Genomic DNA, 56,732 nt, shown 5'->3' on the forward strand with positions numbered 1-56,732 from the left:
AGCCGCGCGCGCATCCGCCAGCCCCGCCTTCCCTCGGCGATCTGGACGATCACCGAGCTGACCCCCGGCTCGGCGTTCACCTGGATCTCCCGGGCGCCCGGCGTCACAACCATCGGCATCCACGCGCTGCAACCCGTCACCGAAACCGTCACCGCCGCACGGCTTGTCATCGATCAGCTGGGCCCGCTGGCCCGGCCCGTCGGCGCGCTGACCGGATCACTGACCCGCCGATACGTCGCGATGGAGGCGCACGGGCTCAAAACCCGCAGTGAACAGCTCGCCTCCGGGCACTGATACCCGCGCGGGCATCAGGCAGGTCAGCTGTGGCTGCGCTCGTGCGGACCGTGCGGCAGCCAGACCTGCTCGGCCCGGACGCTGGCCTGTGGAGTGAAGTAGTCACCGGTCCGCAGGTCGTCGAGCAACGTCGCGTGTTCGGGCGCCCACCCCAGCAGCGCTTGGGTGTGTTCGCTGGAGACCGGGACGTCGAGGGAGAAGAATCGGGCCAGGAACGGGTTCCCGAGATGCGCGGCGGCCTGTTCGAGGGTCAGCGAAGCGGTGGGGATGTCGAGCGCGTGCGCGATCTGCTCCGCGATGCTTCTGATCGTGACCGCGCCTTCGCCGACGCCGTGTAGCACGCTGCCGGCCGGAGCCCTCTCCAACGCCAGCCGGAACGCCACCGCGGCGTCGGCGCGGTGGACCGCCGGCCACCGATTGGCGCCGTCGCCGATGTAGGCCGAGACGCCTGCCCTGCGCGCGGCCGCGATGAGAGCCGGAATGAACCCGTAGTCGCCGGGTCCGTGCACGGTCGGCGCGAGTCGCACCACGCTGGCTCGCACACCCGATCCGGCGAGGCTCAGGCAGGTCTGCTCGCCCGCGATGCGGAATGCGGCGACCGAGTCGGGGTCTGGTGCGTCCTGCTCGGTACTGACCTGCCCGGCCCTGGTTACCAAGGTGCCCGAGGTGCTGACAAGCGGCTTACCGGACCCGGCCAGCGTCTGCCCGAGCGCCTCGATCGCTGCGCAGTCGCGGCGGATGAGGTCATCCGGATCCGCGTAGTCGCCCCCGTACGCCATGTGTAGTACGCCGTCGGCGGCTGCCGCGCCGCGACGCAGGCTGTCGAGGTCGTCCAGGAAACCGCGATGCGGTGTCGCACCCAACGATTTCAGCCGGGCGGCCGCGGCCTCCGAGCGGGCCAGACCGGTCACGGTGTGACCGGTCGCGATGAGCTCGGTGACGACAGTGGGTCCGGTCTGACCGGAGCCCCCGGTGACGAAGACATGCATGGAACCCTCCCTTGTTACGCCATTCACTGGCGCTAAGTAGTGCCAGTCACCGACTCTACGCGTAGCGCCAGTAACTGACGCAACTTGATGCCAGTCACTGACACATCGCGGTAGGCTCGGAGAATGCCACGAAGCGGAGCAGAGGTGCGTCGCCGCCTGCAACAGGCGGCTCTGGAGCTGTACCGGGAACGCGGGTTCGAACAGACCACAGCAGCGGAGATCGCCGCCCGAGCCGGGGTCAACGAGCGCACCTTCTTCCGGCACTTCCCCGACAAGCGCGAGGTGCTCTTCGACGGCGAAGCCGACTTACGCACCGCGCTGATGCAGTCGATTGCCGAAGCACCTCAGGAACTGGGCCCGTTCGAGGCACTGCTGTGCGCGTTCCGGAAATCCGCTCGGAATCTGGAACGCAACCGCCCGTCGTCCGATCCACGATGGAAAGTCATCGCGGTTACCCCGGCACTGCGCGAACGCGAACTGTCCAAGCATGCATGGCTCACCGATGCCGTGGCGGAGGCGCTGCGACAACGTGGCATCGATGCCGGTCCGGCCGACCTGGCCGCCCGGACCGGCTGGGCCGCCTATCAACACGCGGTCCACGCCTGGATCGATGACGCCTCAGACACTCTGGACGCGCGTCTCTCCCGGGCCTTCTACGACCTGCGCACCCTCTCTGCGGCCGCCGCACCGATACAGGCAGGCTCCGAACACTGACAGGGCCCCATCCGCGGTCACCGAACGTCACAGGTCGCCTTCCATCACGTGCGGCCAACCACGCCCTCGCGCAGCACGCTTCGAGGAAGACTGCCCCAACCGGCTGAAGCCTTACCCGTCCGGGCAACTGCGGGCGAGCGTGGTGGCTGCTGCGATTCGGCTCAGGACAGTTTCGCTTCGGGGGGCGAAGGCGGGCAACTTCTCGAGGCTGCTCCGGACGGCGTCGGTGCCGTACTCGAACATCTGCCGCTCGTAATCGCCGACCGCGCTGTGCAGGTCCCGGCGGCCTGCGTCGGCCTCGATCAGGCAGCGGCGCAGCAGGTCGGCATCGCGCAGCGCGGTGTTCGCGCCGTTGCCGCCGGTCGGGGAGGTGGCGTGGATCGCGTCGCCGAGCAGCGTGACCGGGCCGGACGCCCAGAGCTCACAGGGCTCGACCACCCGGATCGACAGCAGCGTGCTGTTGTCCGGGTCGGCCTGTTCGATAAGCGCGCGCAGTTGCGGGTGCCAACCTTGCATCCTGGACAACACGGCGTCCTGCGCGCTCAGGTCTTCCAGCGAGCCGTTCGGCGGCAGGATCATGGCCCAGCGCACGTAGTCGCCGATGTCGGGCAGCGTGACTTCGGGGGCCAGTTGCTCGGCGGCCTGCTTGGGCGGGGTACGGAAACGCATCGCGCCCAGCAGCAGGCTGACGCCCGCACCCGCAATCTTCGAGCCGTATGCCTTGGACAGGCCGGCGAACTCGTCGGTCAGCAGGGTGCGGCCGATGACGAACCGGACGCCGGTGTCGGTCGGGGTGGTCTGCGGCGACAGCACCCCGCGGACCGCGGAGGTGATGCCGTCCGCGCCGACGAGCAGGTCGGCGGTGACCGGGTCGCGGCGGGCGAACTCGGCTCGGACTGTGCCGCCGGCCAGGACTTCGTAGCCGGTGAGTGCGGCGTCGGTGTGCACGGTGAGGCCGGTCAGCAGCAGGTGTCGTAGCACTTGGCGGTCGACGACGATGCCGGTCCGGCTCGCGCCGAGCCTGCCGATCTCGTTCAACTGCGGGTCCAGGATCAGCTGCTCGGCGGAGGCGTCCATCACGATCTCGTCCAGCAGCGGGTGCCAGCGTGACGGCAGGCAGTCGCGCACCGCCTGAAAACCGATGGGGTTCAGCACGAGCCGATAGCCCTGGAACCGCGCGAGAATCCCCGGGTCGCGTTCGAACACCTCGGCCTCGATCCCGGCACCACGCAGGCCCTGCGCGAGCGCCAAACCTCCCAGACCGGCTCCGGCAACGGCAACTCGCATCGCACACCGCTCCCCGCCAACACCGCGCCGCCCGCCACGCCCAGCCCGCAGCGGGGGTCGCCGCGCCGGCACCACGCAAGCAGCCGATCACCGTCGAGCGGATCACCGACGCCGCCTTGGAAGTCGTCGCCGCCGAGGGATACGACGCCTTGACCGTCCGCCGGGTCGCCGCCGTGCTCGGCACCGGGCCGTCGTCGCTGTACGCACACATCGTCAACAAGGACGATCTCGACGATCTGCTGATCGGCAGACTCTACGCAGAGGTCACGCTCCCCGAACCGGACCCGGCTGCCTGGCGCGAGCAGCTACGCGGGGTGTACACGCAGATCCGCGACCAGTACCTGAAATACCCCGGCGTCTCGCGGGCCGCGCTGGCCACGGTGCCGACCAATCTCGAGACACTGCGCGTCGGCGAAGGCATCCTGGCGATCCTGCTCGCGGGTGGCATCGAACCCAGGACGGCCGGATGGGCACGCGACGCGCTGTCCCTCTACGTCAGCGCCTATGCGCTCGAACAGTCGCTGGTTCAGCAGCGGCGCCGGCACCAGGATCAGGAATGGGTGCTCGGCCACGAGGAGTTGCTGGCCCGCTTCTCCGCCCTGCCCGCCGAGAAATTCCCGCTGACTCGACGCCATGCCGCCGAGCTGATCACCGGCACCGGACCCGACCGCTTCGAGTTCACCCTCGGCCTGCTCATGAACAATCTGCGGTCCGCATCCGATTGACCGACCGCGCGCATCGGCCACAAGGGATTCCGGTAGTAATCGCCGAAAATCCAACGATGTTCGGGATGTGCCCTGGTAGAAAGTGTTTCGCCGGTTCGGCGTGCAGGGTGGGTGGTTGGTGCTTGACTTGTCTGCCGATGAGGTTGGTCGGGGTGCGGGAGGGCTGGGTTCGTGGCAACGCGGGTGTAGTGTGCGCCTGGGCCCGGCAGTGATTCTGTGCAGTCTGCCGCGGCTGGGGAGCAGTCGAATGTGGATGCGGCGCAGCTTCGTTCGCACGGCACGCGCAGCGAGCATGTGCGCCTGGCGGCCCAGTACCTGGGTTGGCGGCCGACCGCGGCGATCGAGTTGAAAGAGCTCGACGAGTTTCTCCTGGCGCGGGCGATGGAGCACGATTCGCCGACGCTGTTGTTCCGACTGGTGTGTGAGTACCCGATCTCGGCGCGGGTGATCCGGCCGGGTCCGGTCCCGCTCGTGGAGCGGGTTGCGCACGCTCGCAACCAGGCTCAGGCCGAGACGTACGACGGGCTGGCGACTATTACGGGCCGGCGACACGCTCTTGCGCCCCTTCGAAGACACCGCGCCGCCTGCTGCCGGTGGCCCGGCGGCCACCGGCAGCAGGCATCAGTCGGCCCACAAACGGGTGTCGTTGGCCTGGATCAGTGCTCGGATACAGGCGATGGCGTCACCGGCAGCGAGGGCGGGAAGACGACGACCGTCTCGCAGCCGTATCGCCACATCTCCGTTGGAGGCTTCAGCCGGCCCGACGATGAACTGGTATGGCGCCAGGCGGGTTTCACGCACCCGTGCCCCCAGGTTTCCTGCCTCGGCGGGCACCACCTGCGCACGCAGACCCGCGCTCAGACAATGATCGCGGAGCTGGGCAGCGTCCGACTCCTGGGCGTCGGATACCGGCAGTACCACGACCTGAACAGGGGCCAGCCACGCAGGGAAGCCCCCGCCGTGAAGTTCGATGAGGTGCGCGACCACACGCTCGACGCTGCCGATGATACTGCGATGCACCATGACCGGCCGATGCTTGCCCCCGTCGGCGCCGATGTAGTGCAGATCGAACTGCTCGGGTTGATGGAAATCGACCTGCACGGTGGACAGGGTCGATTCGCGCCCGGCATGGTCGCTGACCTGGATGTCGATTTTCGGGCCGTAGAATGCGGCTTCGCCCTCGGCGGCCTCATAGGGCACGCCGGACCGGTCGAGCACCTCGCTGAGAATCTTGGTTGCACGCTGCCACATCTCCGGCGCCGCAACGTATTTGCCGCTCGCGCCGGGAAGTGAAAGCCGGTAGCGAGCGTTGGTGATTCCCATGGCTTGGTATGCGGACCCGATCAGTGCGAGCGCCGCGGTGGCCTCGTCGGCGACCTGCTCGAGGGTGCAAAAAATATGTGCATCGTTCAGTTGGATGCATCTCACGCGGGTCAAGCCGCCGAGCACACCGGACAGTTCCGAGCGGTACATCGCGCCGAGTTCGGCCATGCGCAGAGGCAATTCACGGTAGCTGTGGGAGCGGGACCGGTACATCACCGCGTGATGTGGGCACACGCTGGGCCGTAGCACCACTTGCTCACCACCGACGTCCATCGGCGGGTACATGTCGTCGTTGTAGTGCGCCCAGTGGCCAGAGATTTCGTAGAGCTCTCGCTTGCCGAGCACAGGAGAGTACACGTGCTGGTAGCCCGCTCGCCGTTCGGCGGTGCGTATGTATTCCTCGAGACTATGGCGCACGATCGCGCCATCGGGCAGCCAGTACGGTAGTCCGGCCCCGATCAATGGATCGGTGTCGAACAGGCTGAGTTCCCGGCCCAGTTTCCGGTGGTCGTGCACGTGAGTCTTCCTTCCAGTCGAAGGCGGATGACCACACGCGAAAGCCCCGGGCATCCGCCCGGGGCTTTGATCAGAACAGAGTCAGCGCGCCGGGACGTCGTCCGGCGTCGTAGTGAAGTAAGCGCGCTGCACGCCCAGCACGCTACCTCGCAACATCCCACAGCACAATGACAGAGCCAAACTACGGAGCCACCTCATCGCCGAACCTGACCGCGGATACACATGCGGTCGCCAGGCACGGTCGGCAACCGAGAGGAAAGATCGAGGACACGCGGCTCTTGCGCCGCCCAACGTAAGTTTTGCGAGATGGTCGAGTGTGCTACTCAAAATTGGGATCTCATCGACAGCACACGAGGATGTAGATCGTGCACGAGCATAACCAAACCGAGGCGTACATGGCCGAGGACCGCGTGACCATGACCGAGGCGGCACGCGTCTTTCTGGACAGCTGGTTGGCCACCATGGGAAGTGCGCTGGAGCAGTGGCGCCGTCGCTACCTGCCCGCAGACTTTCCTTTCGACTTCACACTCGACTCCCTGGACGCGCTGGAACCGATCGTGCTCGCGCGCTACCCAGACCAGGCCGCCATCGGCATCGAGGACAACGCGGAGTTCACCACCGGCACGGTGCGATACATCGGCGAAGTCCTGTTACGTGCCGCGCCGGCCCGATGGGGTTATCAGGATCGTGAAGGTGACGACCTCAACCCCTACAACCGCACCGCGGTCATCCGCTCCAACACCCCGACGGAGTTCAGGACAGGTGTGATCCCGGAATTCTTTCTGCGCCAGCTGGTCCGAGATCGAGAACGGGGCACCCTGCAGAAATCCGCCATCCCGCTGCTGGACGCCTGCGAGCAAGCCGGGAGTGTGGAGGTGTCCGACGACCCGTGTGGACCAGGAGACAGGGTCCCCTACTGGTGTGAATTCTTCACACCCGACGAGTACCGCAGGTTCGCCAGCGCGGTGGACTCCGCTTTGAGTTGCTTCGGCGCCGACGGTCAGGACATCTACGCCGGCCATGTCGCCTTGGCTGTGGGCCATCCGGATCCCGAAATGCATGATTTCGGCATCGCCGCACTGGCCAACCAGTGCCGGGCAAGCGATATCGACGACTGGTCGACTCTCTGCTTCTCCACGATTGGCGGGTTCTCCACGGAGCAGCCACAACGCGACTGGCTCACCCAAGCCTCTTTCACCCAAGTCGAGGACCTGCTGGAGCCATGGCTCGCCGCTGAGCCCGAGTTGTCATTCGACGCCGAACCCGACGATCCCGATCAACCCTTCTCGACCCGGCTCGAAGATGGCAGCTATCTCCACTTTCTCGCCAAGGTCCCGGAACTGGACGAAATTCCGGAGATCACGACGTTCGTTCCCAACTCAGCTGTACGAGCATGGGACATGCCTGTGGAAAGGCTCGTGCAGTGGGGGATTCAACACATCTGAGCCGAGCCGGACACACGCATATTGCTGATGCCGCGTTAAGCAACGTTTCGATAGGTAACCGGATCGCCGAATATCGGCGCCGATTGCGGCGTCGCGTTCGACGCGTCTCCCCGGGAGTGTGCCGATCTCGGCCGGGAGTTGGCTGGGCGGGCGGATCGGGTCGCCATGCTGGTACTCGGTGAGGGATCGGCGGTACGTGGCGTGACCACTCGCCCACATCCGGAGTCGCGAGCGGGATATCACGACCGGGAGGTGGCGCGGGCGTTGAGCGAGGCGAACACTGAATGGCTGGCCGGGTTGCGGCCGCAGGCGTCGCGGCCGGTGAACGCGACCGGCCGGGCAGCGTGGCAGGTACTCGCCGGCGCGGCTGGCGGGCAGCGGTTCCGTAGCGAAATGCTGCACCGCCCCGGATCCGGCGAGGTGGGGTACTTCGTGGTGAAATGGCTGCGCGACACCATGATTCGATGACCGGTAGCCGGGGCCGGCCATGCACGGTGGGTTCGGCGACAGCATCAGCCACCCCGCGCGAGTGACCCACTGACATTTCATATAACCAGACACCACTGCCATTTCAGTGACGAGGCATACGAATTGATCAGGTAGTCACGGCGTTTTGATCAGGTAGTCACGGCGTTCAGTCGGTCGCGGTAGATCCGGAATGCCTTGCGGCCGGCAGCCGAAGCGCTTTCGCTGACTGTTTCCGCGGCGACCAGCAGCGCCCGATGAACGTGCGGTGGTGCGGTGACGTGCAGGCTGTAGCCCTGGCCGCGTCGTATTTGCCGGCCTTGTTGCAGGGCTCGGCGTTCGAGGTCACTACCCCCGTAGACGTTCCCGTGGCGCGATTCATGAGACGGCGCGAGCGGAGCACGACAGTCTGGCGGGCCAGACGAGGTCGAAGCCGGTTCGGTTTCGAGACTCGCGCCACACGACTCGCGGTCTGGCGTGCTTGCCTGAGCCGCCACGGCCCGTGTTCACCTGGACCTGGCCGATGCCTGCATGTCGATCGCCCGGGTCGTTTCGGTTCCTATCTCACGCGGACGACCTGGTGTGCGTCTTCCTCGTGAGACCAGACCGGCGAACCGACACGGAGCAGGACCGATCCGATGACGAAGCCAGCCGCCATAGCGAGCCGCACGCAGCACCGACTCGACGAACACCGGTTCGGCGACCGATTCCGCCACGGCCGCACAGTACGAGGAAGCGCAGATGTGCAACACCGACAACCACTCACGATCCGCAGCCGCAGTGAGAGCGGCGACGCCGGCGCTGTTCGCCCCGGAGTTCGGTGAACGAAGCCGGCGAGATCTCGCTCCCGGCGCCACCCTGATTCCCGACTGGCTCAGCCTGCAGCAACAAGCGTGGATCGTCGGACAATTCCACGACTGGATCCGAGGACCGGTACCGATCCGCGCCGCCAAGGTCCGCGGCCACGAAATGTCGGTACGCACAGTCTGTTTGGGCTGGCACTGGCAGCCCTACAAGTACACCCGCGAAGCCGGTGACGTGAACGGCGCCCGCGTCCTCGGGTTCCCGGACTGGATGGTCCGCCTGGGACGATATGCGCTCCGTGAAGTCGGCTACGACGCAGCCACTGTGAACGCCTACACCCCGACACCGCCCTGGTGAACTACTACGCCGCGACAGCACGGCTGGGGATGCATCAGGACAAGGACGAATCCTGCCTCGCACCAGCGGTGTCGCTGTCGGTCGGCGACAACTGCACCTTTCGGTTCGGCAACACCGACACCCGCAGCAAGCCCTACACCGACCTGCTGTTGACCTCGGGTGACCTGTTCGTCTTCGGCGGCCCCAGCAGGCTGGCCTACCACGGCGTCACGAAGATCCACGAGCACACCGCTCCCGAGGAGTGCGGTCTCGACCACGGCCGGATCAGCATCACGATGCGCATGACCGGACTCGAAGGATAGCCGAATGGACAACGACCACAACAATATCGGCGATGGCGTCGTCATCGGTGACGATGGCCTCGCCCGGCCCGCATGGGCGGCCGGCGACTCGCTGCTGCGCGACTACTACGACACCGAGTGGGGCATGCCGGTCACCGACGAACACGGTGTGTACGAGCGGATCTGCCTCGAAGGGTTCCAGTCGGGTCTGTCGTGGGCGACGATTCTGCGCAAGCGCCCCGCCTTCCGGGCCACGTTCGCCGACTTCGACCCCGACACCGTCGCCAGCTACACCGACACCGATGTCGAACGGCTCATGGCCGATACGGCGATCGTGCGGAACCGCCGGAAGATCATCGCGACCATCACCAACGCCCGCGCCACCGTCGAGCTGCGTGACGGGATCGGTGTGGCCGAGCTGGTGTGGTCGTTTCAGCCCGACCACACGCCGAGGCCGCGGACCTTCGCCGAGATCCCCACTACCTCCGCCGAGTCGATCGCTCTGTCTAAGGAGCTGCGGCGCCGCGGATTCGCCTTCGTCGGGCCGACCACGATGTATGCGCTCATGGAAGCGATCGGCATCCTCGACACCCACCTCCTGGATTCTCACCGACGAGGCAGCTCCGGTATTTGGCCCGCATGAATCCGGACCGCGCCCGGTTTCTGCAGTCGGGCGCTCGCGGATCATGCAACGGCAGTGGCAGACCCAGGCGCAGCGCCGCGCCACCTGCTGCGCGACCGGTGGTGGGTCCTCACGTTCTGCCGGCGCCGCGCGTCTTCAGGTCGGGCTGAATCGGTACCGCCGCCGACACCGGCGCGACTCCTCGCTCCGGTTCCCACAGGACGCTCCGGTGCCTACAGGAAAGGATCGCGATGAACAGCTGTGACGATGTGGTGTTCGAGCTCGGTGTGTTGGTGCCCAGCCCGGCCGCGGCGATGGATGGTCTGAGTGGCGACGTGGTTGAGACCCAATCACACGGCCTGGGTCGAGCAGGTGCTCGAGGTCGAGCTGCTGCGTGCCGCCCGCGAAGCGGGTGTCAACCGGGTCGTCGTTCCCGCGGCGACGCACGGAGCGGCCGTCTACGAGACGCTGGGCCTGCGCCCGAAAAATAATCTCGCGGCAGTGATCTCACGTTTGATCTCGTCCCGGCGTCTACGAGATGTTACTGCGCCGGAAGGCGGACCGGTGGCATCCGATGACAGAGAGGACGAAGATATGTCGCTCGAGAAGAACAAGGAGATCGTGGGCCGCTGGTTCACCGAGTTCTGGGGCAATCCGTTCAACCCCGCGATCATCGACGAGCTCGCCGCACCCGACATCCGATTCGAGTATTCGCTGCACGAGCCCATGCGCGGGCGCGACGAGGTGCGTGCGTTCGCGACCAGGTTCCGCACTGCGTTCCCGGACCTGAACTTCTGGGGCACCGCCGATCTCATCGCCGAAGGCGACTACGTCGTGGGCCAGTGGGAGGGCGGTGGCACCCACACAGGCGCGGTCGTGTTCGACGACCTGCCGATCGGCTCGGTTCCCGCGGCGTCGGGCAAGACGATGCGCTTCACCGGCACCTCGGTGCTCAAGGTCGTGGACGGTCTCATCGTCGAGGAAGTCGGTCTCGACGACGGCGTCGCGGTCCTGCAGCAGCTTGGGATCATCCCGACCGCCTAATCCCTCTCCACAACCCCATCGCCGTCAGGGACCGGCCCATTTCGGGCCGGTCCCTGACGGTGCGTGGTCTGCGGGTGATCACGTCCCACTCCGGCGACCGACAACCGGCCCAGCCACGATGGTCATCAACCGGCCCAGAGAAGGGCGGACCGGCGGAGACCCGCGAGAGACGGATTGGCCGGGGATCGGGATCTCACGTTCGGTGCCCGGTGAGCGTCTACCTGGTGAGAGCGAGAGATAAGGGGAAGCAGATGACTGCTCGGCACACGAAGCTCGACACCGCGACGCTCGGCCCGGTTACCATCGTGGCCACCGACGCGGCTGTGACCGGCGTGTACTTCCGGGATCACATACGGCGGCCGGCCCAGGAGCTGTTCGGGCCGTCGGTGTCCTTCGTCGACGACACCGTCCTGGGAGAAGCCGTCGGCCAGTTGCTCGAGTACCTGCTCGGACAGCGCCGCACCTTCGAGCTGCCGTTGAACCCGGCCGGGAACGATTTTCAGCAGCGAGTGTGGGAGCAGGTCAGTGCCGTTCCGTTCGGTGCGACCACCACCTACGGGCTGATCGCCCAGCAGGTCGGTGACCGGTCCGCCGCGCACGTGGTCGGTCAGGCCGTGGGAGCCAACCCGCTGTGTATTTTCATCCCGTGCCATCGGGTGATCGGGGCGAACGGGTCACTGACCGGATACGCGGGCGGTCTGAAGCGCAAGCGCGCACTGCTCGAGCTCGAGGAGCCGGCCGCGGTCAGTGCGGGAAGGCTGTTCTGACCGTGAAGCCACCGTTCGAGACGATTGTGACCGAGCACGGGCCCACCGTGCTGCGGGTCTGCCGGGTGATCCTCGGCGTCCACGACGCCGAGGACGCCTGGTCGGAAACGTTCTTGGCCGCGATGCGTGCGTACCCGGACCTGCCGGCGACAGCGAATGTGGAGGCGTGGCTGGTGACCATCGCCCACCGCAAAGCCATCGACGTGGTCCGGGCCGGCAAACGTAATCCGCTGCCGGTGCAGCAGATGCCCGAGGAGTCCTCCGGCACCGGTGTCGTCGGCTCCGACGACACCGGTGTCTGGGCGGCGGTCGCGGCCCTGCCCGAGAAGCAACGCCAATCCATCGCCTACCACTATGTGGCCGGCCTGCCCTACGCCGAGATCGCGCAGATCCTCGGCGGCACCACCGACGCAGCGCGCCGCGCCGCCGCGGATGGTGTGAAGAATCTGCGCAGAACCTACCCGGGCGCGACACTGAAAGGAGTAACACAATGAACGAGATGCACCGCGACGATGATGTGATCGCCGCCCTGTCGGCGCCCGTGGACGAGACCACTACGGCTCGGCTGCACCAACTGCTGGAACGCAAGGCCGAACAGGCCGACCTGCTCGACGTCGCCTACACCACCATGGACACCCCCGTCGGACGGCTGCTGCTGGCCGCCACCCCCAAGGGCCTGATCCGGGTGGCCTACGCCCGCGAAGACCACGACCGGGTCCTCGACACCCTCGCCCACAAAGTGAGCCCCCGCATCCTGCGGGCGCCGGGCCGCCTCGACGAGGTAATGCGCGAACTCGACGAATACTTCGCCCACCGGCGCAAGACCTTCGACCTGCCACTGGATCTGTCGCTGTCACACGGGTTCCGGCAGATCGTGCAGAAGCACCTGCCCGAGATCGGCTACGGGCAGACCCGCAGCTACGCCCAGGTCGCCCAGCTGGTCGGCAACCCCAAGGCGGTGCGGGCGGTCGGCACTGCGTGCGCGACCAACCCGCTGCCGGTGATCGTGCCGTGCCACCGGGTACTACGCACCGACGGCAGCCTTGGGGGCTACGTCGGCGGCGCCGACGCCAAGCACCTGCTGCTGGACCTCGAGGCCGCCGCATGAGCACCACCACGGCCGCGCGCTCGGCTCGGTGGTCCGAGCGCGCCGGCCGAGTGGACTGGGCAGCGGTCGGCACCGACATCGACGCATACGGCGGCGCACCGCTGCCCTGCCTGCTCACCGACGAGGAGGCCACCGCGATCGCAGACCTCTACGACCGGCCGAAGCTGTTCCGCAGCACCGTCGACATGAACCGGCACCGGTTCGGCTCCGGCGAATATCGCTACTTCGCCGCCCCCTACCCCGAACCGGTCGAACAGCTCAAACAAGCCCTCTACCCACGGCTGCTGCCGATCGCCCGCGACTGGTGGGCACGACTGGGGCGGCCCGCGCCGTGGCCGGACACCCTCGACGAATGGCTGGCCATGTGCCACAAGGCCGGGCAGACCAAGTCGACGGCGATCCTGCTGCGCTACGGCCCGGGTGATTGGAACGCACTCCACCGGGACCTGTACGGGGAGTTGGTGTTTCCGCTGCAGGTCGTGATCGGTCTCGACCGGCCGGGCATCGACCACACCGGTGGGGAGTTCCTGCTCGTCGAGCAACGCGCCCGGGCCCAACCGCGCGGCACCGCAACCCAACTCCAGCAGGGCGACGGCTTCGTGTTCACCACCAGAGACCGGCCGGTGCAGACTGCGCGCGGCTGGTCGGCGGCCCCGGTCCGCCACGGTGTCTCCACGATCCGCTCCGGCCACCGCCGCACCCTCGCGCTGGTGTTCCACGATGCCGCGTGAACACTCGAGCCGCACCTACCTGCTGCTCGACGCCGCGGGGCCCCCTTATCGGTCCGCGACCCCCGGGCAGTGGGGCGGGCACCGCCGCAGCAAGATATACGGCCGCCTGGACTGCCACTCGGCGCTCCGCGCGATCGAGGCCGGCCACTACGTGAAGCACCGCGTGTTCTTTGCCGACGAACCCACCGCCGTCGCCGCCGGCTACCGGCCGTGCGCGGTCTGCTGCCCCGACCGCTACCGCGACTGGAAGGAGAGAATCCGGTGACCGCCCTGCCCGAAACCCCACTCCTGCACCACATATCCCGCTCAGACGACGATGTCCCCGCCGCCACCGATGCCGAGATCGCCGCGATCATCGCGGTAGCCCGCGCTCGGGGCGCCCACACCCTGACCCTGGGATCGGGCCGCACCCCGCCCGCGATAGCGACCATGGCCGCGGTCGCGGCCCAGTGGGAACGCGGTGGCGGCCGTATCGCCGACCACGTCACCTGGCCCGAGACCGCGGCGTCGTGGCTGCGGCAGGCCCGCCGGTTCACCGCCACCACACCGGATTTATGGGTCATGACCGGGCCACGGCTGGGGTGGGCCCAGATGACCCGGCGCCTGCTGTGGTCGACCCCGTGGTCGGCCAGCAACACGATCGTCACCTCAGAGATCGCTGACCCCGCCGCCCTGGCGCTGGTCGGGACGGCATATTTGGAAGGGTTGACCGGCGTCGATGCCGAGGGATCGGTGTGGACCGTGACCGACAGCTTGCTCCGGTACCAGCCCGGGACAGTGCGATAACTCGAGAGTTTCCGCCTACTGCCCCGGCAGTACGTGCGGCGATCCACGAGTGCAAGATGATCGCCGCGCCAAGACGGATCTGTTGCCGCCGATCTCACGTTTCGAAGGGCGGTGCACGTCTACAGGGTGTCGGGGCCCACCACCTCGATGCGTGCCCGCGGACACACGGCGCCCGGTTGTCCGCGGGCACGCCCCCCGGCAAGGATCGACCACCGGGACAACAGCTCGATCCGGCCGACCGCGATCGAGATCCTGCCCGGACAAAGTCGGCGAATCGTCCGGCCGCCAGCCGCGGCCCGGATCGTGGCGCCCTTCCTCGTTCTTCAGCGGCCCTTCCAGACCGGTGGCCGTTTCTGGGTGAAGGCCAGCACGCCCTCGGTGGCGTCCTGGGAGGCCAGGGCCGCGGCGGCGACCTGGCCCTGGCGGGTGAACTCCTCGGCGACCGTCCAGTCCGCGGATTCTTCGATGATGCGTTTGCTGGCCAGAATGCTCAGCGGCGCGTTGACCGCGATGCGTTCGGCCAGCGCCAGCGCGGCCTCGAGCGCCCCGCCCGGGTCTGCGAGCTGGTTCACCAGACCCAGCTCCGCGGCGCGAGCCGCGGTGATCGGGTCGCCGGTCAGCGCCAGTTCCATCGCGATCGCGCGCGGGATGCGCCGCGCCAGCCGTAGCACCCCACCGCCGACGGCGACCAGGCCCCGCTTCACCTCCGGGATCCCGAAGGTCGAATTGCGTGCCGCGACAATCAGATCCGCGGACAACGCAAGCTCGCAGCCACCGGCCAGCGCGGGACCCTCCACGGCCGCGATGAGCGGTTTGCGCGGCGGCTGGGCCGCGATGCCCAGGATGCCCCGGCCCTGGGTCACCGGCACCTCGCCGCGGGCGGCGGCCTTGAGATCCATTCCGGCGCTGAAATATCCACCCGCGCCGGTCAGGATCGCCACCTGGGCGTGCGGGTCGGCCTCGTACGCGTCCAGGGCCCGCTCGATCCCCAGCGCGGTGGCCAGGTTCACCGCGTTGCGGACCTCGGGACGGTTGATGGTGATGATGGTGACCGCGCCCCGCCGCTCGACCAGCACGGGCGGCGCCGGCGGAGGCGGCAGCGGCATGCGATCACCTGCGGTGAAGGAGATCTGCCCGTCTCGCACGGTCACGGGCAGCCCGAGCGCGTCGCCGCGTCCTGCGGAATCGGGCCCGGCCGAATCGGCATCACGTGCGGGTCCAGCAGCCTCGGCCACAACCGAACCCGCCGCATCGGACTCGGCCGAATCCGGAACGCGGGTACCGGCGGTCGGCGCATCCGGCGCCGATGTATCGATGAGGCGATCGATCAACGTCTTGTCGTTGCTGCGCACCAGAATCCGCGCGCCGTCGGGCGCGATCAGGCTGACGATCGCGGCCTCGGGTTCCCCGTCGCGCCCGTGTGGCACGGTGTAGGCCTCGATGACCGCGGGCCCCTCGTACTCGGTGCGTGCCGGACGCGGGGGCGGGGTGTCGATGATCGATGTCAGGTGCTCGAAGCCCGCGCGCGGCGGCGTGGCCGAGTACACGCCCAGGGAGTGTTTGGTCAGGTACCAGCCCAGCGCGGTGGCCAGGCCGTAGGACTGCGGGTCCGCGCGTAGGGCGGTGATCAGCGAGGCTACCGCGTGTCCGCTGTAGTTGTTGCCCGGTCCGCCGCCGAAGGTGAGCCCGCCGGTCATCGACAGCGGCCGGTCCGGATCATCCAGGGGCAGGCCCAGTTCGCGGGCGGCGATCTGCACCGCCACCGGGAAGCACGCGTACAGGTCGACGTGGGTCAGCTGGTCCGCAGTGATCCCGGCGTGCGCGAGCGCGGCCGCGCCCAGCGCCCGGATGGCCGGGGAGGTGGCCGGTTCGGCGCGTTCGCTGACGAACCATTCGTCGCAGCCCGAGGCGCCCGCGTGCGGGAACACCCATTTCTCCTGCGGGATGCCCGCGGCGGTCGCGGCCGCGACGCTGGCCACGATGATGCCGCTGGCCATGTCGACCTGCGGGTTGGCGCATTCGAGTTTGGTGTAGGGGGTGGAGACCATCCGATTGTCCCCGGACACGGCCGCGATCTGCTCGGCGCTGAATTTCTCTGGCTGCCAGGCGTATTCGTTCCCGGCGGCGACCTGCGACAGCCGCGACCACAGCTGGGCCACCTGCCGCGAGTGCTCCGCGGGTGTGCGGCCGAGCCGGTGCCGGTTCGCCGATTCGATCAGCGCGTACATGTGGATCGGGGCGATCAGCCCGGCGGCCGTCTCCGCGGCGTTGTTCGCGGGCTTGTCAACCCCGGCGATGCGGGTGGGGGCCTGCGCGGGATCCTGTGCGGGCCACTGCAGGTCGATTCCCGCGCGCTGCGCCGCGGCCTGGGTGGCCCCGGCCTCGGCGCCGGCGACCAGCACGATCTCGTACTGTCCGGCGGCGATCGCCGCGGCCGCCTCGTTGAGCAGCAGCTGGGCACCGTCACCGCCGAAGGGGCTGGACTGCACGGTGTCCGCGGCGCCCGCCCCGACTCGTTCGGCGATCACCGCGCCCAGATCCCGGTACTGCCACGAGGTGCACGCGACCGCGAACACCGCATCCGCCGAGCCCAGCAGCCCGGCATCGGCCCCGGCGTCCACCGCGGCGCGACGCAGCGCCCGCACCGCCAATTCGGCCGGATCGCTGTAACTCTCGTCCGGGGTGCGCTGCACGATCTGCCCGGCGCCGATCAGCACCGGAGTGGCCGGATCCAGCCGGACGCCGGAGGCGGTGTGCAGCACCGGCTCCCGCGCCGGGCGCGCGGGCGGGGTGTATCCGGCGATCGCGGTGGGCATCCGATCGAGGGATTCGCGCATGGCCTCCTCGAGGCTGCGTGCCACCGACCCGCCCAGCGGGCCCTCGATCGGCGGGCCGGCCACACCGGCATCGAAATCGACCACGGTCTGAGAATCGGTGCCCGACACCGTGATCCAGTAACCCAGGCGCACCTGCTGGGGCGCCTGGCCGCGTAGCTCGAAGCCGCGTTCGCTCACCGCGGCCACCCGCCACGCGATATCCACCGGCAGCCCCATGACCTGGGCCTGCTGGGTGAAGGTCTGGCCGGTGTGCAGGGGTCCGGGCGGATCCCCGCGCCAGCCGTGGTGCAGGGAGAACCATTCGCTCAGGCGGCCGAGCTCACGCAGATAGGCCCATACGGTCTCGATCGGCGCATCGATCGTCTGCTCGGCGTGTGCGGTCTTGGCGAATTCGCCGAGCCCGGACGGGGCGAGCCGCTCGCGCCGCTCCTCGGCCGAGACCCGGACCTCGGCGGGCGGACTGTCGGCCGAATCGGCCGGGCTGCCGGCGATCACCCCCGCCAGGAGTTCGCGTGCGAGCCGTGGATTGGCCCGCACCGCCCGCGCCAGCTCGCCACCCGCACGCAGATACGTCCGCGCGGCACGGATTCGATCGATACCGGACACTGGCGGTCACCGTCCTCTCCTCATCGAGTACTGGACCCCATTAGACCCTGCCTGTCCGACAGCGGCGGGGCGCGGCCACTGGTCCCCAGGTGATACCTGTGCTCGGGCCCGCGACCGTCCAGCGACGCGGTCACCAGCCCATGAACTTCTCCCACTCCGGGCTCGGATGGAAGTGGTTGTCGAAAATCTCTGCGCTGTCGAGGATTTCCTGCGGATCGGCGGTGCCGTTGCGGATCCGGTCGATCATCCGGAAGTAGTCCGCCCGCGCGACGCCAGGCATCAGGAACAGCATGTCCACCCCGGTGTCCTCGGGGGTGGCGAAGGCGTGCGTGGTGTTCGGCGGCACCAGCAGGAAATCGCCGGTGCGGGCGGTAACGACCCGGTCGCCGGTCAGCACGTGCAGGCCGCCCTCGATGATGAAGAACATCTCCATCGTGTGCTCGTGGTGGTGCGGCAGCGCGCCCTGGGTGCCCTTGGCCATGACGGTGCGACTCGCGCTGATGCCCCCGCCCTCCCCGTCGCCGTCGGCCAGTAACCGGATCGACATGGGCGCCGCGCCCAGGACCTCCGCATCGTCCGCGCGGACCAGAAACGGCTCGGACTGACCTACATGCAGCATCGACATGTGCTGTCTCCCTTCTTCACCGGGGAGACGACGCAGCAAGCCCGAGCGTGACATCCGGGCCCGGACGCCGCCGCGGTAGCCGGTGCTCAAACACGCGGGCCTGGTCACCGACGAGGCCATCGGCACCCGGCGGGTGTACCGGCTCGATCCGCGCGGAATCGACGCGCTGTGCGCATATTTCACCCACTTCTGGTCGACGGCGATGTCGGCATTCCGCGATGAGGTGAACGAAAGGGCCCGGCAGGGCGAACCCGAGGAGCAGACATGACACAGGTACAGCACAACAGCGACGTCCGCATCGAATTCCTCGTCGAGGCGCCCCCCGGCAAGGCCTACGAGGTCTTCACCGCCGGCATCGGCAGTTGGTGGCCCCGCACCCACCACCTGGGCACGGGCACCCTGGCCGAGGTGATCGTCGAACCGCAGGTCGGCGGGCGGCTGGTCAACCGCGAAACCGACGGCACCGAATGCCCCTGGGGCACCGTGCTGATCTGGTCCCCGCCCGGGCATTTCGCGTTCTCCTGGGACATCTCCCTGGACTGGAAGCACCAGCCGGACCGGGCCCGCACCAGCCGCGTCGATATCACCTTCAGCGCCGCGGGCCCGGACCGCACCCGGGTCACCCTCGTGCATTCGGGCCTGGAAAACCACGGCGACGGTTGGGAATCCATGCGCGCCGCGGTCGCGGACCCGAATGGCTGGCCCGCGATCCAGGACCTCTACGGCAAGGCCGTCGCGGCCTGAGCGATCAGCGCCGGCCGATCAGAGCTGGATGCCCAGCAGCGCGTCGACCGCGGTGCCGATCTCGTCCGGCGCTGCGGCGTCCGGACCGCCGTACTCGAGCGCCTGCTGGGCCCAGTTGTCCACCGCGGCAAGGGCCTTGGGGGTGTCCAGGTCGTCGGCAAGATGCTGGCGCAGGCGCGCGATCGTGTCCCCGGCCGCCGGGCCCGAGGCCAGCGCCGCGGCGCGCTTCCAGGTGTCCAGGCGCGAGAGAGCCTCGGCGAGTACCGCATCGGACCATTCCCGGTCCTGCCGGTAGTGCCCGGCGAACAGGCCCAGCCGGATCGCCGCGGGATCGGTGCCGGCGTTGCGCAGCTTGGACACGAACACCAGGTTGCCGCGGGACTTGGACATCTTCTCCCCGTCCAGCGCGATCAGCCCGGCGTGCACATAGTGGCGGGCGAACCGGCGACCGGCCACCAGCGCCTCGGCGTGGGCGGCGGAATACTCGTGGTGCGGGTAGATCAGGTCGCTGCCCCCGCCCTGGATGTCGAACTCGGGTCCGATCCGGTTCAGAGCGATCGCCGCGCATTCGATGTGCCAGCCGGGGCGCCCGGCGCCGAACGGCGCGGGCCACGAGGGCTCCCCGGGCCGGGCCGCGCGCCACAGCAGCGCATCGATCGGATCGCGCTTACCGGGCCGGGCCGGGTCGCCACCGCGCTCGGCGAACAACCGGTCCATGGTCGCGCGGTCGTATCCGGACTCGTACCCGAACTGCTCGGTGGCATCGTGGCGGAAGTAGACGTCCGGATACTGCGCGTCGGCGACCGCATAGGCCGCACCGCTTGCCAGCAGCTTGTCGACCAATTCGACAACCTCGCCGACCGATTCGATGGCGCCGATGTAGTCCCGGGGCGGTAGCACCCGCAGCGCGGCCATGTCCTCGCGATACAGCGTGATCTCCCGGGTGCCCAGCTCGCGCCAGTCCACCCCGTCGCGCTCGGCGCGCTCGAACAGCGGATCGTCCACATCGGTGGTGTTCTGCACGTAGTGCACTTCGTGGCCGCCGTCGCGCAGCACCCGGTTCACCAGGTCGAAGGCCAGGTAGGTGGCCGCGTGCCCGAGATGGGTCGCGTCGTAAGGGGTGATGCCGCAGACGTACATGGTGGCCGTCGGGCCGGGGCTCACCGGGCGCACCTGCCGGTCGGCGGTGTCGAACAATCGCAACGGCGGTCCGGATCCGGGGACGGTCGGGACGGCGATATCGGACCAGGACTGCATGGAATCGAGAGTAAAGGTCTCCCGGACGTGCACGCCCGCCACCCCCGGGCAGCGGTGGTCCATGCCACTCCGGGCAAGCCGCGCCCACCTGCATACTCGCGCCGGATGCGAAAACGCAACCGTTGCAATCTCACAGGCACTAATGCCGAGGGATCGATCCGCGGGCCGATGCGCTCGGCCGCGGTCCGCGCTCAGAACGCGGGCCAGGGAATCGGGCGCGAGCTGCGGGGCATCGGCATCACCGGACGCTCCAGCAGCCGGCGCCCGCGCGCGGCCAGCGCGGCGATCTCCTCATCGGTGATGTGCTGGGCCAGTGCGTCCCCGATCCGGCCCGGGACGGCCTCGACGAACGTGCCGATGTCGGCGAGCAACTCCGCGTCGACCGGCTCCCCGGCCCACCCCCACAGCACCGTGCGTAGCTTCGGTTCGGTGTGCAGGCAGATGCCGTGATCGACCCCGTACACCTCACCGTCCAGGCCCTCGAGGGCGTGCCCGCCCTTGCGGTCGGCGTTGTTCAGCAGCACATCCAGCACCGCCATGCGCTGTAGCCGCGGATCGTCCGCGTGCACCAGCGACACCTCCGCACCCGCGCCGTCGACCGCGCGCAGCACCTCACGGAAGCCGTCGGGCACCGCACCGGCGGGCACCAGGTCGACCAGGTCCAGGCGGTCGCCGTGCTCGGTGTGGTTGTCCACCGACTCGACCCAGCGCTGCACCATGCCCGGGCCCAGCGGGCCCTCCCGCAGGATCGTCTCGGGGATCACCGGCCAGCCCAGCGCCTGCGAGACCAGATACGAAGCCACCTCGCGGCCCGCGAGGGTACCGTCCGGGAAATCCCACAGCGGCCGCTCCCCGCGCACCGGTTTGTACACCACGCGCACGCCCGCATCGGCGGCATCGGGTGTGCGGTCGCGGACCGTTCCGTCGACGCCGATCTCACACACCAGGGTCAGATTGCTGGCGGTGCTGATGCGACCGATCACCGCCAGATCGCCGGAATAGAACCCGTCGCAGGCGCCGGCCACCTCACTCACGACTTCGCCTCGCCGACGCTCGGCGCCGTCGTGCGCGCAGCACGCTGTAACGCTGGCTCACTCCGCTGCGCTCCGCTCACGTGTCAGTCCTCGAGATCGCTCGCGCCGAAGATGTCGCCGCGCTTGTAGCCGTTGGTGCGCACACACATATGCCCCTTCGTGGACAGCGGTTCCCCGCACAGCGGGCATGGCGGGCGGCCCGCCGCGATCACCCGCGCCGACCGCAACGCGAACTCGCGCGCCTGCGACGGGGTCAGGAACACCCGCACCGCGTCGGGGCCCTCCTCGGTGTCGTCCAGCACGACCGACTCGTCGACCTCGGTCTCGGTAATCGCCAGCAACTCCACCACCACCGCGTTCGCATCCGCGTCCCAGCCCAGTCCCATGGTGCCGACGCGGAACTCCGCATCGATCGGGGTCTGCAGCGGCCCGGTGTCGGCCACATCGTCGGCCTGCGGGGGCACACTGGCCCCGAAACGGCGCGCCACCTCGTCCAGGAGCAGGCCCATCCGATCGGCCAGGACCTTGACCTGCTGCTTCTCCAGCAGCACGCTGACCACCCGCGGTTGCTCAACGGCCTGCAGATAGAAGGAGCGATCGCCCGGCTCACCGACGGTTCCGGCGACGAAACGATCGGGGGTGCGAAACACGTGGATTGCTCGGCTCATCTGCACCTCCTGAAACCACACTGCACTACTTACTACAAGGAATCGGGACTTTGGGAATTCCCATTATCCGCATCCGGCGGGCGACCGGTCGCCGCGTCGCCGGCGCTCGCGGCGGCGTTCGGTTCGGGACCGACCTCGCCGCCGGGAACCGGCCCGGCGCGCTCGCCCGAGCGTTGCTCCGGCGGTGCGGACAGCGCGGACAGGTCCGCGCCGGTGTCGTTGACCCGCCACACGTACGGCGCGGTCGGGGTGTACCGCACGACGCTGATCGAGGCCGGTTCCACCATCAGGCGCTGGAAGCCGTCCAGGTGGATGCCGAACGCGTCGGCCAGGATCGACTTGATCACATCGCCGTGGGTGCAGGCCACCCACAGGGTGTCGCGGCCGTGCTCTTCGGCGAAGCGGCGGTCGTGTTCGCGGATGGCGGCCACGGCCCGGTGCTGCACCTGCGCCAGGCCCTCCCCACCGGGGAACACCGCTCCCGAGGCGTGGCCCTGCACGACCTTCCACAGCGGTTCGCTGACCAGTTCGGACAGCGCGCGGCCGGTCCACTGGCCGTAGTCGACCTCGAGGATGCGCTCCTCGGTCTCGGGCTCGAGGCCCAGCTTGTCCGCCAGCGGGCCCACGGTGCGCATGCAGCGCAGCAGCGGGGAGGCGACGATATGCTCGATCGGCAAGGGCGCCAACCGTTCCGCCAGCGCCTGGGCCTGCTCACGACCCCGGTCGGTCAGATCCACGCCCGGGCTGCGCCCGGCCAGGGTGCGGGCCGTGTTCGAGGTCGACACCCCGTGCCGCAGCAGGATCACCGTCATGGTCCTCAGCGTAAGCGATCACGAGCCGCGATCCACGACCGCGAGCCGTGCGTTCGCCGGGCATTCATTACGCCTACGGCGAATTCGGCTCCGTCCGTACCGTTTTGCCGACGCTACCGCACTGTGCTACGCGCCCCGGGCGGCATCGGCGCCGAGCCCGTCGCGACCGGGTCCGCCGGAATCACCCGGATACCACCTGCCGACCGATCGGTACGGCGGTTCGCGGCGCCGGAGCGCGTCCCGAACGGATTGTGGCCCTAGGCTCTTGGATGTGACGGAAGTGTGGGCACGGTGATGGAACAGCGGGCGGTCGGGCGCAGTGGCCTACGGGTCTCCCGGATAGGCCTGGCCACCCACACCTGGGGCAGGGAAACCGATCCGGACGACGCCGCGGTGCAGCTGGTGGCGTTCGTCGAGGCCGGGGGCACCCTGCTGGACACCTCTCCCGCCTACGGCGGCGGGGCGGCCCAGCGGATCCTGGGCGAGCTGGTGAACGAGCTGGTGCCGCGCGACGACCTGGTGATCAGCGGCTGCGCGGGCCTGACACCGCGCCCGGTCACCGATCCAGACGGTGCACCCGGCGCCGAGCTGCGCTGGCGCGTGGACGCCTCGCGGCGCACCCTGCTGCGCCAGCTCGATCGCACCCTGACCCAGCTGGGCACGGACTACCTGGACATATGGAGCGTGGCGGCCTGGGATCCGCACACTCCCCTCGACGAGATCACCGCGACCCTCGACGACGCGGTGCGCTCGGGCAAGGTCCGCTACGGCGGGGTGCGGGGGCTGGACGCGTGGCAGCTGGCCACGATGGCGTGCGCGGCGCCGATCACCGCCGCCCAGACCCCGTATTCGCTGCTCGCGCGCGGCGCCGAACACGACATCGTGCCCGCCGCACAGCATCATGGCGTCGGGCTGATCGCGACGACCCCGCTGGCCTGGGGCATCCTGACCGGCAAATATCGCGACGGGGTGCCCGCCGATTCGCGCGGCGCGGAGGAGGCCACGGCCACCCAGATCCGCGAGCGCCTCGACGATCACGCCGACCGGGTGGTCGATGCCCTGGTCACCGCCGCCGACGGCCTGGGCACCTCACCGCTGGCGGTGGCCCTGGCCTGGGTGCGGGACCGGCCCGCGGTGGCCTCGCTGATCGTCGGCGCGCGCGATATGGGCCAGCTGACCGGCGTGCTGGCCGCGGAAACCCTCGAACTGCCCCGCGCGATCGCCGCGGCCCTGGACGACGTCAGCAGCATCTGAGTCACCGGGTCACCGACCGCCGCCGCTGTGTCTTCGGTGAACGGACCGGGCCGGGCGCATCCCGCTCGCCCGTGACCCCGGCCACCCACTTAGGCTAGCCTCATGATCTGTCTCGATCGGATGCGCTCGTCCCGCGCCGGATCTGCCCGGCCACTGCGCCACCTCGTGCCGGCCCTGTTCGGTGTGCTGCTCGTGACCGTGGTCGCAGCCTGCGGATCCTCCAGCGGCACAGGCGCTTCCGCGGCCGGGCGCGGGCCCGCCACCGCCGTGCTGGCCGATCCGAACCCGGTGGTGATCGGCCCGGCGCCGCATCCGGCGTTGCCGGTGACCGTGCACTCCTTCGACGGCTCCCAGGTCACCGTGACCGACGCCGCCCGCATCGTCGCGGTCGACCAGTACGGGACGCTGGCCCAGACCGTGTGGGCGCTGGGACTGGGCGCGAACCTGGTCGGCCGCTCCACCTCCGCGGCGTTCCCGGCCGCGAAGGATGTGCCCAACGTCGCGGGCGGCAGCGGCAGCATCAACGTCGAAGCCGTTGCCGCACAACGGCCCTCGGTCTTCCTCACCGACACCGTCAGCGCCACCCCCACCATGCGCGATCAACTGAGGGCGCTGGGTATCACCGTGGTCTATTTCGACCCCGCCCGCACGCTGGCCGGGGTCGGCCCGCAGATCCAGGCCGTGGCCGATGCACTCGGGGTGAGCGAGCAGGGCAAGGCCCTGGCCGAGCGCACTCAGCACGAGATCGATGCCGCGGTCGCCGCGGTGCCCAAGCAGCATCCGGCGCCGAACATCGCGTTCCTGTATCTGCGCAGTACGGCGATCACGATGATGGCCGGGCCCGGTTTCGGCTCGCACGCCCTGATCACCGCCCTGGACGGCACCGACGCCGGCGCAGCGATCACCCAACCGTTCATCCCGATAACCAGCGAATCCATGATCGCGGCGAATCCCGATGTGTTCCTGGTGATGTCGGACGGCCTGAAATCGGTCGGCGGCGTCCAGGGGCTGTCCAAGGTGCCCGGCGTCGCCCAGACCACCGCCGGACGGGACAAGCGCGTCATCGACATGGCCGATTCGGTGCTGCTGAGCTTCGGTCCCAACACCGGTCGCATCATCGCGGCCCTCTCGCACGCCATGTACGGCGCCCCGGCATGACCGAGCCGTCCGGATCGGCCTCCATGCCATCGGATTCGGCGAACTTGACGGGCGCAGGGCTCGAAGCGCAGGCACCCGAATCGGCCGCGGCCATCGAGGACCGGGCGTTCGCCGCGAACGGTGCAGCGGATGCCGAGCCGCATTCGGTGCAGCCCGGTCCGGCCCCGCGGCGGCGCTCGCGGGTGGCTGTGGTGTTCGCGGTGTCGATCGTGCTGCTCGTTGCGCTGGCGTTGATTTCCGCGGCGATCGGGCAGGTGCCCACGACGCCGCTCGAGGTCGCCGGAACCGTCCTGCATCGCATCGGGCTGGATTGGGGGCCGCTGCCCAGGCATCCGGCGGGGCAGATCACGTTGCTGCAGGTGCGGTTTCCGCGAGTGGTGCTGGCGATACTGGTCGGTGCGGCGCTGGCGACGGCCGGGGCGCTGCTGCAGGGGGTGTTCGCCAATCCGCTGGCCGAGCCGGGTGTGATCGGGGTGTCGGCGGGGGCGGCGGTCGGTGCGGGTGTGGTGATCGTGGCCGGTGGCGCGTTCGTCGCGGCGTGGTCGGTGGCAGCAGGTGCGTTCGTGGCCGGGCTCGGGACGACGCTGCTGGTGTATCTGCTCTCGCGCTCGGGCGGGCGGACCGAGACGGTGACGCTGGTGCTGACCGGTGTGGCGGTCAACGCGTTCGCCGGTGGGCTGATGTCGTTTCTGCTGTTCACCGCCTCGGATGCGGCCCGCGATCAGATCGTTTTCTGGCAGTTGGGTTCCCTGAACGGCGCGACCTGGCAGTCGGTGGCGGTGGTCGCGCCGCTCACCGCGGCCGGGGTGCTGGCCGCGGTGGTGATGGCCCCGCGGCTGGATCTGCTCGCCCTGGGTGAATCCGCGGCCCGGCATCTGGGTGTGGATGTGGAACGGTTGCGGCGCAACGTGATCCTGGTGGTCGCGATCCTGGCCACCGCGGGTGTGGCGTTCACCGGGATCATCCTGTTCGTGGGATTGATCGTGCCGCACGTGGTGCGGATGCTCGTGGGCCCGGCACACCGGGTGCTGATCCCGCTCTCGGCGATCCTGGGCGCGGTGATCTTGCTCGCAGCCGACATCGGCGCCCGCGACCTGGTCACCAACGCGGACCTGCCGCTGGGCATGCTCACCTCGCTGGTCGGCGGGCCGTTCTTCTTCTGGCTGCTGCGCCGCACCCGCGCCCGCTCGGGAGGCTGGGCATGATCGGGATCCGCGGGATGTTCGTACGCGAGCACGGCATTCCCGAGCCTCCGGCCCATGGTGCGGTGACGCTGCGGGCGCAGGGGGTGAGCGTCGAGCGCGGCGGCGGGCGGCTGGTGCTGGATCGGGTGGATCTGGAGGTGGTGGCGGGGCAGATCCTGGCGCTGGTCGGGCCGAACGGCGCGGGCAAGTCCACGCTGCTGGCGGCGCTGGCCGGAGAGCTCGAACTCGCCTCGGGCACGGTCCAACTGGATGGTCGGGCGCTGCGCGACTGGGCGACGGTCGATATGGCGCGCCGGCGCGCGGTGCTGCCGCAGACCCACACGGTGGGATTTCCGTTCACCGCCCGCGAGGTCGTCGCGATGGGCCGCGCACCGTGGGCGCGTACCCCGCGCCGCGAGGACGACGAGGCCGCCATCGACGCGGCCCTGGCCGCCACGGACGTGAGTCACCTTGCCGCGCGGACGTTTCCGGCGTTGTCCGGCGGCGAACGCGCCCGGGTCGCGCTGGCCCGGGTGCTGGCCCAGGACACCCACACCCTGCTGCTGGACGAGCCCACCGCCGCATTGGATCTGGGACATCAGGAGGCGGTGCTGCGCCTGGCGCGCGATCGCGCGGGCGCGGGCGCCGCGGTGGTGGTGGTACTGCACGATCTGGGAGTCGCGGCCGCCTACGCCGACCGGGTCGCGGTGCTCGAGTCGGGTCGCCTGGCCGCCTGCGGCTCCCCGCGCGAGATCCTCACCCCGGGCCTGCTGACCCGCGTCTATCAACATCCGGTCGAGGTGATCGACCATCCCGTCACCGGCGCCCCGTTGGTCCTGCCGCTGCGCCGCTGACCGAATGCCCCGGCACCCTCGTTCCGCCCCACCGCCCTGCACGACCCCGGCGAACCGGTCGGCGGCGAGCTCACCGCCACACGAGTTTGAGGACCGCGGGGGTCAGTAGCAGGCGGATGACGGTGGCGTCCAGGATCAGTGCCGCGATCATGCCGTAGGCGATGTATTTCATGAGCACCAGATCGGAGAACCCGAACGCCCCGGTGACGACGATGAGGATGGCGGCGGCGGAGGTGATCACGCGGCCGGTGTGCGCGATGCCGTAGCGGATGGCCTCCGGTGGGGGCGCGCCGGCGGCGCGGGCCTCGGTCATGCGGGACTGCAGGAACACCTCGTAGTCGGTGGACAGCCCGAACAGCACCGTCACGATCAGCACCAGCACCGCGAACATCAGCGGCCCCGGCGTGAAACCCAGCACCGCCGCCCCGTGTCCCTCCACGAAGATCCAGGTCAGCACCCCGAGGGTGGCGCCCAGGCTCAGCGCGCTCATCGCGACCGCCTTCACCGCCAGCACCAGCGACCGGAACGCGGCGTACATCAGCGCGATCGCCGCGAGCACCAGAATTGCGGCGAGTTCCGGTAGTCCGTGCAGGAGCCCGGTGATGCTGTCGTGTTCGAGCGCGGGCACCCCCGCCACCATCACCCGTACCCCGGTCGGCTTCGGGATCGCACGCAGGGTGTCGATCGCCGGGCCCGCGTGCGTCTGATCGGTCAGCCCGGCCTGCAGCACGGTGATGCCGCGGGTGGTCGGCGCGGCCGCCTCGAACGGACCGGTCAGGCCCGGAGCGAAGTTCGCCTGGAAGCGGATATCGGACAGCTGACGCGAATTCGCGCCCACCACAACCAGTTTCAGCGGTTCGGTGCGGAAGTCGGGGAACAGTGCGTCGAAATGTTCCTGCGCCACCCGCGCCGGGTTGTCCGCCGCCAGATACCGTTCGCTCAACCCCCCGAACGCGATGTGCCGGAACGGAATCAGCAACAGCAGCAGCCCCAGCACCACCGGCACGATCACCCGCCACGGGCGCCGCATCGCCAGCAGCGCCAGATCCGAGAAGAACCCCTGCCCGCGCGCGGCGCGCAGCCGCCGCGACACCCCCAGCGGCGCTGCGGAACCCACGCCCGCGAGCCCGTGCCAGCCCCACAGGTCGATGCGTTCGCCCACGATGCTCAGCAGCGCCGGGAGCGCGGTCACCGACAGCACCGCGGCCAGCAGCACCGCGCTGATCCCGCCGTACGGCACCGACCGCAGCACCTGATGCGGATAGATGAACAGCGCGCCCAGGCTGATCGCGATGATCGCCGCGGAGAACAGCACCGTGCGCCCGGCGGTGGCCACGGTGCGGGCGGTGGCCTCCTCGACGCCGAGCCCGGCGGCCAGTTCCTCCCGGAACCGGGTCACCGCGAACAGCCCGTAGTCGATGGCCAGGCCCAGGCTCACCAGGGTGACCACGGCGCTGGCGAACACGTTGACATCGATGACATCGGTCAGCCCCCGGATGATGCCCTGGGTGCCCACGATCGTCATACCGCCGATCAGCACCGGCAGCAGCGCCCCGATCAGCCCGCCGAACACGAAGTACAGCAGGATCGCCACCAGCGGCAGCGCGATCAGCTCCGCGCGCCGGATGTCGTGCTGCATCCCCAGATTGATGCCCTCCACCACCGGCTGCAGCCCGGCCAGCTGCACCGTGGTGCCGCCGGGCCCGCTACCGGGTGGGCCCGCACCCAGATCGTTCTCGATGGCCAGGTAGTTGTTCACCGTCTGGGTGTCCTGCCCGCGCAGCCCGATGCTGGCGAACGCGTGGGTGCGCGAGGCGTCGGCGAACTGGCCCATCATCGGGCCGTCGAAATAGCTGTCGATCTTCTTGATCCGGTCCGGGTACCGGGCCCGCAGCGCGGCGAGTGCCTGCGTGATCGCCGTGTGCACCTTCGGGGTGTCCACGGTGGCGCCGGGCGGGGCGGTGTAGAGGGCGATCACGTCGGCGTCGGTGTCGCGGCCGAAGGTCTCATCCGCGAGCCGGGAGGCGACCACCGATTCGCTGTGGTCGTCGAACCAGCCGCCCTGGGTCAGCCGCGGCCCCAGATCCCGCCCGCAGAACCCTGAGATCGCGATCGCCAGCACGCACACCGCCAGCACCGCATACCGGTGCCGGTGCACGAACCGCCCCCACCGCAGCGGCAGCATCCGGGACCAGTGCTGCGCGTGCGCCGCGGTGGGCGTGCGCCCCCGCTGAGCCGTCTCACTCACCCGCACACCCCAATTCGCGTCCGGGTGTCTGCCGCACGCGAACCGGGCACCGGCGAGTGTTCCCCGCTCGGTGCCGCCGCGCCGTTCACGACTCTGGTTCGCTGTGCCCCGCTCTGGCCGGGATGCGTTGTGCCGCTGCCCGGTTCGCGATACCGCTCGGGTTCGCAGTTGCGGCGATGTGCCCGCCGGAATTGCTCGGTGCAGCGCGGATTGTGCCGCGGCGCCCGCGTCCGGGCGGCCACGACCGTGGCAGCAGCGCCGGACAGGGCTGTGGAAAGCTCGGCGCCGCGGCGCACCCGCGGTGTCGCCGTGCGTGAGATCCCCTGTGCCACTGACCTGTTCACCCGATGCGCTCCTGGGCCCGGAATCACCCGCAGGCGGGAGTCTTGTAGTCGGCCGAGCGCAGGACTCCGCACAGGTCGTTGCGCGAGATCTTCCAGGTGCCGTCGATATCGATGAAATGCATGATGGTGGTGCGCACGTCCTCGCCGGTGCCGTCCTTGTCCAAGCGCAGGGTCGCGGTCAGGGTGCCGTCGTGATTGTCGAACACCGGGTCCACCACCCCGTAGACCGCGTGCGGATTGTCGTGCAGCGCCTTGTACATGTCCGGGATGGAGGAGGCGAACGCCTGACCGTCCTGAATCAGGTTGATGCGATCGCTGTCCGGCAGTGCGGGATCCAGTGCGCGCTTGAGCTGGGTGTCGAGCTGGGCGGCGGTCGGGATCGGTGGCCGGTTCGCCGAGCTCGCGGCCGCGGCCTGCGAGGAGGAGGTCAATGCGGCGTAGGCCGAGGAACGTGCCGCGGCGACCGAGGCCGCATCCGGATCGCCCCCACATGCCGCGGCTCCCATCGCGAGCGCCACCAGCGCGCACACCGCGCCCGCCCCTCGACCGCGGGCCGATCCTCGCACAGCCATCCACATCCTCACCGGCGTCGAAACAGGTCCAAGTTAACCGGACTTCTGCCCCTCAGTCTGGCACGGTGCGGTGTGCCCGGCCGTATTGCGCCCCCGGCATGTTCGCGCCACGGCGAGGCTGCGGTCAGATTGCGTCCAGAACCGCGCCCAGGCGAAGCAGCAGGGCGCGCACGGTGGTCGGGGCGATGCCCACGGGCGGGCCGACCGGGGTGGCCAGCGGGATCAGATCGCAGACCAGCGCGCGCACGCTGCGGGCATCGCCGAGGTCGATATCGGTGACGGGAGCCTGCGCTCGGGCGACCACATCCTCGGGGCCGGGCACGTCCGCCTCGAGTCCGGCGCGGTAGATCTCGAGGGTCAGGATGGAACCGACCGTGCGGAACGCGAACGACCGCCCCTCGCCCGCGCCGCCGAATCCGTGCGCGAAGGGCCCGACGGTGAGGTCGTCGAGGGTGAATCCGGACCGCGGATCTGTGGTCAACCGGCTCTCCTGGTTCGGGTTGGTCGAACTACACGTTAACCCCGGGTGCCGACAGAGTGATCATCGCAAGGCGGGATGACGGGGCCGATCGGCGGCGAATACGACGCGCCCAGAGTGCGGAAGCACCCCGGACAGCGAGCCGGGTCCGCGATCATGGTCAGATAAAGAAGTCCGCTCGAGCGGTCGGGGCCCGTGTCCGGGCCCGGTGCGGGACACCGCACGGTGGTCGGTGAGAAGGAGTTCGGAGTATGCGTGCTCGCGGTGAATCCGGAGCCCGCGCGGCGTCACGACGCGCCGTGCATCGGCCGGGACTGCGGGCCGTGAGCCGATCATCAATGGCCGCACTGCTGGCCGTGGCCACCGCCGCGGCACTGCTGAGCGGATGTTCCAAGAACTCCGGACACACCGGCAGCACCCCGGCCGCGGCCCCGGGCCACGCCGCGACCGCCCCGGCAACGACCGCCACCCCCGCCGGGACCGTCGTGCCCAGCGGCCCGATCGCCGCGGCGCTGGCCGAGCCTGCCACCGGTACGCTGCTGCTCCTGGATCCCGACGGGGTCACCGTGCGCATCCTGGATCCCGCCGACCTGGCCGCCCCGGCCCGCACCGTGACCCTGCCCGCCCGCACCACGGCGCTGACCCCGGGCCCGGAGGGTCAGGTCCTGGCCGCGGCCGGGAGTCAGGTGTTGCACATCGACCCCGCCGCAGCCAGTGTGCACGCCACCCCCGTCGACGGGCAGGTCCGCTCGGTTGTCCAGCGCGCCGACGGCACGGTGGCCGCGGGCCTGGCCGACGGCCGGGTGCTGATCCTGGGTGCGGACGGGCATGTGACGCAGACGTTCACCGGCCTCGGCGGCAACGACGCGATCGTCGCTCCCGGCTCGGCGATCGTGACGCTGGACCGCGACCGGACCACGCTGACCCAGGTCGACATCAAACGCGCGCGGCCCGGGCTGCAGCTGCGCGCGGGCATCGGGGCGGTGAACATGATCACCGACCATTTCGGCCGGATGCTGGTCACCGACACCGCCGGCGGTGCGCTGCTGGTGTACACGGCCGATCCGCTCGAAATGCACCAGTGGTTCCCGGTAGGCTCCTCGCCCTACGCCGAGGCCTACGACCAGGCCACCGAAACACTCTGGGTGAGCTTGACCGGGACCAACGAAGTTGTCGGCTACGACCTGTCGACGGGTATACCGGAGGAAGTGAGGCGCTTCGCCACGGTGCGCCAGCCGAACTCGGTGACGGTCGACTCCCGCACCGGCGACCTGTTCGTGGGGTCCGCGACGGGTGCGGGTCTGCAGCGGATCGGCGCGGACGAGAGGAAGAGAGGGCAGTGATGACTCGGGCCTCGGCGCACCGTTCACCACGCAGACGGTCGATTCCGGCAAGTTGGGAGGAGACCAGCGACGAAGGAGAATACGAGTACGTGCCGTTACGACTACCCCCCGAGATAAACCGGGTGACAGCCTCGATGCGGTTGTCGATCCAGGCCGAGTACGGCGGCTGGGAGCTGTCGCGGGTCCGGGCGTACACCGACGGCAGCCGGCGGGTGCTGCTGCGGCGGCGTAAAACCACGGCCCCGGTGCCGGAACCGGGGATGTGATCGGCATGTACGCGTTATTGCTTCGCCTGATGTTCCTGCTGCCTCCCGAACGCATTCACCATCTGGCCTTCGTCGCGATGCGCCTGGCCACCCGCTTCGCCCCGGCCCGCGCGCTGCTGGCCCGGTTGACCGTGACCGGCGATCCGATCCTGCGCACCACCGCGTTCGGCGTGGATTTCCCGGCGCCGATCGGGTTGGCGGCCGGGTTCGACAAGGACGCCGAGGGCGTGAACGCTTGGGGCCCACTGGGTTTCGGATTCGCCGAGATCGGCACGGTCACCGGGCAGGCGCAGCCGGGCAATCCCGCGCCGCGCCTGTTCCGCCTCCCTGCCGATCACGCGCTGATCAACCGGATGGGATTCAACAATCACGGCGCGGCCGCGGCGGCGGCACGGTTGCGCACGCGGCGGCCCGGCGGGGTCCCGATCGGCGCCAACATCGGCAAGACCAAGATCGTGCCGGCCGAGCAGGCGGCCGCCGACTACGTCACCAGCGCCGAGCTGCTGGGCCCGCTCGCCGATTTCGTCGTGGTCAATGTCAGTTCCCCCAATACGCCCGGCCTGCGGGATCTGCAGGCGGTGGAATCGCTGCGGCCGTTGCTGGCCGCGGTGCTGGACTCGGTGAACAAGCCGGTGCTGGTGAAGATCGCGCCGGATCTGTCGGACCAGGACATCGACGCGGTCGCCGATCTGGCGGTGGAGCTGGGGCTGGCCGGGATCGTGGCCACCAACACCACCATCGCCCGCGATCGTCTGCGCACCCCGGCCGCGCAGGTCGCGGCGATGGGTGCGGGCGGGCTGTCGGGTCCGCCGGTGGCCGAGCGGTCCCTCGAGGTGCTTCGGCGGCTGTATGCCCGGGTCGGAGACCGCCTGGTGCTGGTGTCCGTCGGCGGCATCGAGACCGCCGAGCAGGCCTACGAGCGCATCCTGGCCGGGGCCACCCTGCTGCAGGGGTTCACCGGATTCATCTACGGCGGGCCGCTGTGGACCCGGCGCCTGCACCGCGGCCTGGCCGCGCGGTTGCGTGCGGGGGGCTACGCCACGCTGTCCGAGGCGGTCGGCGCCGGGCACACGACCCGCGCCTGAGCTGTTCCATGCTTGTCACCGTGCCGCGCCGGCGTGCCGTGCGACTGTGCACGGCATGCCGGCGCGCTTGCGGGGTGGTGCGCGGCCGAGCCCCGGGATTCTCACGCAGTGCGCGGCCCCCGGCCCGAGAGCACCGGTTCGGATTCGCGGTGGGTGCGCATGCCGGAATGTCGGCGCAGCCGATCGATCATGCGGCGGGCCAGCAGGATCACCGCGTGCTCGTAGTGCACACCCAGGGCGGCCGTGTGCTCGGCGACCCTGCGGTGGGTGGGCTCGTCGTGCACCGCGGCCGGATCGCTGAGCAGTTCGTCCAGTTCCATGCCCGCCTGCGCCTGCGCGTGCGAGAGACGATGGTCGGGCAGCCAGCTCAGCCGCCACACCGCAACCCCGGCGCCGGAGGTGCGCCAAGCGTATTCGGGCGTGCGGTCGCTGGTCATCGCCCACTCGGTCGTCTCTATGGTCACGGCATTCTCCTCTCGGACGCCGCCCGGTCGGCCTGCCGCCGCCCAGAGCGGACGATTTCCCACTACATCGGTTCTGATTGCCGAAAAGTTGCGGATGGAGCGAACCGATGTGCTCCGGTCCCTGACCGGTAGCCGGCCCGCAGCATGCGGGTGACGCCGTATTTCGCCGATCGCCGCAGTGTGATCGGCGGGCGTCGCTGCCGCCGTCCGGATTGAATCGGCCAGGTGGTCCGAGCGGGGCGGTGCCCGCTAATGCCGGACGCCGGCCGCGAACATGCCAGCCCCGCACTCGACGATCATCGGACACTGGCGCCGTCGGATGCGGCGCTTGTGCAGAGTCGCACCCACCATCTGGACCTCCCCAGGGCCGCCGGCGTTCAAGATCGCTCATTACGTCGCGGCACTTGACATTTCGTGCTGGCAAATGACGCGTAGGTTGGGTATTGCCGGATCCCATCGCCCATAAACCCCGGCAATCCCCGATGTTTTCCCATCATCTGATGCGGACGAGGTACGGCGCAACCGAAAATGGGGAACGGAGATCATGACGGCACTTGCCGTTCCCTTCGGGCAAATGCCGCGATAGATTGGGAATCACCGGAGTTCGTCGCTGTGGTGAGAACGTATCGAGCTGCGATGGCCGAGGAGGAATGAGCCGCATGGTCAGCCCGGATCCGAACATCGTGGCCCTGCGAGCTATCCTCGTCGGTCTGTGCAAACGCTCCGGTCTGAGCCTAGATCGACTGCGCACCACCGAGATAGACGTAGCGCCGCTGCTCGAATTGTTCGTCGTCCAGCAGCAGGTGCGCTCGGCCGGCGGCGATCCCCCGATGCGGTAGTGCCGGTCGTGCGGGAGCTGGCCGGACGCTTGGCGCCTACCGACCGACTCATCGTCGATACCGAGCTGTGCCTGGGCATGCTGAACGAACTCCCGGCGCCGGCCATCGATCTCGCCAACCGCTGCCACCGGAATCACTCGATACCCGTCGACTATGCGCCGTGGGTGCCCGAGACCCGTAGTCCGCCAGCGCGCGGCCTATTCGACCGCGTACCTCGGATCGCGAATGTCCAGCGGCTCGCTGAACCGGAGGTAGAAGCCGAACGGGTCCAGGACACGGAAGTCCCGAATACCCCACGCCCGCAACCTCAATGGGCTGACTAGGTGATCGTGATCTTTGAGCCTGTCGAAGACCACCTCGATATCGTCGACCATGATCACGACCTCCACCCCGTAACCGCGCGGGGTCGTACTCGGGAAGTCCTTGAAATAGCTCTGCTCGTACACGCTGTCGTTTCCACACCAGAAGCACAGCACATTGTTCTGGAACCGGGTGACGAGGTAGCCCTTCTTGTCCTCAGGTTCTCGCTCCCACAGAATCTCGAAACCGATATCGGTGTAGAACCTGCGGATCGGATCGAAGTCCGGGACATGCAGTTCCACAACCGTTCCCAAGGGGGCCGTGTCGTTCATCGGCATTCTCTCCGTTCCCCAGCGTTCTCGTGCCCTCCGGCCCGAAGCGGACGAGCCTTACAACCACAACCGCACGTGCGACAGATCCGGAGCGACGAGCTCGTCGGGCAATCCGGCCGCGCGGAAGTCCTCACGACTCTCCGCGCCGGTCAATACCGCCACGAACGCCACGCCGTTGCCGTGGGCGGCACGCAGGTCCCGGACACTGTCGCCGATGTACACGATATCGTCGCGGTCGATTCCCTGCCTTCGCAGCATATCGATCGGACCGTGCAGCACTCGTGGATCAGGTTTGCGCGCAGGCGAATTCTCCTGGGCGTATACCTCGTCGAAGTAGCCGGCGACGCCCAGTTCTCGCAGATCCTGCATGACCAGATCGTGGGCGCCCGAGCTGATGATCAGCTGCCGGACGCCGCGTCGGTGCAGCCCGGTGATCAACTGTATGGCCCCGATCGTCGAAATCGGCTTCACCTCGAGCATGGCCTGCCGATATGCCCGAACGAAGGCCTCCCGATCCGTTCCGGGCACGATGGCTCGAATCAGCTCGTCGAACGGCAGGCCCCACGCCGCGCGGATCGTATCGTCGTCCAGATCGGCGCCGAAGCGAGCGGCGGTGCGTCGCAGGAGCGGCCACCGCGATGTCGTCGCCGCGATCGTGTCGTCGAAGTCGAACAGCACCGCCCGGCACGCGCCGAGCAGATCCGGCACTCGCGGCGCCCGGCCGGCGGCGGGGTTGTGGTCGCCCAGATTGCCGAGAATCAGTCGCGCCTCGGCGGCGAGGTCCTTCATGCCCAGGCGGGTGAAGGTTTCCGCGGCCGCCTCGGCACACGTCCTGGCCTCGGCACGCCTGCGCTCGAGGACGTTGATCTTCGCCAGACCGATCAGGCATCGTCCCTCGGTCATCGGGCGCCCCACCTGTCGTGCGAATGTCAGGCCCTGCTCGAACAGTCGCTTCGCGTTCTGATTGTCCCCGGATTCGTAGTGGGCGTTCGCCAGATGGCTCGAGGTCACCGCGAGACCTTCGATCGCACCCATGCGCTCGTCGAGCCGGCAGGCCTCGTCGAGCCTGGTGATCGCGATCGGATATTCGCCGCGCCGGTACGCGCAGATGGCGAGCTCGACGAGCGTCGCGGCACGGCCCTCGTCATCGGCCGTATGCGGCGCCGCGGCCAGGACCTGCTCGAACAGAGTCTGTGCCGTGGCGTAGTCGCCGGTGCCCGAGGCGATGTGCCCGCCCAGCCGTACGGTTTCGCGTCGATCGGCGGCCGAGGCGTTCCGCGGCAGGGCGGCCCGGCTGTGTTCGAGCCATGTCGACGCCTCGGCATAATCGCCGAGCCACACATGCACCCTTCCGACCATCGCATATTGGCGCGCCAGCACGATCGGATCACCCACCCGGATCGCCGCTGCTGCGGCGTTGCGGCACAGCTGGACTCGGTCACGCCAGTATCCACGGCCCCACAGGAACCCGGCCATCGCCTCGGCGAACGCGATCACCTCCCGGTCATGTCGCGGGTTCTCGCTCCCGTCGGCCCGCTCGGCGGCCAGCTGAGCGAAGTGGATGATGTTGCGGTACTCGCTCTCCAGGACACCGACCCGGTGGTGCACGGTATAGACCTCGGAGTTGGCTTGCGCGAGTTCGAGGTAGTGGGTCACGAGACGGGCTTCGATCTCCTCGCGGTACCCGGGCGACTTGGCGACCTGGCGCAGCGCATAGGCCCGGGTGAGCGGATGCAGTCGCACCCGAACCACCGGTGGCCGCCCAGACCGGGCCATTTCCAGGAGCGAGGCCTCCCCGATGTCACGAATCTCGCGCCGGATCTCGTCCGCGTCGGCATCCACCGCCCTGGCCAGGGCGTCCAGCGGCACCGGGGCCGGATGCAGCGCCACCGCGATGACGATCGCCCGAGCCCGCTCGTTCGATGCCAGTAGTTCGTGCCAGGTGCGATCGAAGATTCTGTCGAACAGGTCGGCTTCGGTCGCCGAGCGCAGCCGCGCGGTGGCGGCCGCGAGATCGTCGCCGTAGCGCATCTGACCGGTCGTCAATCGTATGGCCAGCGGATTTCCGCCCGTCGCATCCAGATAGTGCGGAATCAACTCGCTGTCGGACACAGGAATCGTCGATATTCCCAGCCGCCTGCCTTCCTCGGCGATCAATCTCCGACTGGCATTCTCATCGAGCCCGCCGACATCGACGGGCCATGCCTCCGCGGAATACACCTGACGGGAGGTCACCAGGATCTTGCTGACGGAAGGGTCGACCCTCGACACCAGCTCCCGGATCGAATGATCGCGTCCGCCGTCGAAGTTGTCGATGACCACGAGGCAAGGCTCCGTATTGAGGTGATGGACCACCCGGTTCGCTTTCTCGGGCATCGACAGGGCACGAATGTAGGGGTACCCGATCACATCGGCGATGGTGTCGATGAACGAATCGAGCGTCAGGCCGCCCGCGGCCAGATCGCACCACACGATGGCGCCGAAACCCGGGGGGCCCAGCGCATTGCGGTCCTTCGTGAGCCGCCAGGCGATGCGATTGGCCAGCGCGGTCTTGCCCATTCCGCCGAGCCCGGAAACGGACACCACCGAGCAGGACGACGACAGGCCCTCGAGCGCGCGGCTGGACTCCCGTTCCCGGTTGAAGAAGGCGCTGGGCAGCGGAATCACGTTGTGCCGCACGGCCAACAGCGAACGATCCGAAGCCCTGAGGGCCGGGTCCCCGTCGCTCTCGCCGTCGCGGGCTGGTTCGGGGCCGCTACGAGCCGCATCCGGCGCGGCCAGCACCTCCCGTAGATGGCTCCGCAGCGCCGTGAAGGTCCGCGAGGAGGCCGAATCCGCATGCAGAATCGTCGAATGGTCCCCCGGCAGCGCCTTCGCTTCGGGAAAAACGCCGCGTGCCGACGCCGGGGTCACCACATTGTCCTCGGTTCCGGCATACACGTAGATCGGAATAGGACAGTTCTGGTCGTCCACGTCTCGCGCGAATTGTATCCGCTCGAGTACATACCGTTGAGCGTCGATGACTTCGTCATTGATCGGCCTGAGCTGCTTTTCTTGCGGATTCTCCCAGAACCTGGCAGATCGCCGCAGGAGAAGTGCGAGCTGCGAACCCGAATTCGGGCAGGCGAACATGATGATCGCCTTGATACGCGCGAGCTTTCGCGCGCGGCCCGCCTTCACCACTCTCGCCAGATATCGCTGGATGATCAGGCCGCCCTGGCTGTGACCGACGAGCACCACCGAACCGTATTCCGCGACATCGACATCCAGGAACGTCGTCAGGTCGTCGGCGATGACATCGTAGTCCGGAATCCGGCGCAGCGGGCTGACCCGCACCTTCGGGCTGGCGTACTCGAACGGGAACACTCGATACCGCTCGCCGAGTTCGGCATCCTCACCCATACGCTCGATGAGCTGCGACCAGGTCCGCGCCGAGGAGAACATGCCGTGGACGAAAACCACCGCAGCCCGCGCCGACGGCATCATCTCACCGCCCCCGGATTGCCGAATCCGTCCGGCGGATCATCGTAGATCCAATGTCCGCGTCTATGTTTGGCCCGCAGATAGGGGTGCGCGGCGACGGGCACGGGAACGATCCGGCGTACGATGTCGACCGCTATCCCGCAGTCGCGAACGGCCTCGACCTTGGAAGGATTGTTCGTCAGCAATCGGATGCGGTGCACCCCGAGTCCCACGATGAATTGCGCTGCGTGGACATACGATCGGTAGTCGACCGGAAAGCCGAGCAGCTCGTAGCACTCGAAGGTGTCCCGGCGTGTCATCTGGCTGAGCCGATGCGCCTGGGCCTTCTTCATCATCCCCGCGCCACGCCCCTCCTGCTCCAGGCAGACCAGGACGCCCGCCCCTTCGTGCTGAATCAGATCGACCGAGGTCGACAGCTGGCCCGAGCGATCACAGCCGTCGATTCCGAGGCTCTCCCCGTAGAAACACCGGGAATGTATTCTCACCAGGCAATTATCGGAGACCTTCCCGAAGGTGACGGCGTATCCTCCATCGGGGCCGCCCCCGCCGACCGGCTCCACGGTCACATCCAGATCCGAGTCGCCCCGCACTATGCGGTGCACCGGCGCTGCGCCATCTCTCGACACGATGTACCAGCCCCCGTCGTGGAGTTCGGTCTCCTCCAGCATGAACCCTCAGGCGTCCAATATGGTGCGATTCAGGTCACTCGACAGGTATGCGGCCGAACCCATTGCCGTCCAAGGCATTTCACCCGGGACGGCAATCAGGGATTGTGTCGGAACGGGGAGTTCAGAGCACCTCGAACGTCGCTACCAGCTGGGCGCGGGCGATCGAGTGGAAGAACAGGTTGAATCCCAGGTAGGCCGGAGTCGCGTCCGCGCCGATACCCAGCGATTCCACGTCCACCGCGTGCACGGTGATGAAGTACCGGTGGTGGCCGTGTCCGGCCGGGGGTGCCGCGCCGACGAATCCGGCGAATCCGCCGTCGTTGCGCAGCGCGACCGCCCCCGCCGGGAGCGTGCCGCCGTCACTTCCCGCACCCGAATCCAGGCCGGTGACCGCGGCCGGGATATCGGCCACGGCCCAGTGCCAGAACCCCGACGCGGTCGGGGCGTCGGGATCATAGACGGTCACCGCGAAACTCTTTGTCTCGGCGGGGAATCCGGACCATGACAGCTGCGGGGAGATGTCCCTGCCACCGGGAACCTCGAATTTCCCGCTGGCCTGGTTCAGCCCGAAACTCTCGCCGTCGGCGATATCGGTGGAGGTCACCAGGAAGTCGGGCAGCTTCGGCAGCGCGGCGTACGGGTTGTACGAGTAGTCGGGCACGACAGGAGTCCTTTCGGGAGTGGCGGGATCATCAGCTGTTGAGCAGGAAGTGTTCCAGGACCTTGGCGCCGAATTCCAGCGCATCCACCGGAACCCGCTCGTCCACGCCGTGGAACAGCGCCGAGAAGTCCAGCTCCGGCGGCAGGCGCAGCGGCGCGAACCCGAAACAGCGAATTCCCAAGCGCGCGAACGCCTTCGCATCGGTGCCACCGGACAGCATATACGGCACCGTGCGCCCGTCCGGGTCGTGCGCCAGGATCGCGGCGTTCATCGCATCGACCAGATCGCCGTCGAAAGTCGTTTCGTAGGAATCGAGTTTGGTGATCCACTCCCGTTCCACGCCCGGGCCGATCAGCTCGTCGACCTCGCGCTCGAACGCGGCCTGACGGCCCGGCACCACCCGGCAGTCCACCACCGCCTCCGCGGTCTGCGGAATGACATTCGCCTTGTACCCGGCCTGCAGCATCGTCGGATTGGCCGTATCGCGCAGCGTGGCGCCGATGATGCGGGAAATGGTGCCCAGCTTGGCCAGCTGCCCCTCGATATCGGGCCCGGCCGGATCGAATTCGATCCCGGTCTCCTCCGAGACCGCCGCCAGGAACTCGGTCACCGACTCCGACAGCACCAGCGGGAAGGTGTGCGTGCCCAGCCGCGCCACCGCCTGCGCCAGAATCGTGACCGCGTTGTCCTCGTGCAGGAACGACCCGTGCCCGGCGCGAGCCTTGGCGCGCAAGCGCATCCAGCCCAGCCCCTTCTCCGCGGTCTCCACCAGATACAGCCGCCGCTCGGTGCCGTCGCGGCGCGGCACCGTCAGCGAGAACCCGCCGACCTCCCCGACCGCCTCGGTGACGCCCTCGAACAGATCCGGCCGGTTGTCCACCAGCCACTGCGAACCCCACCGCCCGCCGTTCTCTTCATCGGCCAGGAACGCGAACACCAGATCCCGCGGCGGCACCGTGCCCTCGATCTTGAACTGGCGCGCCACGGCCAGCATCATGCCGACCATGTCCTTCATATCGATCGCACCGCGACCCCACACGTAACCGTCGCGCACCGCACCGGAGAACGGGTGCACACTCCAGTCCGACGCCTCGGCCGGCACCACATCCAGATGCCCGTGAATCATCAACGCGCCCCGGCTCGAATCCGCTCCAGCCAACCGCGCGAACACATTCCCCCGGCCCGGCGCACCCGATTCCACGTACTCGGTGGTGTACCCCGCACGATGCAGCTGATCGGCCACCCACTGCGCACACTCGCGCTCCCCCTTCGTGGTGGCCAGATCGCCGGTGTTGGAGGTGTCGAACCGGATCAGCGCACTGACCAGATCCACCACCTCCGATACCGCACGCGACGGGGCTTCGGACGGGGTTGCTTCGCCGGTTGCTGACACGTTCACCTTCCTACCACTGCCACACCCATACGCCACCGATTGCCCGCAACTCGCGCAGAACCATTCACCCCCGCGCCACCACATCCAGGCGCCACATCCGTACGGCGTTGCACAGCGGCATGCACGCCATGCTCGCCGGATTCCTGTACCGCGCACCGCCATTCACGCCTCCGGCGAATCCGCCGCGAACGGGAGCGGCCGCACCGCGTCGTTCCTTGCCGCCGGCCCGCCGGCGAATCCGCCGAGGCCTGCCCGGACGCGCCGGCCACCCGTGGTCCGCGCGGGGGATCCCCCATCCCCCGCGCGCGGGACGATCCCGCCGTGGCCTGCGGGTATCGTCCGTGACGTGCTTTCCAACCCGGCCCGAGGACGCCGTGCCGACCGGTGGACGGGCCGGGAGTGGCGGCTCCCGCACCTGTTCGCCTCGGTCCACGACGTCGGTTCGGCGCAGGACCGCGACCTCACCGCCGTGCTGCGATCCCTCGCGCGCCAGTCCATCCTGGTCGCGGTGGCCACCGCCCTGATCGACATCGTGACCTTCGCCCTGTCCGGCATCTTCCCCGTCGCACCGCTGCCCGCGATCGCGCTCGCGGTGCCCATCGTCGGGGCGGACCTGGCGTTCGCCGCACCGCCCGCCACCGCCGGATTCGTCGCCGTCGCACAGGTGATCCTGCGGCTGGCCGCCACCGCGCTGCTGCACGATCACGACCTGCCGGTACGCCTGGGCGACATGGGCTTTCTGATCGCGGGCTACCGCGCCGGCGCATGGCTGTCCGGGCGCGCCTCGCTGATCATCGTCCCGCTGCTGGGCGCGGGAGCGGTGGGCTCGATGCTCATCGCCGCCGGACCACACGCCCACGACCCGCGACTGCTGACCATCGCCGCGGTCTCCACCGGCGTCCTGCCCTGGATGGTGGGCCGCTACACCACCGCCCGCGGCGCCTACACCGCCGAACTCGAACAACGCGAGCACCTGCGCCGCCAGGAACAGCGCGCCGCCCTCGACCGCGCCCTGTCCGACGAGCGTGAGGCCATCGCCCGCGACCTGCACGACGTGATCTCCCACCACGTCAGCGCCATCGGAATCCACGCCGGCGCCGCACGACTGGCACTCGCCACCGGCTCCGGCGACGCCCTCGACCCCGCCACCCGCTCCCTGGCGGCGATCGAGGCCAGCAGCCGCGCGGCGATGGTGGACCTGCGCCGCCAACTCGATCTGCTGCACGGACGCGACGAGGCCGGCCGCCGCCAGCCCGGACTGGCCGACATCGAGGAACTCGCCGCGCACGTCCGCGAAGCCGGACTGGAACTCGAGCTGCACACCCCCGGCCCCGACACCGCACTGCCCGAATCGCTCGACGTCACCGTCTACCGGATCGTGCAGGAAATGCTCACCAACGCATTGCGCCACGGCAACGGCAGCGCACACCTCCAACTGGACAAACGCGCAGATCTCGTGATCATCACCGGCACCAACCCCGTTGCCGCGCACGCCGATACCGGCAACTCCCTGCATCGCGGCCTCGACGGCATCCGCCGCCGCGCCGAATTATTCACCGGCACCGTCGAATACGGCATCATCCCCGCCGCCACACCCACCAGCCACGCCCCGGATCGCATCGAATCCGAGAGCCGCTGGCGCATAACCGTTTCCATCCCCATCGGAGGACTGTGAACATCCCCGCCCACCTCCGGACCGCCGACGAGCACCACCGCCGATGAGCACCCCGATCCGCGTCCTGATCGCCGACGACCACAGCATGTTCCGCTCCGGCCTGCGTGCGGTCGTCGAGGCCCATCCCGACACCGAGTGCGTCGCCGACGTCGGCGACGGACGCAGCGCGGTCGCCGAGGCCGCCCGGCTCCACCCCGACGTCGCGATCCTGGACGTGCGCATGCCCAAACTCGACGGCCTGGCCGCCACCGAGGCCATCGTCGCCGCCGGCGGCACCCGGGTACTGGTACTGACCACCTACGACAGCGAGACCAGCCTGGCCCGCGCGCTGCAGGCCGGAGCCAGCGGATTCCTGCTCAAGACCCTGCCCCCGGAGGAACTCATCGCCGCGGTCCGCATCGCCGCGCGCGGAGACGCGATCATCGATCCGTCCATGACCCGCCGCCTGGCCGGCCGCTTCGCCCGAACCCTCACCACCGCCCCCGAACCGCCCGAACTCGCCGCCCTCACCGCCCGCGAGCACGAGGTGCTGCTGCTGCTCGCCGACGCCCGCAGCAACAGCGAAATCGCCGCGGCCCTGTGCGTCGGAGAGGAGACCGTGAAGACGCACGTGTCCCGGATCCTGGCCAAACTCGGTGTGCGCGACCGGATCCACGCGGTGGTGTATGCCCATCAACACGGGCTGGTCCGCCCCACCCCCGAGGGGTTCCGGCAGTAATCGCCGAAAATCCAACTGCCGTGGCTCGGGTGTGTTTGACCGCTGCCGGGCAGGCCGAATAGGAGGGACCGTTCCCGCCTGTGGGGACAGTGGTCTCGGATCAAGCACTTAACTGTGGTCAGCGAACCTACGAACGCCGATGGGGAGTTGCGCCTAATGAGCTGGTTGAACGACGATCTCATCAACTCTGTCACGGCGATTTGGGGAGATCACCTCGAGGCACTGCTACCGGAACAGGTGCATCCTGGTCTGTCCGCGCCGACCCGCGATTTCCTCACCACCGTGGGTCTGCCCACCGTGGAAGTCGCACCCTTCACCCCGCTGCCTGACGGCAGCGTCCTCGGCTCCAAGCAGGTGGGAGACCGGGAATACGTCCCTGTGATCAACGGCCTACCCGACGACTTCCGTTTCGCCGTGGACTCGGGCAGCGACGAAATGTTCTGCCTCTTCGACGACTCGACCGAGGCCTTCCTGGCCAACTCGAATCTTGGGCTCTTCGTGGTGTTCGTCGGCAGATTCTATCGCGATTTGTGGGAGCTGGCCGAACCCAACGAAGAGAGCGTGAGCTCGGCCGTGGGCTCAATCGTCGAGAGCATGATGGCCCTCGATCCGCCCGCACTGAATACCAGAACGTGGTGGCCGACGTTCCTGGACCAGGAATCGGAGATATGACAGCGTTCCTCAGGGTCGACTCCGCGACTTCCTTGATTTCATGGACTTCGGCGATTACTACCGGTCCCCTCTACCTCGTGGCAGGTACGCCCTCGTGGCAGGTACGCCAGAGATTCGCCAACTGGCCTCGCCTGTGCTGCTACAGAGTGGGATAGCACACAGTCCCCACCTAACAAGCGCTTGCCTGCTACCGTCGTTTTTGCAGGAGGACAGTGCGGGTGCGGTCGACGAAGATCGCGACACGCCCGCCGGACCGGACCGCATACGCGGCCCATCGGGGCTATCAACGGGGATGTGACCGAGGGCATTTCAGTGTCGCTCGATGATCACTGGCGTATCTGCGACGCCGAAATCCACAGGGGCCGGCAGCAACGCCGGCAAGAACGACAACGGGGAGAACCGGCGCGCACGCCAGGGAGAGGATCCGGCCCGGGCAGCGCACGCGTCCCACCTGCGCGCCATCGAAGCAGAACAGGAACCCCTCCCATGAGCACCCCCCTGCCGATCCCGGACCTCGACCATCCCCTCTTCTCCGTCGCGCGGGCGTACATGAACTACTTCACCCCCCGGGTGACCGGCCTGCAGAACCTGCCGACCTCCGGCCCCGCGCTGGTCATCGGCAACCATTCCTCCATCTACTGGGCCCCCGAGGCGTGGATCACCTACATGTCGATGATCGAGCACCGCCCCGGCGAGCCCAGCTGCGGCGTCGCACACGACATCCTTTTGCGCACACCGATTCTCGGCGACAGCCTGCGCTCGGTCGGCGTCCTGCCCGCCTGCCGCGACGCGGCCACCGCCGCGATCAAGGACGGCGGCGCGGTCATGGTCTACCCCGGCGGCGACTGGGAGGCCTGCCGCCCCTGGACCGACCGCGGCAGAATCGACTTCGCCGGACGCAAGGGCTTCATCCGCCTCGCCCTCGAACACGGCATCCCCGTCATCCCCGCGGTCGCCAACGGCGGCCACGACGCGATCTTCGTGCTCAGCCGCGGCGAACGCACCGCCCGGCTCCTGGGCCTGGATAAACTGGTGCGCGCCAAGGTCTTTCCCTACACCCTCGGCGTCCCCTTCGGCGTGGCCCCCATCCTGCCGCAGGTGCCGCTGCCGGCCTCGGTGAAGGTCAGCTTCCTGCCGCCGCTGCACTGGTCCACCGAACCCGGCGATCCCGAGAACCCCGACACCGTCGACGCCTGCTACCAGCAGACGGTCACCACCATGCAGACCGAACTCGACCGGCTGCGCGCCGAAACACCCAACCCCGTCGCCACCGGCATCAAGACCCATCTCGCGGGCCTGCCGGGACCGCTGTCCGGCCTGGCCGACCTGGTACCGGTCTGAAACCTGCACGCCGACCGCGATCATCACTCGTTACCCGACCCGCCGGCGAGCAGTGCACGCCGGCCACCCTCGTAGGTGTCGGCAGCGGAGTTCGTGGGCGAATCTCCTCGCGACTACCGGCAGTGGGTCTCCGACCATATCGCTGATTTCCAGCGCCCCACGTCCGACTGATGGCGATTTACCGGTGCGAAAGCGGTCCTCCCGATCGCGGCCGGTCGGGAACCACGGCCATCTCATCGGCGATAACCCGGCAATCCCCGACACCTCGGCACGGGAACCGCGGCTCAGCCCCGGCCCATGTACGGCATGCCGTTAGCCATCACCGTCAGGAACGGCACATTGACCTCCGATGGCAGCGCGATCGTCTGCACGATCATCGCGGCCACATGCGAGGCATCGATGGTGGGCTCGGGCCGCACACTCCCGTCCGCCTGCAATGCGCCCGCGGCGATTCCGGCGGTCAGCTCGGTGGCCGCATTGCCGATATCGATCTGACCCACCGCAATGTTGTGCGCACGGCCCTCGAGAGCCAGCGCCTTCGTCAGCCCCTTCACCGCATGCTTGCTCGCGGTGTACGCCACCGCGTTCGGCCGCGGCACATGCGCGGAGATCGAACCGTTGTTGATGATCCGCCCGCCGCCGGGCAGCTGGCGCTTCATCAACCCGAACGCCGCCCGCGCGCACAGGAACGAACCGGTCAGATTCGTATCGATCACCCGCTGCCAATCCCGCACCGAGACCTCCTCGACCGGCTGGGAGGCCCCGAACAACCCGGCGTTGTTGATCAGCACATCCAGTCGGCCCCAACGGTTTTCGACCTCGCCGAACAGCGTTCGCACCGCCTCGGGATCGGTCACGTCCGTCACCCACGCCGTGGCGCTACCCGGCCCCGGCGCGGCCGCGACGGCAGCCTCCAGAGTGGCCGGGGTGCGGCCGACCGCCAGGACATGATGGCCCGCGGCGGTCAATGCGGCCGTGATCGCGCGGCCGAGGCCGGTTCCCGCGCCGGTGACGAGGACATACTTCGATTCGGACACTCGCCCGAGGGTAGCCGAACACCCCGACACAACGAGGCCGTGCGCCGGCCCCGTCATCGACTAGACGGACCCGTGCACACCCGACGCCGCCAACTCCTCCGGCCGCTCCACATCCACCGCATCGGGGAGCGACTCCGGCAGGACGGTCACGTTCGCCCGTCGACCGCTACCGGTGAGCAGCCGCAGCAGCCCGCGCACGCCGCGGAAAACCCACACCAGCAGCCCACCCGCAATGGCGGCGCCCACCGCCGCGCGCAACCAGTACTCCGGACCCACCGGAGCCATCGACATCGCCGCCCGCAGCCCACTCTGCCAGTGCGTGGCGTTCACTGTCGCGGCCGCCAGCGCGAAACCACACACCAGCATCACCGGCACCCGATGCGTGCCCCAGCGCTCCTCCAGATCGAAACCGCGCCGCCGCAGCACGGTCCGCAGCACACCGGCGATACCGATCGCCATCGCGCCCAGCACGCCCGTCAGCACCGCCTGCGTCGCCGAGGTGCGCGGCAGCACAGCCGGCAGCAACGACAACACCGTCGCGGCCGTCACCGCCAGCATCGTGCCCACCCGGGGCCGCAGCCGCGTCATCGCCCGCATCCCGTTCATCGAACCGCCCTCCGCACCCGGCGACGCCACACCACCGCCAGCACCGTGGCCATCACCAACGCCGCGATCACCCCCAGCGCGGCGGGCCCGCCCATATGCCACAACTGAGCGTCGATGTGCTTGCCCGACAACCGCATACCGAACATGTACTCCGGCTCCGGTGTCGCGTAGTTCTGCCGACGCGAATTCAGATCCACACCGGTGGTGGCGATCGTCGCCATCACCTCGCACCCGGTCTCGGACATCGTGTTCGAGCGAACCTGGCACGCGGCATGGATGCGCTGCTGGAAGACCGCATCGATCGCCTGCCGCCCCCACGCCCCCAGCGGCGCGTGCCGCCGCTCGGCATAGCGCAGCACGTCATATCCCAGATCGTGCGCCCGGCACGCCGTCTTGAATTCCGCTGGCAATTGGATCGGCGAGGAGCACTCACCCAGCGGATCCACCAGCAGCCCGCGCTCCACGATCGGCTGATATCCCGCGCCCGCGGCGAAATCGCTCGGCAACGCCACCGACCACGGATGCGGGCCGATCAGGTCGGCCACCGCCGCGCGCGCCACCGCGTTCTCCGACCGCGGATCGGTCGCGGCGGCCGAGGCGTGCATCGGCGGCGCGAAGGCGAGCGTGATGGTGGCGGTCAGCACCGCCATCACGACCGCGCCCAGGTGCTGTCGCACATGCCCCGCGCGCACCCGCCGTAGCGGGCCGTATCTCCACCCGGGCCACCGACCACGTCTCCGGGCGGAAACCGGCGGGGTGGAGGGCGTCGAGCCGAGAGAGACGTCCGGCCGCGCCGGTGTTACTTCACTCACGGTCATCGAAGGTAGGCGATGGAAGGCCGTTTGCGGTAGTCGAGGCGGATAGATACACCCCTGATCACAGGCATCACGTGGCCGCGGGACGGGCAGTGATTCCTATGGCCGGCAAGTCGTTATTGATGCATATAATCGCATGCCATCATGTGGCAAACCTTCTGCAATTACGGCCGATGTCCGACTCACTACTCGCCACCACTCACGTCCGGGCAGCCCTCACGCGACCGGCTCTTCTCCTGATACACAGGCGCACATCCACTTTCACGGACTCAACCGACCGAACAACTGCGAGGGCATCGAGCCCACGGCGTGGCCGACAATAGACCGCCAACCAAACACGGCGAATGATTCGCTAATCACTATCACCGTCCTTTCGTCGACCTATTTGCCCGAATTCACGATAGTTCTTAGAAAAACCTGAGATGATCTGGCATTCCCGGTCGCCGATTTCTTCGCGCGTGTCGCCGACCGCGCGGCGGCCTCGAGCCACCCGTCGATCGCTCAGATCCGATCCGTCGGCGTCAGCACGAATTTCGCCGGCACGCCGGCGGCAAGGTCGAAATATGTCGCCACCGCCCTGTCCAGCGAGCGCAGCTCGATCCCGGTGGGCACGGCCAGCGCACCGGACTCGAACAACCCGGTCAGCGTCTCCAGCGCCGCGGCCGTCGCGACCGTGTCGTGCAGCAACGAGTTCACGCCGATCAGCGACCCACCGCGCCGGTACAGCTCGCGCACCGGAACCCGCTCGTGCCCGTCCGCCGGGGCGGCGATCACCACGATGCGACCACCTGGCGCAAGCACGGGAACCGTTGCGGGCAAATGGAATCCGGTGCTGTCGAAGACCACCTCGGCGCCCTCGGCACAGCGCTCCCGCACCCCCGCCGCGAACCCCTCGGGATCGGTGAAGGCGAACGCATCCACCCCGTCGCGCACCAATTCGGCCGCCTGCTCCGCGCGCCGCACCCCCACCGCCACCCGGGCGCCGCGCGCGGTGGCCAGCGCATGCGCTGCGGACCCCACCGCCCCGAAACCGATCACCACGAGCGCAGTTCCGGCACGCACGCCGCCGCGATCCAGGGCCTCCAGCGCGGTCACGTACGGCACCGGAACCGATGCCGCCTCGGCGAAGGTGAGCTTCTCCGGCATACGCGTCACCCCGTCCGCGGGTGCCGCAACATACTCCGCATGCGTACCGTCACGCAGAAACCCCAGCTCCCGCCCGCTGGCCCACACCCGCCGCCCGATCAGCGCCCTCGGACCGTCGACCACCTCCCCCGCCACATCCCGCCCCGGCGTCCGCGGCACCGTGGTGTACGGGAACCCGCCCAGCACATTCTTCACATCGCTCGGATTCACCCCCGCCGCATGCACCCGCACCAGCACCTCACCCGAGCGCACCGCGGGCACGTCCACATCGAGCAGCGCCAGCGCATCGAGGGAACCGAACCGATCGAATCGCAGCGCTCTCATTGCTCGATCGTAGGCAGACCACTGGTAACCACCGGCGCGCGGTGCTCCCTCCGTGCGCCGGGTGTCGCAGGACCACCGTGGCGACGTCAGATGATCCCCTTCCCTTCCTTGCTGTCTTTGTTGGTTCTTGGCTTGACACGCCTAATGGCGGACTCATATATAGATGCGCATAGGTCGATAAGGATATTTATATTTTCCAAAACAGCAGTCCGCGGATGAGGGCGAACCGATCGAGAATCCGAATCGATGCCGTCTTCGCCGTGCCGGCACTACGCGCACGGAAGCCGCGCGGCCCCTACCCCGCACCAGTCAGCCACGAGATGCGCCGATCCCCCAGCGCGCCTCGCGAATTCGACTGTTCCCCTCCCTCGCCGAGGCGGGGGACGATCAGGCGCAGTGAATGAGGAAGTTCGCCGTGGCCGTGCCCGCAGGCTTCACATCGACCTGGGTGTTCGCCACGGCGTCGGCCTGACAACCGTCCGGCACCGAGGTGACCGTGGCGCGGTAGCACCCGACGGGGAAGCTCCGCGTCGCGGCGCCGTCGTGCCCGGTGGTCAGCGTGGCCAGGACCGCGCTCGCGGAGCATGCGCTGATGCCCACCGCGACCATCGGGACCGGGAATCGCTCGGTGCCGGTCCCGGCCTGCACCTTCACGGTGCCCTCGGCCGACGCGGGAGCCTGGGCACTCGGCGCATTCCCCTGCGCGGAACAGGCCGCGACCGACAGGGTCAACACCACCGCGGCAATCATGGACAGCGCGATCAGCATGCGGCGCACCCGAACTCCCTCCGGTCGACTCCGGCGACACCCGCCGTTACGGGACTCACCCTATGCGCAAACGCCGCGTCCGCCACTGCAAGACATGACCATGCGGCGCAATCGCGCCAGTGTGACGAACATGTTCGTCACGTACTTGTTCGCAACGAACATGTTCGTTAAGCTGAGAGCATGGGAGACAGGGAACGAGAGATTCGGAGTCGCCGGGATCGCCCCGCAAAACCCGCACTGACCCGGCAGGGCATCGTGGATGCGGCGGTGCGTGTCATGCACGCCGAGGGGCTGGACAAGGTGACGATGCGGCGGCTGGCCACCGAGCTCGACACCGGGGCCGCGTCGCTGTACGTCTACGTCCGCGACGCGGCCGAGCTGCGCGCGGCGGTCCTGGACGAACTGCTCGCCGACGTCGACCTGGATCCCGTTGCGGCTGAGGGCGATTGGCAGAACCGGATGCGGCTGGTGCTGCGCTCGTACCTGGGCGTGCTGCTCGCCCATCCCCCGCTCGCGCACTCTGCGCTGCTCACCCGCCCGTCCGGTCCGCGATATCTGGATCTGATCGAGGCGCTGCTGGCGCTGTTGCATCAGGCCGGAATCGACGATCGGCGGGCATCGTGGGCCGTGGACCTGCTCATGCAATCTGCCACCGCGACCGGGGCCGAGCACACGAGTGAGGGTGAGGATCCGGACGCAGCCGCGGGCCAGTTCAACGCGCTGGTTGCCGCCGTCGACAACGCCCCACCCGATCGTTACCCGCGCGTCACCGCGCTGGGCCGGGAATTGTTCACCGGCACCGGACAGGACCGGGTCGACTGGGCATTCGACGTGCTGCTGAACGGAATCCTCGCCACACCGCGCACGGACCCGCAGACCTAGCGCATCGCCGGGCACTCGTTTCATTCCGGGTACCGGCCCGAGCCCTGGCGCGAACGCCGCCTACTCCTCGATGGCCGCACTCCTCGAATGCCCACTCCCCCATCATCTTCCGTTGCCCTATTACCCATCGACCGCACGGAGAGTTCATCATGCCCACCACCGAAACGACTCCGGTCCTGATAGTCGGCGGCAGCCTCGTCGGCCTGTCCGCCGCGGTCTTCCTGTCCTGGCATGGCGTGCCCGTTGTGCTCGCGGAGAAGCACCTCGGCAGCTCACTGCACCCACGAGCCATCGGCTACACCACCCGCACCCTCGAGCACTTCAGAGCAACCGGGGTCGAACTGCCCGCCTCGATGCAGAACATCAAGCCGCCCCGGCGAGCCCGTGTGGAGAGCCTGGCCGGCGCCTGGCTCGAGGAGTACCCGTGGACGCCCGGCGGGAAGGGCGGCTCCTATGGCTCCGAGGAATCGCCCGTGCACGCCACGGCCATTGCTCAGGACGCGCTCGAGCCGATCCTGCGCGAGCGGGCTCGTCAGCTCGGCGCGGACCTGCGGACGGGCACCGAGGTGCTCGACCTCGCCCAGGACGCCGACGGGGTAACCGCCACCCTGCGCCGCCGTGCGGACGGCCACGAATATCGGCTGCGCGCACGGTATGTGGTGGCCGCGGACGGCGCGACCAGCCCGATCCGCGAGGCACTTGGTATCGCCCGACACGGCGCGGGACTGCTCTCGGTGCAGCGCAGCATCCTGTTCACCGCACCGGCGCTGGAGGCATACCTCGAGAAGGGCGTCGTGCAGTTCGAGATCGAGCAGCCCGATTTTCAGGCCTTCCTCACCACTTATTCGGACGGGCGGTGGGTGCTGATGCTCGGCGACGATGTCGAGCGGTCCGCCGAGGAGGAGTTCCGGGCGGTGCGCCGGGCCATCGGGCGCGACGACGTCCCGGTCGAGATCGTCACCACCGGCCGCTGGGAGCTCGCCGCCCTGATCGCCGCGCGCTTCTCCGCCGGCCGGGTGTTCCTGGCCGGGGACGCCGCACACCAATTGCCGCCCAACCGCGGCGGTTTCGGCGCCAACACCGGCATCGATGACGCGCACAACCTGGCCTGGAAGCTGGCGGCGGTGTTGGCGGGGCGGTCCGGCCCCGAACTGCTGGACACCTACGACGCCGAGCGCCGCCCGATCGCGAACCTGCGCCACGACCAGCTCTTCGCCCGCGCGGACTACAAGGCGTACCTGAAAACCCCCGACTCCGCGGTTCAGGTTCTCGACGACGCCGCCATCGAGCTGGGCCAGCTGTACCGGTCGGCGGCGGTCATAGGCGCCGGCGACGACCTACCACCCGCGCGCACGCCCTCGCAGTGGACCGGCCAGCCGGGCACTCGCGCCCCGCACCTCGAGATCCTCCTCGATGGGCAGACCCACTCCACGCTGGATCTGTTCCAACCCGGCTGGGTACTGATGTCCCAGGACGAGCGCTGGGCCGCCCCGGCAGTCTCGGCGTCGGCCGAGCTCGGCATCCCGGTGTGCTTCGTCCGGATCGGCGGAGAGGTGACAGTGGTTGAGCCGCAGGCATTCCCGGCCGCGTACGGCCTCGGTGCGGCCGGTGCGACCCTCGTCCGGCCCGACGGTTACATCGCCTGGCGCGCGGTGCAGGCTCCCGTCGACCCGGCTCTCGCACTGACGGAGGCACTCAGTGTCGTCGCCGCGGCCGCCTCGGCAGCGCCCGGGGAGGGCGGACAGGACTCCCGCGAACCGGCCGTGGACGCCCGTTTTTGAAGCGCCCTGCCGTTGGAGTCCGGGGCTCCCGCGATTCACCGGCGGTCACGAAAGTTGCGCTGGATGTCGTCCAGGAAGGGCGACATCCGGTGCGGCGCACCGTCTTTACCGGCCTGCCACACGACCCGGTGGTCGGCGCGCAAAGCCCGGGCCAGCACGATCAGTCCCTCGAACAGCATGCCCGCGCCGAGCGTCAGCATCAGGCTGTTGCTCAGTGCCGCACTATCATGCGGGTCGATGATCCGCAGGCCCGCATTGGCCCCGAACTTGATCACCACGTTCGCCACCCACAGGATCACCGTCAGCGCGGTGTACTGCACGAAGGCCACACCCTCGCGTGTCGAGATCCGAACCGATGCGCCGCGCAGGGCGCCGATCGCCACGCTGATTACCGCGGTCGCCATCAGAATCCCCACGGCCGCAGGCGTTTTCACGTCCTTGGACACGTCCGAGAACCCAATGATCACCAGCACCGCGGGCAGGATCAGCATCCGCCGCGCCTCGGCCTGCTCCCCGATCATCCGCCGGACCAGGATGTATCCGACCGCCGCGATAATCAGGACAATTTGCAACGCACCGCTCATGGCGGATCTCCACCTCTCGGGGACTGGAAAGCGGGTGCCGCACCGGGGTTTCGGCACCGCGCTGATCGACTGTCCCCAACGGTAGGAGCCGCGACGCCGCCGATCCTGCGCCGACGGGCGGATCTTTCACGTCCTCAGGGTGGAGAAATCTCCACCCTGGATACCGCGACGATCACCGAAGCTCTTCGATCACCTGCGCGAAAGCGTCGAGCTGGGACGAGGGCACCGAATAGTGGGTGACGGAGTACGCGTCGCGGTAATGCCGGAGCGTATCGGCGATTTCGGCCGCCGACCCGTGCAGCACACCGGGCAGGCAACGCAGCTGCGCCTCGGACAGTTGCGGGTTGAACATGCTCGCAATCGACAGATCGGCCGCGCCCTGACCGGCGACGTCGACCCCCTGCACGGTCAACCCGATCTCGATCTCGGCGAAACGCTCCCCCGCGGCCTCGCGAACGAACTCCACACGCCGCGCCAGCGCCGCCACACCGGCCTCCTCGGAATCGATGCCGGGATCGACCGCGACTCCGGCCAGCGCCACGGTATCGGCGTATTCGGCGGCCACCCGCACCAGCCGATCTCCACTTCCCGCCACCAGCACCGGAATTCGGCGCTGCACCGGCGGCTGATGACCATTCTCGAACAGGGCCCGGATCTCACCGAGGGTCTCGCGCAGGAACTCGATGCGCGCCCGGCCGCTCGGGAACGGCAGTCCGGCCGCCTCGAACTCGGGCTTTGCGAAATCGGGTCCGGCGCCGATACCGAATTCGAATCGCCCGTCGGTGAGCAGATCCGTGCTGGCCACGTCGCGGGCCAGCAACGCGGGCCGGTAGAACCCGGCATTGAGCACCATGGTGCCGACGTGCAGGCGCTCGGTGGCCTCCGCCAGGGCGACCATGGTCGGGAACGGTGACATCAGGCCGAGGTGGTCCGCGACCAGAGCCGCGGTGTAGCCGAGATCCTCGGCCCGTCGCGCCCGCTCGCGCCACTCGGTCCGGGAGGCGGGGGTCGCGAAACCTACGGCGAACCGAAACGGACGCGGTGTCATATCATTTCGATCTTGATCCATGGTTCGCACCGTACTCGGTCCGTTCCCGCCGAGACACCGGTTATTCGGCCCGGCGCCGCTCCTACGGGCAAAGCATGGACGGAACGGCACCGCCGCACGTAGCGTCGGCGATATGTCTGCTTCGATGCCCGACAATCCCCAGCCCGCGGACGAGTCCCGGCACCTGGTGCGCTACACCCCGGGCGGTTTCAGCAGCGAGCTGATCGCCCGGGCCTCCGGGAGCTTCCTCCACACCGAAAGCGGCCGGAAGATCCTGGATTTCACCTCCGGGCAGATGAGCGCCATTCTCGGGCACTCGCATCCGGAGATCGTGGCGACCGTGCGGCGACAGGTGGGCGAGCTCGATCACCTGTTCAGCGGCATGCTGAGCCGCCCGGTGGTGGATCTGGCCCGCCGCCTGGCCGACACGCTGCCCGAGCCGCTGACCAGGGCGCTGCTGCTGACCACCGGCGGGGAGGCGAACGAGGCGGCCATCCGGATGGCCAAGCTGGTCACCGGCGGACACGAGATCGTCTCGTTCTCCCGCTCCTGGCACGGCATGACCCTCGGCGCGGCGGGCGCTACATACAGCGCCGGGCGCAAGGGCTACGGCCCGGCCGCCCCCGGCAACTTCGTGCTGCCGGTGCCGAACGCCTACCGTCCCGACTTCACCACCGCCACAGGGGGACTCGACTGGCAGCGCCAGCTCGACTTCGGATTCGAGCTGATCGATGCCCAGTCCACCGGCAGCCTCGCCGCCTGCCTGGTCGAGCCGATCCTGAGCTCCGGCGGCGTGATCGAGCCGCCCACCGGGTATTTCGCCGCGCTGCGGGACAAGTGCCGCGAGCGCGGCATGCTGCTGATCCTGGACGAAGCCCAGACGGGCCTGTGCCGCACCGGATCCTGGTACGCCTTCGAACGCGACGGCATCGTGCCCGACATCCTCACCCTGTCCAAGACCCTCGGCGCGGGCCTGCCGCTGGCCGCGGTCCTGACCAGCGACGAGATCGAGCAGCGCGCCCACGAGCGCGGGTTCCTGTTCCTGACCACGCACGTCTCCGATCCGCTGGTCGCCGCCGTCGGCAATACCGTGCTCGACGTGCTGCAACGCGAGCGCCTCGACGAGCGGGCCGCCGTACTCGGCGCGTTCCTGCGCGCCAGGCTCGACCGAATCGCCGAGCGCCACACCGCGGTCGGCGATATCCGCGGCCGCGGACTGCTGATGGGTCTGGAGCTCGCCGCCGATCCCGAATCCGGGCACAGCGCGGACCAGCTCGGCGCCCGCATCACCCAGCGCTGCCTCGAGCTGGGGCTGCACATGAACATCGTGCAGCTGCCGGGCATGGGCGGGGTCTTCCGCATTGCCCCGCCGCTCACTGCCACCGAAGACGAACTGTCACTGGGACTTTCGATCCTGGACAAGGCGATCGGCGACGCCGCCTGATGGGCGCCGTCGGCGAAGCCGTCCGAAACCGCGCATGGCCGGAGCGAATGCGGAGGTACGCCTAGCCCTCCGAGCGATCCGCGACGCCGCCCACCTCTCTTTCGATGGGCGGCGCGCGCGGCTC

Annotated in this window: 56 protein-coding genes and 2 pseudogenes (2 of these 58 only partly in view); 32 read left to right on the forward strand and 26 right to left on the reverse strand. The window is 68.8% G+C overall.

Translation table 11 applies throughout. The features are described from left to right. On the forward strand, positions 1-294 hold the 3' portion of the coding sequence (locus tag KO481_RS24685) for an SRPBCC family protein (protein WP_215920077.1). 141 nt of this gene lie to the left of the window's left edge; 294 of the gene's 435 nt are visible here — the last part of the coding sequence; its start codon lies beyond the left edge, outside the window; its stop codon occupies positions 292-294. A gap of 23 nt (positions 295-317) precedes the next feature. Here KO481_RS24685 and KO481_RS24690 read toward each other — a convergent pair whose 3' ends face one another. After that, positions 318-1,283, reverse strand: a complete 966-nt coding sequence (locus tag KO481_RS24690) for an SDR family oxidoreductase (protein ID WP_215920078.1) — start codon at positions 1,281-1,283, stop codon at positions 318-320. A 123-nt stretch (positions 1,284-1,406) separates the two neighbouring features. On the opposite strand from KO481_RS24690, the gene KO481_RS24695 reads away from it, so the two are divergent. Beyond that, entirely contained in the window at positions 1,407-1,997 is a 591-nt protein-coding gene (locus KO481_RS24695) for a TetR family transcriptional regulator (RefSeq protein ID WP_215920079.1), read from the forward strand. A gap of 111 nt (positions 1,998-2,108) precedes the next feature. On the opposite strand, the gene KO481_RS24700 is transcribed toward KO481_RS24695, so the two are convergent. Continuing rightward, positions 2,109-3,284, reverse strand: coding sequence for an FAD-dependent oxidoreductase (locus KO481_RS24700; RefSeq protein WP_215920080.1), 1,176 nt, complete (start codon positions 3,282-3,284; stop codon positions 2,109-2,111). Between the two features lie 101 nt (positions 3,285-3,385). On the opposite strand from KO481_RS24700, the gene KO481_RS24705 reads away from it, so the two are divergent. Both KO481_RS24705 and KO481_RS44020 read left to right on the forward strand, forming a co-directional pair. Further along, positions 3,386-4,009 (forward strand): TetR/AcrR family transcriptional regulator, encoded by a 624-nt coding sequence (locus KO481_RS24705; RefSeq protein ID WP_308166783.1) that lies wholly within the window; start codon positions 3,386-3,388, stop codon positions 4,007-4,009. A gap of 127 nt (positions 4,010-4,136) precedes the next feature. Next, a pseudogene (locus KO481_RS44020) lies at positions 4,137-4,540 on the forward strand (DUF4158 domain-containing protein); the annotation flags it as partial. Between the two features lie 90 nt (positions 4,541-4,630). On the opposite strand, the gene thrS reads toward KO481_RS44020, so the two are convergent. Next, positions 4,631-5,902 (reverse strand): threonine--tRNA ligase, encoded by a 1,272-nt coding sequence (gene thrS / locus KO481_RS24715; protein WP_281066177.1) that lies wholly within the window; start codon positions 5,900-5,902, stop codon positions 4,631-4,633. A 311-nt stretch (positions 5,903-6,213) separates the two neighbouring features. On the opposite strand from thrS, the gene KO481_RS24720 reads away from it, so the two are divergent. From KO481_RS24720 to KO481_RS24770, 11 genes and pseudogenes are all read left to right on the forward strand, one after another. Continuing rightward, on the forward strand, positions 6,214-7,293 hold the full coding sequence (locus KO481_RS24720) for a hypothetical protein (protein WP_215920083.1): 1,080 nt from the start codon (positions 6,214-6,216) through the stop codon (positions 7,291-7,293). A gap of 201 nt (positions 7,294-7,494) precedes the next feature. Continuing rightward, positions 7,495-7,761, forward strand: coding sequence for a class III extradiol ring-cleavage dioxygenase family protein (locus tag KO481_RS24725; RefSeq protein ID WP_215920085.1), 267 nt, complete (start codon positions 7,495-7,497; stop codon positions 7,759-7,761). 894 nt (positions 7,762-8,655) lie between these two features. Beyond that, positions 8,656-9,221 (forward strand): annotated as a pseudogene (locus KO481_RS24730) (alpha-ketoglutarate-dependent dioxygenase AlkB). Positions 9,222-9,225: 4 nt separating this feature from the next. Further along, positions 9,226-9,843, forward strand: coding sequence for a DNA-3-methyladenine glycosylase I (locus KO481_RS24735; protein ID WP_215920087.1), 618 nt, complete (start codon positions 9,226-9,228; stop codon positions 9,841-9,843). Between the two features lie 318 nt (positions 9,844-10,161). Next, a complete protein-coding gene (locus KO481_RS43300; protein ID WP_245401438.1) occupies positions 10,162-10,866 on the forward strand; it encodes an ester cyclase in 705 nt (234 codons plus the stop codon). Positions 10,867-11,117: 251 nt separating this feature from the next. Further along, positions 11,118-11,633 carry a methylated-DNA--[protein]-cysteine S-methyltransferase gene (locus KO481_RS24745; RefSeq protein WP_215920104.1) on the forward strand — a complete coding sequence of 172 codons (516 nt, stop codon included), beginning with the start codon at positions 11,118-11,120 and terminating at the stop codon, positions 11,631-11,633. Beyond that, positions 11,630-12,127 (forward strand): RNA polymerase sigma factor, encoded by a 498-nt coding sequence (locus KO481_RS24750; protein ID WP_215920402.1) that lies wholly within the window; start codon positions 11,630-11,632, stop codon positions 12,125-12,127. The genes KO481_RS24745 and KO481_RS24750 overlap by 4 nt, the downstream gene beginning before the upstream one ends. Positions 12,128-12,132: 5 nt before the next feature. Further along, positions 12,133-12,741: a methylated-DNA--[protein]-cysteine S-methyltransferase gene (locus KO481_RS24755; RefSeq protein ID WP_372452127.1), complete on the forward strand. Its 609-nt coding sequence runs from the start codon at positions 12,133-12,135 to the stop codon at positions 12,739-12,741. Then, on the forward strand, positions 12,738-13,472 hold the full coding sequence (locus tag KO481_RS24760; RefSeq protein ID WP_215920108.1) for a 2OG-Fe(II) oxygenase: 735 nt from the start codon (positions 12,738-12,740) through the stop codon (positions 13,470-13,472). Before KO481_RS24755 ends, KO481_RS24760 begins: the two co-directional genes overlap by 4 nt. Then, on the forward strand, positions 13,462-13,737 hold the full coding sequence (locus KO481_RS24765) for an Ada metal-binding domain-containing protein (RefSeq protein WP_215920110.1): 276 nt from the start codon (positions 13,462-13,464) through the stop codon (positions 13,735-13,737). The genes KO481_RS24760 and KO481_RS24765 overlap by 11 nt, the downstream gene beginning before the upstream one ends. Continuing rightward, positions 13,734-14,258, forward strand: a complete 525-nt coding sequence (locus tag KO481_RS24770; RefSeq protein ID WP_215920111.1) for a hypothetical protein — start codon at positions 13,734-13,736, stop codon at positions 14,256-14,258. The genes KO481_RS24765 and KO481_RS24770 overlap by 4 nt, the downstream gene beginning before the upstream one ends. Before the next feature lie 323 nt (positions 14,259-14,581). Here the strand turns inward: KO481_RS24770 and KO481_RS24775 are convergent, their stop codons facing one another. Further along, entirely contained in the window at positions 14,582-17,701 is a 3,120-nt protein-coding gene (locus tag KO481_RS24775) for a type II toxin-antitoxin system Rv0910 family toxin (protein WP_215920112.1), read from the reverse strand. 130 nt (positions 17,702-17,831) lie between these two features. Then, on the reverse strand, positions 17,832-18,326 hold the full coding sequence (locus KO481_RS24780) for a cupin domain-containing protein (protein WP_215920113.1): 495 nt from the start codon (positions 18,324-18,326) through the stop codon (positions 17,832-17,834). 82 nt (positions 18,327-18,408) lie between these two features. On the opposite strand from KO481_RS24780, the gene KO481_RS24785 reads away from it, so the two are divergent. Beyond that, on the forward strand, positions 18,409-18,594 hold the full coding sequence (locus tag KO481_RS24785) for a hypothetical protein (RefSeq protein ID WP_215920114.1): 186 nt from the start codon (positions 18,409-18,411) through the stop codon (positions 18,592-18,594). Then, positions 18,591-19,070, forward strand: coding sequence for an SRPBCC family protein (locus KO481_RS24790; RefSeq protein ID WP_215920115.1), 480 nt, complete (start codon positions 18,591-18,593; stop codon positions 19,068-19,070). Before KO481_RS24785 ends, KO481_RS24790 begins: the two co-directional genes overlap by 4 nt. A gap of 18 nt (positions 19,071-19,088) precedes the next feature. Here the strand turns inward: KO481_RS24790 and mshC are convergent, their stop codons facing one another. The 4 genes from mshC to KO481_RS24810 form a co-directional block, all read right to left on the reverse strand. Next, a complete protein-coding gene (mshC, locus tag KO481_RS24795) occupies positions 19,089-20,327 on the reverse strand; it encodes a cysteine--1-D-myo-inosityl 2-amino-2-deoxy-alpha-D-glucopyranoside ligase (RefSeq protein WP_215920404.1) in 1,239 nt (412 codons plus the stop codon). A 191-nt stretch (positions 20,328-20,518) separates the two neighbouring features. Continuing rightward, positions 20,519-21,361 carry an SCO1664 family protein gene (locus KO481_RS24800; RefSeq protein ID WP_372452116.1) on the reverse strand — a complete coding sequence of 281 codons (843 nt, stop codon included), beginning with the start codon at positions 21,359-21,361 and terminating at the stop codon, positions 20,519-20,521. An 83-nt stretch (positions 21,362-21,444) separates the two neighbouring features. Further along, entirely contained in the window at positions 21,445-22,029 is a 585-nt protein-coding gene (locus KO481_RS24805) for a DUF3090 domain-containing protein (protein ID WP_215920116.1), read from the reverse strand. A 32-nt stretch (positions 22,030-22,061) separates the two neighbouring features. Further along, a complete protein-coding gene (locus KO481_RS24810) occupies positions 22,062-22,841 on the reverse strand; it encodes a histidine phosphatase family protein (protein WP_215920117.1) in 780 nt (259 codons plus the stop codon). Positions 22,842-23,135: 294 nt separating this feature from the next. Here KO481_RS24810 and KO481_RS24815 point away from each other — a divergent pair, with 294 nt between their 5' ends. From KO481_RS24815 to KO481_RS24830, 4 genes are all read left to right on the forward strand, one after another. Then, the gene (locus tag KO481_RS24815) at positions 23,136-24,095 is read left to right on the forward strand and encodes an aldo/keto reductase (RefSeq protein WP_215920408.1); all 960 of its coding nucleotides are present in this window, start codon (positions 23,136-23,138) and stop codon (positions 24,093-24,095) included. 120 nt (positions 24,096-24,215) lie between these two features. Beyond that, complete coding sequence (locus KO481_RS24820; RefSeq protein WP_372452128.1) at positions 24,216-25,253, forward strand: heme/hemin ABC transporter substrate-binding protein; 1,038 nt, start codon at positions 24,216-24,218, stop codon at positions 25,251-25,253. Between the two features lie 146 nt (positions 25,254-25,399). Next, positions 25,400-26,458 carry a FecCD family ABC transporter permease gene (locus KO481_RS24825; RefSeq protein WP_372452129.1) on the forward strand — a complete coding sequence of 353 codons (1,059 nt, stop codon included), beginning with the start codon at positions 25,400-25,402 and terminating at the stop codon, positions 26,456-26,458. Beyond that, on the forward strand, positions 26,455-27,291 hold the full coding sequence (locus KO481_RS24830) for a heme ABC transporter ATP-binding protein (protein ID WP_215920121.1): 837 nt from the start codon (positions 26,455-26,457) through the stop codon (positions 27,289-27,291). Before KO481_RS24825 ends, KO481_RS24830 begins: the two co-directional genes overlap by 4 nt. 70 nt (positions 27,292-27,361) lie before the next feature. Here the strand turns inward: KO481_RS24830 and KO481_RS24835 are convergent, their stop codons facing one another. From KO481_RS24835 to KO481_RS24845, 3 genes are all read right to left on the reverse strand, one after another. Next, entirely contained in the window at positions 27,362-29,476 is a 2,115-nt protein-coding gene (locus KO481_RS24835) for an MMPL family transporter (protein WP_215920411.1), read from the reverse strand. Between the two features lie 430 nt (positions 29,477-29,906). Then, positions 29,907-30,455: a WKL family lipoprotein gene (locus tag KO481_RS24840; protein WP_245401440.1), complete on the reverse strand. Its 549-nt coding sequence runs from the start codon at positions 30,453-30,455 to the stop codon at positions 29,907-29,909. A gap of 124 nt (positions 30,456-30,579) precedes the next feature. After that, positions 30,580-30,936: a hypothetical protein gene (locus KO481_RS24845; RefSeq protein ID WP_215920125.1), complete on the reverse strand. Its 357-nt coding sequence runs from the start codon at positions 30,934-30,936 to the stop codon at positions 30,580-30,582. 248 nt (positions 30,937-31,184) lie between these two features. Here KO481_RS24845 and KO481_RS24850 point away from each other — a divergent pair, with 248 nt between their 5' ends. The 3 genes from KO481_RS24850 to KO481_RS24860 are packed head-to-tail and all read left to right on the forward strand — an operon-like array spanning position 31,185 to position 33,627. Further along, positions 31,185-32,276, forward strand: a complete 1,092-nt coding sequence (locus KO481_RS24850; RefSeq protein ID WP_245401441.1) for a hypothetical protein — start codon at positions 31,185-31,187, stop codon at positions 32,274-32,276. After that, positions 32,276-32,542 carry a DUF5703 family protein gene (locus tag KO481_RS24855; protein WP_215920127.1) on the forward strand — a complete coding sequence of 89 codons (267 nt, stop codon included), beginning with the start codon at positions 32,276-32,278 and terminating at the stop codon, positions 32,540-32,542. Before KO481_RS24850 ends, KO481_RS24855 begins: the two co-directional genes overlap by 1 nt. Positions 32,543-32,547: 5 nt before the next feature. Next, positions 32,548-33,627: a quinone-dependent dihydroorotate dehydrogenase gene (locus KO481_RS24860; RefSeq protein ID WP_215920129.1), complete on the forward strand. Its 1,080-nt coding sequence runs from the start codon at positions 32,548-32,550 to the stop codon at positions 33,625-33,627. Positions 33,628-33,728: 101 nt separating this feature from the next. Here KO481_RS24860 and KO481_RS24865 read toward each other — a convergent pair whose 3' ends face one another. Further along, positions 33,729-34,091, reverse strand: a complete 363-nt coding sequence (locus tag KO481_RS24865) for a hypothetical protein (protein WP_215920131.1) — start codon at positions 34,089-34,091, stop codon at positions 33,729-33,731. 650 nt (positions 34,092-34,741) lie between these two features. Here KO481_RS24865 and KO481_RS24870 point away from each other — a divergent pair. Beyond that, entirely contained in the window at positions 34,742-34,930 is a 189-nt protein-coding gene (locus KO481_RS24870) for a hypothetical protein (RefSeq protein ID WP_215920133.1), read from the forward strand. A 197-nt stretch (positions 34,931-35,127) separates the two neighbouring features. On the opposite strand, the gene KO481_RS24875 is transcribed toward KO481_RS24870, so the two are convergent. The 5 genes from KO481_RS24875 to KO481_RS24895 all read right to left on the reverse strand — a co-directional run bounded on the left by KO481_RS24875 (position 35,128) and on the right by KO481_RS24895 (position 41,767). Next, a complete protein-coding gene (locus KO481_RS24875; protein WP_215920134.1) occupies positions 35,128-35,562 on the reverse strand; it encodes a VOC family protein in 435 nt (144 codons plus the stop codon). 57 nt (positions 35,563-35,619) lie between these two features. Then, complete coding sequence (locus KO481_RS24880) at positions 35,620-39,045, reverse strand: alpha/beta fold hydrolase (RefSeq protein WP_215920135.1); 3,426 nt, start codon at positions 39,043-39,045, stop codon at positions 35,620-35,622. Beyond that, positions 39,045-39,713 carry a GTP cyclohydrolase II gene (locus KO481_RS24885; protein ID WP_245401442.1) on the reverse strand — a complete coding sequence of 223 codons (669 nt, stop codon included), beginning with the start codon at positions 39,711-39,713 and terminating at the stop codon, positions 39,045-39,047. The genes KO481_RS24880 and KO481_RS24885 overlap by 1 nt, the downstream gene beginning before the upstream one ends. A 121-nt stretch (positions 39,714-39,834) precedes the next feature. Next, the gene (locus KO481_RS24890; protein ID WP_308166770.1) at positions 39,835-40,374 is read right to left on the reverse strand and encodes a YbhB/YbcL family Raf kinase inhibitor-like protein; all 540 of its coding nucleotides are present in this window, start codon (positions 40,372-40,374) and stop codon (positions 39,835-39,837) included. A gap of 31 nt (positions 40,375-40,405) precedes the next feature. Beyond that, positions 40,406-41,767, reverse strand: coding sequence for a M20/M25/M40 family metallo-hydrolase (locus KO481_RS24895; protein ID WP_215920138.1), 1,362 nt, complete (start codon positions 41,765-41,767; stop codon positions 40,406-40,408). Between the two features lie 346 nt (positions 41,768-42,113). Here KO481_RS24895 and KO481_RS24900 point away from each other — a divergent pair, with 346 nt between their 5' ends. The 4 genes from KO481_RS24900 (at position 42,114) to KO481_RS24915 (ending at position 46,173) form a co-directional block, all read left to right on the forward strand. Then, entirely contained in the window at positions 42,114-43,442 is a 1,329-nt protein-coding gene (locus tag KO481_RS24900) for a sensor histidine kinase (protein WP_308166771.1), read from the forward strand. A 43-nt stretch (positions 43,443-43,485) separates the two neighbouring features. Next, positions 43,486-44,160 (forward strand): response regulator, encoded by a 675-nt coding sequence (locus KO481_RS24905; protein ID WP_215920145.1) that lies wholly within the window; start codon positions 43,486-43,488, stop codon positions 44,158-44,160. 156 nt (positions 44,161-44,316) lie between these two features. Continuing rightward, positions 44,317-44,832, forward strand: a complete 516-nt coding sequence (locus tag KO481_RS24910; protein ID WP_215920147.1) for an SUKH-4 family immunity protein — start codon at positions 44,317-44,319, stop codon at positions 44,830-44,832. A 486-nt stretch (positions 44,833-45,318) separates the two neighbouring features. Next, a complete protein-coding gene (locus tag KO481_RS24915) occupies positions 45,319-46,173 on the forward strand; it encodes a lysophospholipid acyltransferase family protein (RefSeq protein ID WP_215920152.1) in 855 nt (284 codons plus the stop codon). Positions 46,174-46,457: 284 nt separating this feature from the next. On the opposite strand, the gene KO481_RS24920 is transcribed toward KO481_RS24915, so the two are convergent. From KO481_RS24920 to KO481_RS24940, 5 genes are all read right to left on the reverse strand, one after another. Continuing rightward, positions 46,458-47,210: an SDR family oxidoreductase gene (locus KO481_RS24920; protein ID WP_308166772.1), complete on the reverse strand. Its 753-nt coding sequence runs from the start codon at positions 47,208-47,210 to the stop codon at positions 46,458-46,460. A gap of 60 nt (positions 47,211-47,270) precedes the next feature. Beyond that, the gene (locus tag KO481_RS24925; RefSeq protein WP_215920157.1) at positions 47,271-47,816 is read right to left on the reverse strand and encodes an alpha/beta-hydrolase N-terminal domain-containing protein; all 546 of its coding nucleotides are present in this window, start codon (positions 47,814-47,816) and stop codon (positions 47,271-47,273) included. Then, positions 47,813-48,493: a hypothetical protein gene (locus KO481_RS24930; RefSeq protein WP_215920159.1), complete on the reverse strand. Its 681-nt coding sequence runs from the start codon at positions 48,491-48,493 to the stop codon at positions 47,813-47,815. Before KO481_RS24930 ends, KO481_RS24925 begins: the two co-directional genes overlap by 4 nt. A 639-nt stretch (positions 48,494-49,132) precedes the next feature. Beyond that, positions 49,133-50,101 carry a quinone oxidoreductase family protein gene (locus tag KO481_RS24935; RefSeq protein ID WP_215920169.1) on the reverse strand — a complete coding sequence of 323 codons (969 nt, stop codon included), beginning with the start codon at positions 50,099-50,101 and terminating at the stop codon, positions 49,133-49,135. A gap of 387 nt (positions 50,102-50,488) precedes the next feature. Further along, a complete protein-coding gene (locus tag KO481_RS24940; RefSeq protein WP_215920171.1) occupies positions 50,489-50,878 on the reverse strand; it encodes a hypothetical protein in 390 nt (129 codons plus the stop codon). A 171-nt stretch (positions 50,879-51,049) separates the two neighbouring features. Here KO481_RS24940 and KO481_RS24945 point away from each other — a divergent pair, with 171 nt between their 5' ends. Further along, a complete protein-coding gene (locus KO481_RS24945) occupies positions 51,050-51,751 on the forward strand; it encodes a TetR/AcrR family transcriptional regulator (protein WP_215920173.1) in 702 nt (233 codons plus the stop codon). A 149-nt stretch (positions 51,752-51,900) separates the two neighbouring features. After that, the gene (locus tag KO481_RS24950) at positions 51,901-53,532 is read left to right on the forward strand and encodes an FAD-dependent oxidoreductase (RefSeq protein WP_215920175.1); all 1,632 of its coding nucleotides are present in this window, start codon (positions 51,901-51,903) and stop codon (positions 53,530-53,532) included. Between the two features lie 35 nt (positions 53,533-53,567). Here the strand turns inward: KO481_RS24950 and KO481_RS24955 are convergent, their stop codons facing one another. Then, on the reverse strand, positions 53,568-54,116 hold the full coding sequence (locus KO481_RS24955) for a hypothetical protein (protein ID WP_215920178.1): 549 nt from the start codon (positions 54,114-54,116) through the stop codon (positions 53,568-53,570). A gap of 172 nt (positions 54,117-54,288) precedes the next feature. Continuing rightward, positions 54,289-55,185: a TIGR03621 family F420-dependent LLM class oxidoreductase gene (locus tag KO481_RS24960; protein ID WP_245401443.1), complete on the reverse strand. Its 897-nt coding sequence runs from the start codon at positions 55,183-55,185 to the stop codon at positions 54,289-54,291. A 112-nt stretch (positions 55,186-55,297) separates the two neighbouring features. Here KO481_RS24960 and KO481_RS24965 point away from each other — a divergent pair, with 112 nt between their 5' ends. Then, a complete protein-coding gene (locus KO481_RS24965; protein ID WP_245401444.1) occupies positions 55,298-56,608 on the forward strand; it encodes an aspartate aminotransferase family protein in 1,311 nt (436 codons plus the stop codon). A gap of 122 nt (positions 56,609-56,730) precedes the next feature. Here KO481_RS24965 and KO481_RS24970 read toward each other — a convergent pair whose 3' ends face one another. Then, a protein-coding gene (locus KO481_RS24970) for an aldehyde dehydrogenase (protein WP_215920180.1) crosses the window boundary here: on the reverse strand, positions 56,731-56,732 show a 2-nt sliver of it. It continues 1,480 nt past the right edge of the window; just 2 of its 1,482 coding nucleotides fall inside the window; its start codon lies beyond the right edge, outside the window; its stop codon straddles the right edge of the window (only 2 of its three bases are visible, at positions 56,731-56,732).

The organism is Nocardia albiluteola, assembly GCF_018860155.1.
Lineage (GTDB): Bacteria > Actinomycetota > Actinomycetes > Mycobacteriales > Mycobacteriaceae > Nocardia > Nocardia albiluteola.

Coding starts and splice junctions, on each gene's coding strand:
- KO481_RS24855 (WP_215920127.1), top strand. CDS start 32,276: ATGACTCGGGCCTCGGCGCACCGTTCACCACGCAGACGGTCGATTCCG.
- KO481_RS24950 (WP_215920175.1), top strand. CDS start 51,901: ATGCCCACCACCGAAACGACTCCGGTCCTGATAGTCGGCGGCAGCCTC.
- KO481_RS24945 (WP_215920173.1), top strand. CDS start 51,050: ATGGGAGACAGGGAACGAGAGATTCGGAGTCGCCGGGATCGCCCCGCA.
- KO481_RS24695 (WP_215920079.1), top strand. CDS start 1,407: ATGCCACGAAGCGGAGCAGAGGTGCGTCGCCGCCTGCAACAGGCGGCT.
- KO481_RS24850 (WP_245401441.1), top strand. CDS start 31,185: ATGCGTGCTCGCGGTGAATCCGGAGCCCGCGCGGCGTCACGACGCGCC.
- KO481_RS24765 (WP_215920110.1), top strand. CDS start 13,462: ATGCCGCGTGAACACTCGAGCCGCACCTACCTGCTGCTCGACGCCGCG.
- KO481_RS24965 (WP_245401444.1), top strand. CDS start 55,298: ATGTCTGCTTCGATGCCCGACAATCCCCAGCCCGCGGACGAGTCCCGG.
- KO481_RS24840 (WP_245401440.1), bottom strand. CDS start 30,455: ATGGCTGTGCGAGGATCGGCCCGCGGTCGAGGGGCGGGCGCGGTGTGC.
- KO481_RS24875 (WP_215920134.1), bottom strand. CDS start 35,562: ATGAACGACACGGCCCCCTTGGGAACGGTTGTGGAACTGCATGTCCCG.
- KO481_RS24880 (WP_215920135.1), bottom strand. CDS start 39,045: ATGCCGTCGGCGCGGGCTGCGGTGGTTTTCGTCCACGGCATGTTCTCC.
- KO481_RS24815 (WP_215920408.1), top strand. CDS start 23,136: ATGGAACAGCGGGCGGTCGGGCGCAGTGGCCTACGGGTCTCCCGGATA.
- KO481_RS24835 (WP_215920411.1), bottom strand. CDS start 29,476: ATGCTGCCGCTGCGGTGGGGGCGGTTCGTGCACCGGCACCGGTATGCG.
- KO481_RS24790 (WP_215920115.1), top strand. CDS start 18,591: ATGACACAGGTACAGCACAACAGCGACGTCCGCATCGAATTCCTCGTC.
- KO481_RS24690 (WP_215920078.1), bottom strand. CDS start 1,283: ATGCATGTCTTCGTCACCGGGGGCTCCGGTCAGACCGGACCCACTGTC.
- KO481_RS24925 (WP_215920157.1), bottom strand. CDS start 47,816: ATGAACGGGATGCGGGCGATGACGCGGCTGCGGCCCCGGGTGGGCACG.
- KO481_RS24760 (WP_215920108.1), top strand. CDS start 12,738: ATGAGCACCACCACGGCCGCGCGCTCGGCTCGGTGGTCCGAGCGCGCC.
- KO481_RS24910 (WP_215920147.1), top strand. CDS start 44,317: ATGAGCTGGTTGAACGACGATCTCATCAACTCTGTCACGGCGATTTGG.
- KO481_RS24735 (WP_215920087.1), top strand. CDS start 9,226: ATGGACAACGACCACAACAATATCGGCGATGGCGTCGTCATCGGTGAC.
- KO481_RS24955 (WP_215920178.1), bottom strand. CDS start 54,116: ATGAGCGGTGCGTTGCAAATTGTCCTGATTATCGCGGCGGTCGGATAC.
- thrS (WP_281066177.1), bottom strand. CDS start 5,902: ATGCCCGGGGCTTTCGCGTGTGGTCATCCGCCTTCGACTGGAAGGAAG.
- KO481_RS24805 (WP_215920116.1), bottom strand. CDS start 22,029: ATGAGCCGAGCAATCCACGTGTTTCGCACCCCCGATCGTTTCGTCGCC.
- KO481_RS24870 (WP_215920133.1), top strand. CDS start 34,742: ATGAGCCGCATGGTCAGCCCGGATCCGAACATCGTGGCCCTGCGAGCT.
- KO481_RS24860 (WP_215920129.1), top strand. CDS start 32,548: ATGTACGCGTTATTGCTTCGCCTGATGTTCCTGCTGCCTCCCGAACGC.
- KO481_RS24780 (WP_215920113.1), bottom strand. CDS start 18,326: ATGTCGATGCTGCATGTAGGTCAGTCCGAGCCGTTTCTGGTCCGCGCG.
- mshC (WP_215920404.1), bottom strand. CDS start 20,327: ATGCAGTCCTGGTCCGATATCGCCGTCCCGACCGTCCCCGGATCCGGA.
- KO481_RS24810 (WP_215920117.1), bottom strand. CDS start 22,841: ATGACGGTGATCCTGCTGCGGCACGGGGTGTCGACCTCGAACACGGCC.
- KO481_RS24700 (WP_215920080.1), bottom strand. CDS start 3,284: ATGCGAGTTGCCGTTGCCGGAGCCGGTCTGGGAGGTTTGGCGCTCGCG.
- KO481_RS24935 (WP_215920169.1), bottom strand. CDS start 50,101: ATGAGAGCGCTGCGATTCGATCGGTTCGGTTCCCTCGATGCGCTGGCG.
- KO481_RS24755 (WP_372452127.1), top strand. CDS start 12,133: ATGCACCGCGACGATGATGTGATCGCCGCCCTGTCGGCGCCCGTGGAC.
- KO481_RS24745 (WP_215920104.1), top strand. CDS start 11,118: ATGACTGCTCGGCACACGAAGCTCGACACCGCGACGCTCGGCCCGGTT.
- KO481_RS24830 (WP_215920121.1), top strand. CDS start 26,455: ATGATCGGGATCCGCGGGATGTTCGTACGCGAGCACGGCATTCCCGAG.
- KO481_RS24905 (WP_215920145.1), top strand. CDS start 43,486: ATGAGCACCCCGATCCGCGTCCTGATCGCCGACGACCACAGCATGTTC.
- KO481_RS24820 (WP_372452128.1), top strand. CDS start 24,216: ATGCGCTCGTCCCGCGCCGGATCTGCCCGGCCACTGCGCCACCTCGTG.
- KO481_RS24915 (WP_215920152.1), top strand. CDS start 45,319: ATGAGCACCCCCCTGCCGATCCCGGACCTCGACCATCCCCTCTTCTCC.
- KO481_RS24885 (WP_245401442.1), bottom strand. CDS start 39,713: ATGCTGGAGGAGACCGAACTCCACGACGGGGGCTGGTACATCGTGTCG.
- KO481_RS24960 (WP_245401443.1), bottom strand. CDS start 55,185: ATGGATCAAGATCGAAATGATATGACACCGCGTCCGTTTCGGTTCGCC.